58 protein-coding genes and 5 pseudogenes (1 of these 63 running past the window's edge) are annotated in these 56156 nt (G+C 61.4%); 41 read left to right on the forward strand and 22 right to left on the reverse strand.

What is annotated here, in order from left to right; translation table 11 throughout:
- Positions 1–115 precede the first annotated feature (115 nt).
- Together E4Q08_RS13830 and E4Q08_RS13835 are read left to right on the forward strand one after the other, a co-directional pair.
- Complete coding sequence (locus E4Q08_RS13830) at positions 116–628, forward strand: hypothetical protein (protein ID WP_169070801.1); 513 nt, start codon at positions 116–118, stop codon at positions 626–628.
- Between the two features lie 615 nt (positions 629–1243).
- Positions 1244–2289, forward strand: a pseudogene (locus E4Q08_RS13835) (IS3 family transposase); the annotation flags it as partial.
- A gap of 24 nt (positions 2290–2313) precedes the next feature.
- Here E4Q08_RS13835 and E4Q08_RS13840 read toward each other — a convergent pair.
- The 6 genes from E4Q08_RS13840 to E4Q08_RS13865 all read right to left on the reverse strand — a co-directional run bounded on the left by E4Q08_RS13840 (position 2314) and on the right by E4Q08_RS13865 (position 7658).
- Positions 2314–4386, reverse strand: a complete 2073-nt coding sequence (locus tag E4Q08_RS13840) for a recombinase family protein (protein ID WP_169070803.1) — start codon at positions 4384–4386, stop codon at positions 2314–2316.
- Positions 4379–4570 (reverse strand): hypothetical protein, encoded by a 192-nt coding sequence (locus E4Q08_RS13845; RefSeq protein WP_169070804.1) that lies wholly within the window; start codon positions 4568–4570, stop codon positions 4379–4381. Before E4Q08_RS13845 ends, E4Q08_RS13840 begins: the two co-directional genes overlap by 8 nt.
- Before the next feature lie 718 nt (positions 4571–5288).
- A complete protein-coding gene (locus E4Q08_RS13850) occupies positions 5289–5537 on the reverse strand; it encodes a hypothetical protein (protein WP_169070805.1) in 249 nt (82 codons plus the stop codon).
- Positions 5538–5553: 16 nt separating this feature from the next.
- Positions 5554–6303: an MgtC/SapB family protein gene (locus E4Q08_RS13855; RefSeq protein WP_169070806.1), complete on the reverse strand. Its 750-nt coding sequence runs from the start codon at positions 6301–6303 to the stop codon at positions 5554–5556.
- Positions 6304–6413: 110 nt separating this feature from the next.
- Positions 6414–6704, reverse strand: a complete 291-nt coding sequence (locus tag E4Q08_RS13860) for an integration host factor subunit beta (RefSeq protein WP_169070807.1) — start codon at positions 6702–6704, stop codon at positions 6414–6416.
- Positions 6705–6836: 132 nt separating this feature from the next.
- A complete protein-coding gene (locus E4Q08_RS13865; protein WP_169070808.1) occupies positions 6837–7658 on the reverse strand; it encodes an NYN domain-containing protein in 822 nt (273 codons plus the stop codon).
- A gap of 472 nt (positions 7659–8130) precedes the next feature.
- Between E4Q08_RS13865 and E4Q08_RS13870 the strand changes: the two genes are divergently transcribed.
- Both E4Q08_RS13870 and E4Q08_RS13875 read left to right on the forward strand, forming a co-directional pair.
- A complete protein-coding gene (locus tag E4Q08_RS13870; protein ID WP_169070809.1) occupies positions 8131–9252 on the forward strand; it encodes a DUF262 domain-containing protein in 1122 nt (373 codons plus the stop codon).
- Entirely contained in the window at positions 9249–9983 is a 735-nt protein-coding gene (locus tag E4Q08_RS13875; RefSeq protein ID WP_169070810.1) for an MAE_28990/MAE_18760 family HEPN-like nuclease, read from the forward strand. The genes E4Q08_RS13870 and E4Q08_RS13875 overlap by 4 nt, the downstream gene beginning before the upstream one ends.
- Positions 9984–10110: 127 nt before the next feature.
- Here E4Q08_RS13875 and E4Q08_RS13880 read toward each other — a convergent pair whose 3' ends face one another.
- Complete coding sequence (locus tag E4Q08_RS13880) at positions 10111–10530, reverse strand: ParB/RepB/Spo0J family partition protein (RefSeq protein ID WP_169070811.1); 420 nt, start codon at positions 10528–10530, stop codon at positions 10111–10113.
- Positions 10530–10940, reverse strand: a complete 411-nt coding sequence (locus tag E4Q08_RS13885; RefSeq protein WP_169070812.1) for a recombinase zinc ribbon domain-containing protein — start codon at positions 10938–10940, stop codon at positions 10530–10532. The genes E4Q08_RS13880 and E4Q08_RS13885 overlap by 1 nt, the downstream gene beginning before the upstream one ends.
- A 100-nt stretch (positions 10941–11040) precedes the next feature.
- On the opposite strand from E4Q08_RS13885, the gene E4Q08_RS13890 reads away from it, so the two are divergent.
- Positions 11041–11682 carry a DUF6441 family protein gene (locus E4Q08_RS13890; protein WP_372703696.1) on the forward strand — a complete coding sequence of 214 codons (642 nt, stop codon included), beginning with the start codon at positions 11041–11043 and terminating at the stop codon, positions 11680–11682.
- 196 nt (positions 11683–11878) lie between these two features.
- Here the strand turns inward: E4Q08_RS13890 and E4Q08_RS13895 are convergent, their stop codons facing one another.
- Positions 11879–13150, reverse strand: a complete 1272-nt coding sequence (locus E4Q08_RS13895; protein WP_169070814.1) for an IS1096 element passenger TnpR family protein — start codon at positions 13148–13150, stop codon at positions 11879–11881.
- Positions 13151–13599: 449 nt separating this feature from the next.
- On the opposite strand from E4Q08_RS13895, the gene E4Q08_RS13900 reads away from it, so the two are divergent.
- The 11 genes from E4Q08_RS13900 (at position 13600) to E4Q08_RS13950 (ending at position 19758) form a co-directional block, all read left to right on the forward strand.
- A complete protein-coding gene (locus tag E4Q08_RS13900) occupies positions 13600–14034 on the forward strand; it encodes a YdhR family protein (protein WP_248594917.1) in 435 nt (144 codons plus the stop codon).
- Between the two features lie 143 nt (positions 14035–14177).
- Entirely contained in the window at positions 14178–14492 is a 315-nt protein-coding gene (locus E4Q08_RS13905) for a hypothetical protein (protein WP_169070815.1), read from the forward strand.
- A gap of 335 nt (positions 14493–14827) precedes the next feature.
- A complete protein-coding gene (locus E4Q08_RS13910; protein WP_211203427.1) occupies positions 14828–15199 on the forward strand; it encodes a hypothetical protein in 372 nt (123 codons plus the stop codon).
- Positions 15200–15586: 387 nt separating this feature from the next.
- Entirely contained in the window at positions 15587–16042 is a 456-nt protein-coding gene (locus tag E4Q08_RS13915; RefSeq protein WP_372703708.1) for a hypothetical protein, read from the forward strand.
- 111 nt (positions 16043–16153) lie between these two features.
- Complete coding sequence (locus E4Q08_RS13920) at positions 16154–16687, forward strand: thermonuclease family protein (RefSeq protein ID WP_211203428.1); 534 nt, start codon at positions 16154–16156, stop codon at positions 16685–16687.
- Entirely contained in the window at positions 16687–16968 is a 282-nt protein-coding gene (locus E4Q08_RS13925) for a DUF6794 domain-containing protein (RefSeq protein ID WP_169070817.1), read from the forward strand. The genes E4Q08_RS13920 and E4Q08_RS13925 overlap by 1 nt, the downstream gene beginning before the upstream one ends.
- Position 16969: 1 nt before the next feature.
- Positions 16970–17650 (forward strand): SOS response-associated peptidase, encoded by a 681-nt coding sequence (locus E4Q08_RS13930; protein WP_169070818.1) that lies wholly within the window; start codon positions 16970–16972, stop codon positions 17648–17650.
- Positions 17647–18162: a hypothetical protein gene (locus E4Q08_RS13935; protein WP_169070819.1), complete on the forward strand. Its 516-nt coding sequence runs from the start codon at positions 17647–17649 to the stop codon at positions 18160–18162. Before E4Q08_RS13930 ends, E4Q08_RS13935 begins: the two co-directional genes overlap by 4 nt.
- 181 nt (positions 18163–18343) lie before the next feature.
- A complete protein-coding gene (locus E4Q08_RS13940) occupies positions 18344–18691 on the forward strand; it encodes a hypothetical protein (protein WP_169070820.1) in 348 nt (115 codons plus the stop codon).
- Positions 18692–18992: 301 nt separating this feature from the next.
- The gene (locus tag E4Q08_RS13945) at positions 18993–19139 is read left to right on the forward strand and encodes a hypothetical protein (protein WP_169070821.1); all 147 of its coding nucleotides are present in this window, start codon (positions 18993–18995) and stop codon (positions 19137–19139) included.
- A 262-nt stretch (positions 19140–19401) separates the two neighbouring features.
- A complete protein-coding gene (locus tag E4Q08_RS13950) occupies positions 19402–19758 on the forward strand; it encodes a hypothetical protein (protein WP_169070822.1) in 357 nt (118 codons plus the stop codon).
- Between the two features lie 217 nt (positions 19759–19975).
- Here the strand turns inward: E4Q08_RS13950 and E4Q08_RS13955 are convergent, their stop codons facing one another.
- Positions 19976–20332, reverse strand: a complete 357-nt coding sequence (locus E4Q08_RS13955; RefSeq protein WP_169070823.1) for an Mth938-like domain-containing protein — start codon at positions 20330–20332, stop codon at positions 19976–19978.
- A 103-nt stretch (positions 20333–20435) separates the two neighbouring features.
- Here E4Q08_RS13955 and E4Q08_RS13960 point away from each other — a divergent pair, with 103 nt between their 5' ends.
- Positions 20436–20672: a DUF6127 family protein gene (locus E4Q08_RS13960; RefSeq protein ID WP_169070798.1), complete on the forward strand. Its 237-nt coding sequence runs from the start codon at positions 20436–20438 to the stop codon at positions 20670–20672.
- A 300-nt stretch (positions 20673–20972) separates the two neighbouring features.
- Here the strand turns inward: E4Q08_RS13960 and E4Q08_RS13965 are convergent, their stop codons facing one another.
- Positions 20973–22721 (reverse strand): hypothetical protein, encoded by a 1749-nt coding sequence (locus tag E4Q08_RS13965; protein ID WP_169070824.1) that lies wholly within the window; start codon positions 22719–22721, stop codon positions 20973–20975.
- Positions 22722–22743: 22 nt separating this feature from the next.
- Positions 22744–25857 carry an SNF2-related protein gene (locus tag E4Q08_RS13970; RefSeq protein WP_169070825.1) on the reverse strand — a complete coding sequence of 1038 codons (3114 nt, stop codon included), beginning with the start codon at positions 25855–25857 and terminating at the stop codon, positions 22744–22746.
- A 334-nt stretch (positions 25858–26191) separates the two neighbouring features.
- Here E4Q08_RS13970 and E4Q08_RS26170 point away from each other — a divergent pair.
- The 3 genes and pseudogenes from E4Q08_RS26170 to E4Q08_RS13980 all read left to right on the forward strand — a co-directional run.
- Positions 26192–26356, forward strand: a pseudogene (locus E4Q08_RS26170) (IS256 family transposase); the annotation flags it as partial.
- A 449-nt stretch (positions 26357–26805) separates the two neighbouring features.
- A complete protein-coding gene (locus E4Q08_RS13975) occupies positions 26806–27864 on the forward strand; it encodes an HAF repeat-containing PEP-CTERM protein (RefSeq protein WP_169070826.1) in 1059 nt (352 codons plus the stop codon).
- A 209-nt stretch (positions 27865–28073) separates the two neighbouring features.
- The gene (locus E4Q08_RS13980; RefSeq protein ID WP_169070827.1) at positions 28074–28313 is read left to right on the forward strand and encodes a hypothetical protein; all 240 of its coding nucleotides are present in this window, start codon (positions 28074–28076) and stop codon (positions 28311–28313) included.
- A 505-nt stretch (positions 28314–28818) separates the two neighbouring features.
- Here the strand turns inward: E4Q08_RS13980 and E4Q08_RS26175 are convergent.
- The 8 genes and pseudogenes from E4Q08_RS26175 to E4Q08_RS14020 form a co-directional block, all read right to left on the reverse strand.
- On the reverse strand, positions 28819–30192 hold the full coding sequence (locus tag E4Q08_RS26175; protein WP_169070828.1) for a trypsin-like peptidase domain-containing protein: 1374 nt from the start codon (positions 30190–30192) through the stop codon (positions 28819–28821).
- Between the two features lie 45 nt (positions 30193–30237).
- Positions 30238–30348, reverse strand: a pseudogene (locus tag E4Q08_RS13990) (integration host factor subunit beta); the annotation flags it as partial.
- A 167-nt stretch (positions 30349–30515) separates the two neighbouring features.
- Positions 30516–30902 (reverse strand): hypothetical protein, encoded by a 387-nt coding sequence (locus E4Q08_RS13995; protein WP_169070829.1) that lies wholly within the window; start codon positions 30900–30902, stop codon positions 30516–30518.
- 322 nt (positions 30903–31224) lie between these two features.
- Positions 31225–31827: a DUF2502 domain-containing protein gene (locus E4Q08_RS25775; protein ID WP_308240136.1), complete on the reverse strand. Its 603-nt coding sequence runs from the start codon at positions 31825–31827 to the stop codon at positions 31225–31227.
- Positions 31824–32135: an integration host factor subunit beta gene (locus E4Q08_RS14005; protein WP_169070830.1), complete on the reverse strand. Its 312-nt coding sequence runs from the start codon at positions 32133–32135 to the stop codon at positions 31824–31826. Before E4Q08_RS14005 ends, E4Q08_RS25775 begins: the two co-directional genes overlap by 4 nt.
- A gap of 174 nt (positions 32136–32309) precedes the next feature.
- Entirely contained in the window at positions 32310–32630 is a 321-nt protein-coding gene (frp, locus tag E4Q08_RS14010; protein WP_169070831.1) for a fluorescence recovery protein, read from the reverse strand.
- A 783-nt stretch (positions 32631–33413) separates the two neighbouring features.
- Positions 33414–35618 (reverse strand): sensor histidine kinase, encoded by a 2205-nt coding sequence (locus E4Q08_RS24845; protein WP_248594918.1) that lies wholly within the window; start codon positions 35616–35618, stop codon positions 33414–33416.
- On the reverse strand, positions 35615–36322 hold the full coding sequence (locus E4Q08_RS14020) for a response regulator transcription factor (protein ID WP_169070832.1): 708 nt from the start codon (positions 36320–36322) through the stop codon (positions 35615–35617). Before E4Q08_RS14020 ends, E4Q08_RS24845 begins: the two co-directional genes overlap by 4 nt.
- Positions 36323–37274: 952 nt before the next feature.
- Here E4Q08_RS14020 and mobI point away from each other — a divergent pair.
- The 8 genes from mobI to E4Q08_RS14060 all read left to right on the forward strand — a co-directional run bounded on the left by mobI (position 37275) and on the right by E4Q08_RS14060 (position 44335).
- Positions 37275–37760 carry a conjugative transfer protein MobI(A/C) gene (gene mobI, locus E4Q08_RS14025; RefSeq protein WP_169070833.1) on the forward strand — a complete coding sequence of 162 codons (486 nt, stop codon included), beginning with the start codon at positions 37275–37277 and terminating at the stop codon, positions 37758–37760.
- The gene (locus tag E4Q08_RS14030; RefSeq protein ID WP_169070834.1) at positions 37757–38068 is read left to right on the forward strand and encodes a hypothetical protein; all 312 of its coding nucleotides are present in this window, start codon (positions 37757–37759) and stop codon (positions 38066–38068) included. Before mobI ends, E4Q08_RS14030 begins: the two co-directional genes overlap by 4 nt.
- Positions 38069–38392: 324 nt before the next feature.
- Positions 38393–39367, forward strand: a complete 975-nt coding sequence (locus E4Q08_RS14035; RefSeq protein WP_169070835.1) for a replication protein RepA — start codon at positions 38393–38395, stop codon at positions 39365–39367.
- A gap of 816 nt (positions 39368–40183) precedes the next feature.
- Positions 40184–40618, forward strand: a complete 435-nt coding sequence (locus E4Q08_RS14040) for a hypothetical protein (RefSeq protein ID WP_169070836.1) — start codon at positions 40184–40186, stop codon at positions 40616–40618.
- Positions 40619–40641: 23 nt separating this feature from the next.
- Complete coding sequence (traD, locus tag E4Q08_RS14045; RefSeq protein WP_211203429.1) at positions 40642–42459, forward strand: conjugative transfer system coupling protein TraD; 1818 nt, start codon at positions 40642–40644, stop codon at positions 42457–42459.
- Entirely contained in the window at positions 42456–43073 is a 618-nt protein-coding gene (locus E4Q08_RS14050) for an IncC plasmid conjugative DNA transfer DtrJ family protein (protein ID WP_169070837.1), read from the forward strand. Before traD ends, E4Q08_RS14050 begins: the two co-directional genes overlap by 4 nt.
- Positions 43074–43510: 437 nt before the next feature.
- Entirely contained in the window at positions 43511–44092 is a 582-nt protein-coding gene (locus tag E4Q08_RS14055) for an NnrU family protein (RefSeq protein ID WP_169070838.1), read from the forward strand.
- Positions 44093–44104: 12 nt separating this feature from the next.
- Positions 44105–44335, forward strand: a complete 231-nt coding sequence (locus E4Q08_RS14060) for a hypothetical protein (protein WP_169070839.1) — start codon at positions 44105–44107, stop codon at positions 44333–44335.
- A gap of 563 nt (positions 44336–44898) precedes the next feature.
- On the opposite strand, the gene E4Q08_RS14065 is transcribed toward E4Q08_RS14060, so the two are convergent.
- Positions 44899–46194, reverse strand: coding sequence for a hypothetical protein (locus tag E4Q08_RS14065; protein WP_169070840.1), 1296 nt, complete (start codon positions 46192–46194; stop codon positions 44899–44901).
- 41 nt (positions 46195–46235) lie between these two features.
- Positions 46236–46784: pseudogene (locus E4Q08_RS14070) on the reverse strand (IS5/IS1182 family transposase); the annotation flags it as partial.
- 741 nt (positions 46785–47525) lie between these two features.
- Here E4Q08_RS14070 and E4Q08_RS14075 point away from each other — a divergent pair.
- The 13 genes and pseudogenes from E4Q08_RS14075 to traC form a co-directional block, all read left to right on the forward strand.
- Positions 47526–48086 carry a hypothetical protein gene (locus tag E4Q08_RS14075; RefSeq protein WP_169070799.1) on the forward strand — a complete coding sequence of 187 codons (561 nt, stop codon included), beginning with the start codon at positions 47526–47528 and terminating at the stop codon, positions 48084–48086.
- Positions 48087–49284: 1198 nt separating this feature from the next.
- On the forward strand, positions 49285–49713 hold the full coding sequence (locus tag E4Q08_RS14080; protein ID WP_248594919.1) for a lytic transglycosylase domain-containing protein: 429 nt from the start codon (positions 49285–49287) through the stop codon (positions 49711–49713).
- Complete coding sequence (locus E4Q08_RS14085; protein ID WP_169070841.1) at positions 49701–50330, forward strand: OmpA family protein; 630 nt, start codon at positions 49701–49703, stop codon at positions 50328–50330. Before E4Q08_RS14080 ends, E4Q08_RS14085 begins: the two co-directional genes overlap by 13 nt.
- Position 50331: 1 nt before the next feature.
- On the forward strand, positions 50332–50535 hold the full coding sequence (locus E4Q08_RS14090) for a hypothetical protein (protein WP_169070842.1): 204 nt from the start codon (positions 50332–50334) through the stop codon (positions 50533–50535).
- The gene (traA, locus tag E4Q08_RS14095; RefSeq protein WP_169070843.1) at positions 50519–50812 is read left to right on the forward strand and encodes a TraA family conjugative transfer protein; all 294 of its coding nucleotides are present in this window, start codon (positions 50519–50521) and stop codon (positions 50810–50812) included. Before E4Q08_RS14090 ends, traA begins: the two co-directional genes overlap by 17 nt.
- A gap of 10 nt (positions 50813–50822) precedes the next feature.
- A complete protein-coding gene (gene traL, locus E4Q08_RS14100) occupies positions 50823–51113 on the forward strand; it encodes a type IV conjugative transfer system protein TraL (protein WP_169070844.1) in 291 nt (96 codons plus the stop codon).
- 3 nt (positions 51114–51116) lie between these two features.
- On the forward strand, positions 51117–51707 hold the full coding sequence (traE, locus tag E4Q08_RS14105) for a type IV conjugative transfer system protein TraE (RefSeq protein ID WP_169070845.1): 591 nt from the start codon (positions 51117–51119) through the stop codon (positions 51705–51707).
- A 92-nt stretch (positions 51708–51799) separates the two neighbouring features.
- Positions 51800–51949, forward strand: a pseudogene (locus E4Q08_RS26395) (hypothetical protein); the annotation flags it as partial.
- A gap of 9 nt (positions 51950–51958) precedes the next feature.
- A complete protein-coding gene (locus tag E4Q08_RS14110; protein WP_443984453.1) occupies positions 51959–52366 on the forward strand; it encodes a hypothetical protein in 408 nt (135 codons plus the stop codon).
- A complete protein-coding gene (locus E4Q08_RS14115) occupies positions 52359–53645 on the forward strand; it encodes a TraB/VirB10 family protein (protein ID WP_169070846.1) in 1287 nt (428 codons plus the stop codon). Before E4Q08_RS14110 ends, E4Q08_RS14115 begins: the two co-directional genes overlap by 8 nt.
- A gap of 3 nt (positions 53646–53648) precedes the next feature.
- Positions 53649–54371, forward strand: coding sequence for a DsbC family protein (locus tag E4Q08_RS14120; protein ID WP_169070847.1), 723 nt, complete (start codon positions 53649–53651; stop codon positions 54369–54371).
- On the forward strand, positions 54368–54928 hold the full coding sequence (locus tag E4Q08_RS14125; protein WP_169070848.1) for a TraV family lipoprotein: 561 nt from the start codon (positions 54368–54370) through the stop codon (positions 54926–54928). Before E4Q08_RS14120 ends, E4Q08_RS14125 begins: the two co-directional genes overlap by 4 nt.
- Positions 54925–56156: the start of a type IV secretion system protein TraC gene (gene traC, locus E4Q08_RS14130; RefSeq protein WP_169070849.1), read on the forward strand. Its footprint extends 1342 nt past the window's final position; 1232 of the gene's 2574 nt are visible here — the first part of the coding sequence; it begins with the start codon at positions 54925–54927; its stop codon lies beyond the right edge, outside the window. The genes E4Q08_RS14125 and traC overlap by 4 nt, the downstream gene beginning before the upstream one ends.

Here is a 56156-nt window from a genome sequence, read left to right on the forward strand (position 1 = left end):
TGCAAAGGTTTGATCATCTCGTCGCCCCATNGACGGCTTATGAGACTCAGAACATCAAGAAGGTCATTCCCATGATGAAGTCAACTTGTGAGGCAATTGCTAAGAGGTTGTTGCCGTGAATAATGATCGAGACTCGAATGAGCAACTTGAGGGTTTCGCCGAAGTTATCGAGCTGCTTGACAAAAATCTTCGATATCTCGAATCACTTGGATTTGGAGAGGCAACAACTCAAGACTATCGAAAGATTCTGTCTTATCTGCGGTCTAGATCGTCTTCGGAAGTCGCAAAAATTCTCGGCAAGAATCTCACTAGACGAAAGCCTAAAGGCGTTCCGGACCCCGTTCTGACTGATGAAGAAATCACTCAGCTTCGTCCTGAGCAGATCAAGAAATTCCTCGTCGACGAGAAGATATCACGCACATTCCTAGAGCATTTGGCGGCCTTACGCTTCGGGGTTACAAAGGGCGCTCTGTCGACGCTGCGCAGTCGCGATGCCCTGATAGAGAAGGTCCAGACGCTTCTGGCACACGAAGGAACGCATGAAGCGATATCAAGGGCGGCGTCGGGTCAGTCTGGCAACGTGCCATCGGAGGAGCAGCCGTCTGAGCACCCCAACCTCAAGTCGTGATCAGCCGCACAACTTGACAGACACAACCCTGGAACGTCACTCGGGCGGCGGTCTCTTTCTACATTTCTACATGGCCATGATCTTGATCGCGGCGCCACTCTGACATCATCAGGACTAAACCCGCAACACGCCATTCCCTCCGCTCAACCCTCACGGTGCTCACGGTGTTTCCGGCATTTGTGTCGCAGGTCGAGGCAATGGGAGTAGCCGTTGAACGGCCGCGCGATAACTAAGCTGTTGCGGTCGATGGGCCGCGATGCAATGTTGCACAGCGGGTACGCGGGTGAATGTATTGCCCTACCCCACTAGGCCCGTCGTGGTGGGCGGGAAGATCTATTACGTTGACGGTATCGGTGAATCGCACTCGGTAAAGCAACTAGCCGCCGACCAGAAGGCCGCGAACGATGCCATGGCGACGTGATCCTGCACTCACTGGCCCCTTCCGCTGTGTAGCTGCCGGTCAGGCGCGCAGATAACCTCCCCAGTCCAATGCCCACTTATGGTTGATCGCTCCAAGCCGAATCTAGAGCGGGCCCCGGAAATTCGGACAGGAGGATAAGTGGTAGCCTTGCCCCCACGAACGGCTGCGTAGGCAGCCACACCAGGAGCAAGAGCATGGCAAGAAGGACGAGGCGGAACCACACACCGGCATTCAAGGCGCAAGTGGCACTGGCGGCGCTGAAGAGCGACAAGACGCTAGCGGAGCTGGCGCAGCAGTATGACATTCACCCGAATCAGATCACGGACTGGAAGCGGCAACTGACGGAGCGTGCGGTCCAGGTTTTTGGTGACGCCAGCAGCCCCGCAAGCAGTGATCCGGACCTAACGAAACTGCACGCCAAGATCGGTCAGTTAGCGCTGGAAAACGATTTTTTAGAACATGCGCTCAGCAAGGCGGGCCTGCTGAGCGCAAGACGATGATTGACCGCAACCACAAGCTCCCCGTATCGCATCAGTGCACCGTGCTGGGGCTGGCCCGTTCGAGCGCGTACTACACGTCACGCGAGGTCTCGCCGGCGGACCTGACCCTGATGCGGCGGATAGACGAGTTACATCTCGAGCACCCGTTTGCCGGCACACGCATGTTGCGCGATCTTCTGCGCCCCGAGGGCTTCGAGGCCGGGCGCAAGCACATCGGCACCCTGATGGCGCGCATGGGGATCGAAGCGCTTTATCGGAAGCCCAACACCTCTCGTCGGCAGCGGGGGGATGAAATCCATCCGTATCTCCTGCGCGGCCTCGCCGTCGAGCGGCCCAATCAGGCGTGGGCGGCGGACATCACCTACATCCCGATGCGCCGGGGCTTTCTCTACCTGTTTGCCGTGATCGACTGGTTCTCGCGGCGGGTCCTTGCCTGGCGGCTCTCCAACACCTTGACGACCGACTTCTGTCTGGACGCGGTGCGGGAAGCCATCCACCGCTACGGTCGCCCAGAGATCTTCAACACCGATCAGGGTTGTCAATTCACCAGCGGCGAGTTCACGGGGTTGCTCAAGCTACACCACATCCGGATCAGCATGGACGGCAAGGGGTCCTGGCGGGACAACGTCTTTGTCGAACGCCTGTGGAAGAGTGTCAAGTACGAGGAGGTCTATCTCAAGGCCTATGACAGCGTCGCCGATGCGAAAGCAAACCTGGCCACGTATCTACGCTTCTACAACGACGTTTCATGGTGCCCCACCTCGCTATGTGCTTGAGAAATCGAAGGTTATCTGCTCCGTGTTTGGTACTGCGGATTGCCGAGTCCTGCTCCTCACGCGCTCGACCAGTGCGGCAGCTGCGGCTGTCCGAAGTGTATCGCGGTTGAACACCCATGGCCCATCGGCCAGCGGATGCTGGGCCTCGATTTCTCCACGCGCCACGGCCAAACGGAGCGTGCGCGCGCTGACTCCCATGTGCTCGGCCGCTTCGGTCAGGTTCATCCAGGGTCCACCGTCGCGCTGGTCGGCCCGATAGCAGGGAATGTGGTGATAGCTGCGCAGCGCCGTGATCCGTTCCTGCGTCCACCGGTTGCCGCGTCCGGTCAGTAGCCTGTTGCGATTGAGTACGCCGGCAATCAGCCGATCCGGACAGATGTGCGCGAGCACGCGCACGGCTTCCAGGACCTCGGTAGGGGTCTGCGTGCTGCTCTGGCCGCGCCGACGTCGCGGCAATCGCAACTCGGTATGGACGCCGCCTCTCCAGTGAATGACCAAGACGACTTCACTGGCTTGCGCATCTACGTCGACGACCACCTCGCGAATCAGTGTCCGAATGACGCGCTTCTTGAGCCGTTCATCGGTCCCTGGATCATGCCATAGCGACTCCAGATCGGCAGCCAGATCAGCGAACTCCTCGCGCGTGGGCAGGGTTGCGAGGCCTTGCCGATCCCGATGTTGCCGGATCTGAGATTCGATCTCGTGCACCCGTTGCAAGGACTGATTCCAGCGTCGTTCAAGCTCGTCGGTGACCAGTCGATTCTCAGGGTCGGCGGCGTCGTATTGCTTCTGCGCCCTCCGGGCACTGTACTGCGCCGCCTCCAGGTCGCGTTGAAGCGCCGACAAGACTTCATCGACCCTACGTGCCTGCTCTTCGTGGGCGATGACCGCCGCCTCGATTGCTACTGGTTCCACGATCCGCAGGACCTCCCTCGTAATCGCTTGATCGACGACCAAACCGGCAAATCCAATGCAGCGCGGCTCGCCATTATCGAGCCACCCTCGACGGCAGTGGTACCGAAGGACATCGTGACAGCGACCGGTGTAGTGCACCACCAGCTTATGACCACAGCGGCGACAGCGCAACAACCCGGCGAGCAGCGCTGGACCCCGTTGGGCGGCGCCGATTTGCTCTCGGCGCATCCTATTCTCGGAAATGGTCGCCTGAAGGCGCTCGAATTCCTCCCAGACAACGTAGCCGTCGTGTGCGCCCGGAATGAAAGAAAGCCATTGTTCCCGCGGTTTGCGGCGCACCCGCTGACGGGCCTCGCCGCCATCGTACTGGGTCAGCTGTTCGGTTTTGCCATAGGCGTAGGCTCCGGCGTACGCCGGGTTGGTGAGCATGCTGTAGAGCATGCCGTAGGATGGTCGCTTCCAGTGCACTTCCTCGCGGGCGTTGATCACTGGGAGTTCCAGACCATGCTCCAGGAACCACAACAAGGTCTGTCGAACACTTCCCAGTTCGCCGAGCTTCTGGAACACCAAGCGCACCGCTTCCTGGACACGCCGGTCGGGATCCTTTTCCAGCCGTCGTTCGCCCTTCCGATAACCCACCGGGCTGGCGATCAACAGCTCACCCCGACGCGCCTTCTCGCGGCGGGCTTCGACCGAACGCTGCCGCAGCAGATCGAGTTCGTACTCGTTGAGGCTGCCCTTGAGCCCGAGCAGCAAGCGATCATTCCCCTGCCGCGGCGCGTAGACCATCTCCTGGTCGATCAGGACGGTGTCCACAACACGACAGACCTCGACCAATTGTTGCCACTCCCGGCTGTTTCTGGCAAAGCGCGATACTTCGCGCGCCGCCACCGCGCCGACCTTGCCCAGACACACCTCGGCCACCATGCGCTCGAATCCGCTGCGCGTCACCAGACCGGCTGCCGAGCGGCCGAGATCTTCATCGATGACTTCGATCTCACGCCAGCCCAGTTGCATCAAGCGTTCCCGCATCGCATATTGCAGCTTCTGGCTCTCCTGGTTGTGGCTAACCTGGTAGGCCGAGGACTGACGAATGTACAGAATGGCTTTGCGCGAAAAATGCTGCGCCTTGAGCTTCTCACTCATCGCCGGCCTCCTGCGTCGATCGGGAAGCCAACTCCCGTTCGGACTGTTCGCTCAGCATTCGCGCCAGCAAACGAATCGTTTGCTGGCGCACCTCCCACGGCAGTTGTTCCCATTGCGGCGTTGTTGGCCTCGACTGAAACAACGACAGCTGGGTTGCCCGGCACGGGCTCGACAGGATTCTCATCAGCACCTCCTTCGGGTAACAAGGAATCGTGCTGGGCTTGTAGCATAGGACTACCATCCGGCTGCGAGTGTGCAGCCAGCAGTACCGCCAACCCGTGCAAGGCTCCGATCTCCACGACGGGTCTCGGCGCCAGGCGCAGCTGGCAGCACACGGCCCTGTCAAACATCCAGAGCGGCACTTCGAGCCCGCGACATTCGTGCTGTGGCTCCAATCCGCAATGCGCGACCATCCACCCGCGGCTCACCCGCGCCCGATAAATCCAGACGACGCGACCAAACCAGGGGTGCCAGGGATAGAGAACTTCTCGCGACTCGGTACTATGGGTGTTCGATTGATGACTTGTACAACGAGCGACGACCCCATCGCTCCCGGGATGGCAAGACGCCGGACGCCGCCTACTTCGCGACGCCCACGTCCGCAACCGGAGCAGCGGCGTAAGACATGAGGAAGGGACTCCGTGGATTTGTGGACGATGCGCTGTCGCGCACCGGGCCGCTTGCCGTGGAAAAGTCTGGCGACTTTCCCACCGCGCGTCCCTTCGCCCACAAGCTCCACCGAGCTCTATTCGTTTTGTATAAAATCCCGGAAGGTCAAAACCAACCGCATCACCGGTCAGTCGACCACAACTGGCAAGGTTCCACTTATCAAAGAACGTTTTCTGTCCAAACAAACGGGGCCACCTCTTCTGGGCGTTGTCGAAACCAATGGCCGAGATCTTTCATGCGACAGGCGACAGCGCGATCTTGACGCGTTTCAGGCCGTTCGTCACGGTCTGCGCCAGTTTCACTACCTCGGGGTCGTCAGGCACGTTCGCTACCGCCCATCCGCAGAACGAAGCCATGAGCGCAGCCCGTTCGACGGAGAGCTTTGACTCCAACAAGCCAGACTCAATGATGGGGATCAGGGCTGCCGCGGCTCTGAGACGGTTGATCTCCGGGGTCGATGGAGAAATCTGCTGGCGATTCAAGTGCTGGATCGCTTTCTCAACTACGGGAATAGGAGAGTTTGAAATCCTCTACCCCGTCGAAATTCGCTAGCTCATTGGCCAGTTCCGCGATGGATATCGCGACCGCTCGATCGACAGTGACCGCGACGAAACGCCATTCGGGGTGCCCACCAGAAAGAGCAATCGACAGGCTTCCCTCGACAATCTCGTAACCCCACTCCTTGGCTTTACCCCGCAACAGGTCGAGGTTTGGGACGGCGTCTTTCGTGAAGCGCATTGTAGCGGCCACCGCCGGATGCGAAGGTAACCAGTCTGCCAGCCGGGAACCCCACATCATGCTGATCGCCGATAGAGCAGTGAGCAGTATCGCCGCAGCGTAAAACCCGACGCCGACCAGCACGCCAATTGTTGATGATGCCCAGATGGATGCGGCCGTGGTGAGGCCACTGATGGTGAGACCATCCTTCACGATCACCCCGGCTCCAAGGAAACCGATACCGGCCACTATGCCTTGTATGACCCGCGTAGGATCGGCTATGGCAATTGCGGCCGAGTGACCTCCGTACCAGTAGCTTGGATACCCAGTGACGACAACCAGTGCTGCGGATGCCATGCAAACGAGTCCGTAGGTCCGCATGCCGGCGGCGCGTCCGTGAAAGGATCGCTCGTACCCGACGACCAACCCCAGCAGCAGCGCTCCAAAAATGTTCAGGAACACGACGACGTTGGTGGAGACTTCATTGACCGACCAATAGGCCGCGAGCGATTCAAACGAGAGCGTGTTCATTGCACTTTACCTCGAAAGGGTCTCAAGACTGGGAGACAGCCAGCGTCAGCTTGGCGAAGCAATCGGGTGGATGCCGCATGGACAGCGATCATTCCGACCAATCTTGTAGGTCATTTTCCGGGCGCCACCCTCTCTCGAAGTTCCTTCCCCGGCGTGAAGTGCGGCACCCTTTTCGCTCGCACCGGCACTGCCTCACCTGTCATTGGGTTGCGCCCGTTCCGGGGTGGCCTGTAGTTCAGCGCGAAGCTCCCGAAACCGCGAATTTCGATGCGACCTCCGCGGATCAGAGCTTCGCTCATCCGTTCCAGGATGGCCTTGACCGAGAGTTCAGCATCTTTGGCGGTTAGATGCGCGAAGTGTGAGTGTGCGGCGAGGCGAGCGACGAGTTCAGAACGGGTCATGTCGACCTCTTACCCGCTCAGTTGAGTGGTCGAACGAGGCGCGCGCTCGTGAAACCGTTCGCTGTAGGCGCTGTAGGCGCTGTGTCGTTGGGCGGACTGAACGCAGATGGCGGAGGTGCGTCGGCCATCTGACTAAACACCCGTGTTCGCTCGAACATAGAGGACTTTGTAGTTGCTACTGGGTGTCGGTCGTTCCTCCGTTGCGAAGAGGTCTGGCCTGTCGCGTACTAGGTCAGAGAGCTTCTTGTAGCCGTAGATGCGTGAATCAAAATCTGGCTGAATCTTCTGAAGGTAACTTCCGAAGGTTCCAAGATTTGCCCAGCCAGCATCGTCGACGGATTTGTCGAGAGCCTCCATCAGAAACTTCTCGGGAAACGGTGGTCGTGAGATGGACGATGGCGCAACCTCAGACTTATGGGATGCCTCTGCCACGATTGCACCGCCGGCCGCTGGCTTTCCGGATATGGTTGCAACATCTGGTGTGCGAAGGACCTCGGTGAAGATGAACTTGTGGCAGGCGTTACGGAACGGTTCGGGTGTTTTTTGCTCCCCAAACCCAAAAACCTGAAGGCCCTCTTCGCGGAGACGGACTGCAAGTCCAGTGAAGTCACTGTCGCTGGTCACCAGGCAGAATCCGTCAAACCTACGCGTGTACAGCAGATCCATCGCGTCGATGATCATCGCGCTGTCGGTTGCATTCTTGCCAGTTGTATACGCGAACTGTTGCAACGGCTTGATCGAATGCTTGTTCAGGAATTTCTTCCAGGAAGCGCTGGCCGGAGAGGTGAAGTCGCCGTAGATTCGACGCACTGTCGCCTCACCAAATCGGGCAACCTCTTCGAGCAAGGCTTCTATCACTGCGGCCTGCGCGTTATCGGCGTCAATCAGGACTGCGAGTCGCTTGGTCGGTTCATCTCCGACGCTCGGGCTTGATGATGCGGGCGATGTGGTCATAGCGCGTCTAACAAATGGTGTTTATCGGCCGCCGGGAACGAGCGAGTCCAACTGCTGCTGTCTCGCCACAGACATTGTTGGGCTGACCGCCATGGGGGTGGCGGTGTCCGATCGCGATTGTAAGCGGTAAGCGACGACTGTAGGGCGCCGCACCTTTTTTGAGGTGGCTTCGGAGACATGTCATTCCCCACCACCCACCCCGAATTGGACCCTCTGCCCCGCCCACTCCACCGGAAACGGCAGCATCAGATCCTTCAAGGTCAGGTCCGCCGGCTGTCTGCCCGCCAATATGGCTTCCACGATGTCCGCTCGCCGGATGTGTCCTCGCCTTGGGTGGGCAAGCTGGTGGGCGTGCGTAAGTGGCAGAACAACAGATCCCCGCCACATTCGCAAAGAGTTGGGGAATTGATCAACACTGCCTTAGGGTTTTGGCCTAGCATGCTCTTTCTCCTCACCTGCGAAAGCTTGTGCCATGCCATTGTCTGATGAGATCGAAACCCGGCGACGCGCCATAAAGACTGATTCATACGCCATGTCGATCGGCGAGATCATGAATCTCTACAGTTCGAAAGAGCTGAATATCAACCCCAACTTCCAACGAATGTTCCGCTGGAAGCCTGAGCAGAAAACGCGCTTTATCGAATCAATCCTACTCGGCATCCCCATCCCCTCGATATTCGTTTCTCAGGGCGCGGATGGTGTTTGGGACCTCATCGACGGACTCCAGAGGCTGTCCACTGTCTTCGAGTTCGCGGGCATGTTGGAAGGTCTTGACAAACAGAAGGTCCCGCCGTCCAAACTGACGAAGGCGAAGTACCTACCCTCCCTCGAGAACAAAGTCTGGCAGAACCTCGACGATGAGCAAGATCCAGATAGCCTAACGCTTCGGCAGCGCATCGACATCAAGCGCGCCAAAATCGACATTAACATCATCATGCGCGAGAGCGACAGTGCCGCTAAGTATGACTTGTTTGAGAGGATCAATACGGGCGGCAGCAGACTGTCGGAACAAGAGGTTCGGAACTGCCTCCTGATCATGGCGAACGTCGAGTTCTTCAATGCTTTCGAAAAATTTGCCGAAAACCCCGACTTCGAGGAATGCATCGCTATCACAGACCGCGCGAAGGAGGAACGTTACGACATGGAGCTCGTAGCACGCTTTATTACCCTTCGTACGGCCGACATGCAAGCAGTCCGGAGTCAGATGTTTGACGTGGGCAACTTCCTCTCCGAGTCGCTCGTAGAGATCGCCACGAGCAATATGGATCTCGCGCAGGAGCGCAATGTGTTCGACCGTACCTTTAAGCTCATCAACGCGGCCCTGGGAGCGAACGCCTTCCGCAGATACGACGCAGCGAAGGGCCGATTTATGGGCATGGCGCAGGTCTCCGCTTTCGAGGCCATTGCTATCGGTCTTGGGCACAATATTGACGCGTGGAATCCAGACGATCCGACTCAGTATAACGAGTTTATGCTGCGCGTCGAAAGTATGTGGGAGAAGCCTGAGTTCAAGAATAAGCAGGGATCCGGCGTGCGCGGCACGGACCGCATCCTGAACGTTATCCCGTTCGCCCGAACCCATTTTCAGCGATGACCAAATATGTGACGGCAGAACAGTGTCTGGACGCTATCCAGTCCGACAGCGCATGGCGGAAGAAGGAGATTTCGTCGTTAAAGCAACGAGTGGCGGGTGCTGATGGTGAGACGCGCACGATTATGATGCGCGCCGGAATTCTCATCCTGTATGCGCATTGGGAAGGATTTGTGAAGTTCGCCTCAGAGACCTACATCACCCATATTAACGAAAGGATCGATCGGTTTAACGCTCCGCTGAACGAGCACTACCAGACACTGCTTATGTGGCGCTGCGTTCAGCGCAAAGGGGATTATCCTCACTCGAAAGCGCCGGTGGGCTTCTTAGACGTGATGCAAGACTGGAAGAATAGGCCGGACAAGAAGCTTTCGGATGACATGATCGACGCAGAGTCAAACCTAAACTCTAAGGTGCTCAGAAAGATCCTTCGCATTATCGACATCCCCTTTGCCGACTTTGAGTCGAAGCAGAACCTGATTGACGAGAAGCTGCTCGGGCGCCGGAACCCCATCGCGCACGGCGAGAAAAGGGTAATCGATGTTGACGAATACAACGAAGCTGACCAAGAAGTTCGCATGCTGCTCGAAACCTTCCAGCAGAAAATCGAGGGTTGCATCCAGAATAGTTCTTTCGTAGAAAGGCAAGCCGCCGACGCGGAGGCAAGGACCGAAGCGACCGTGCAAGCCTGTCGTATTGAGCCAGAAGGGCCAGAGCAGCACCATCCACAGTAATTGCATGTCAAGGGAATATCCGAGGTAGGAGATGGTCGTACGGGTAGTCCTTATTCGGCAATGAATCGCTCTTGCTCTTGTATGATGTACCCGGTGGAATTGCGAGCGTCGAGCGTCAAACAGTTCTTTATGCGGGGATCGAAACCGGCGACAGCCCCCCACCACCGACCCCAAACCTCTCCCTCTGCCCCGACCACTCCACCGGAAACGGTAGCATCAAGTCCTTCAAGGTCAGGTCCGCAGGTTGCTTCCCCGCCAGAATCGCCTCCACGATGTCCGGTGCCAGTAGCGCCAACCTGATGATGCGACTCACAAATGACGCCCCGATCTTCTCAGCCTTGGCAATGTCTTCCAAGCATCCGTAGGTTCCGTTTTCCAGCAGCTTCTGCCACCGAAAAGCACGGGCGATGGCCTTGATCATCGTGTTGTCGATGGTCGCCATCGGCGCCGGGCTGCCCTGCGTCCCATCCGGCAATACGATCACCTTGCGCCCGCCCCGCAGCTTGAAGGTCATTGGCAGATTCACGGAAATGACATCGCTATCCATCACGCCGCCTTCCTGCCTGGCATCACCGACTGGATCAGTTCCCTCATCCCCGCCGCCTTGAGGTCAATGCGCAGGCCCGTGGGGCTCACCGTCACCCGTTCCACGAGCAACTGAACGATCCTGGCCTGCTCGGCCGGGAACAGTTCATCCCACACCGGCTCGATCGACTGCAGCGTCGTGATGACCTCCTGCGCGTCTGCTGCGGGATCGAGCGCCACGACTTCGCGGATGGCCTGCGACATCACCTCGGGCGCCTGCAGCACTTTCCTGACCTGCGAAATCACGGCGGCTTCAATTTCCCCCGCGGGCACACGAGACACCGAGCAAGCCTCCTTGCCGATCTTCATCGACGCCGTATTCACATAGTAACGATAGACTTTGTCGCCCTTGTGGGTAGCTCCCGGCGTCATGGCCCATCCCTCATCGGCGAAGATCAGTCCCTTCAGCAGGGCAGGGGCTCGCGATGGCCGATTCTGCCGAGCCCGTTGTTCTGGTTCGCCTCGACCCAACATGGCTTGCACCTGCTCCCATAACCTGCGCATCTCGGGAGGCACTGGTCTCCTGGGTGCGTTGCAGAAGGGTGGCGACTTGTTTGGGCACCTGCATCGGGCCGTCGGAAAAGCCATGCGGCAGGAGGTCCAGCCGATGCGGGAAGCGGTCCGGCGTCATGTCGGGAGCGAACTCAAAGTGGTCCGTCATTCGTTCCTGCACGCCTTCCGGGTGAAGGTGCTCGATCAGGACCCGACCCGATTGCCTCGAATGTGGATCGGTTCGCGGATTCCGTGGTCGGGCGTCCATGAGACTGGCGTCACAATCGGCGGAAAGATGTTGATTCCCCTGCATGGTCGGTTGGGCAAGAAACGCTTCAAGGCTTTCGTCGATGAATTGATGCGTGGCGGGAACGCCTACTTCATCAAGAAGGGCGGCAAGGTCATTCTGATGGCAGAGAACCTCAAGGAATACGACCGGCCGCTGGCAGGTTTCAAGCGTCGCTACCGAAAGGCTGAAGGTATCAAGCGGCTCAAACGGGGGGCTGACATTCCGATTGCCATCCTGGTACGGCAAGTCACCTTGCGCAAACGCCTCAATGTCGAGGGTGTGGTCAGGCAACGCATTGCCGCCCTCGAACGGGCCATTCAACGCTTCCTCTGATTCCTTCAAACCGGATCATATAGAAGATTCGTATTCGGGTTCCTTTGCGACCATCGCTTCCATTTCTCGCAACGGAGCCTGGACAACGCGCCGCTACCCGACGGTTTTGCGGGATTTGTGGGAGGCCAGTCGGGGTGCAACAGATCGGGTAACCGGCATCCCCTGTGAGATGGAGGTGCCAACGTGGGGCCGGCACTCACTGGTACTGTCGGGGTGCCTTTCCCTCTTTGGCGAGAAGAGCGGGTTTCGCTCGCGTGTCGGAGGCGTCGAGCTTTTCCACCAGAACGTCGAAGCGCCAGTCGTCGCCGAAGTCATAGCGGAATTCGACAAGCTGTCGCGGAAACAGCCCGGCTTCTCCCAAGGTCACTTCGTCCGCGTAATATTCATCGACATCACTGCAGCGCGGGTCGTCGAACGTCCGCTGGGTCGCGTATTCGTCCTGGTAGAGAAACTGATACAGGTGTTCGTCATCGAATTGGAAGGCATCGAGGATGAATCGGGCGAGATCGTCGAAATCCCTTTCGGCCGGCATGACGATGCGGCGCCAGACCCCCGCGCCGAGCGAAACCTTGAACGTCACACTCCCGCGGAACGGCTCGACGGCGTCGGGTTCTCCGATGGAATTCTGCCAGGCAGGAAAGAACGGGATTACTGCGTCTGCCCAGGTAAAGAAAGGAGGGCGATCCATGTCGTCTGCGCTTGGGTCTTCCGCTACGGCCGAATCCTCGCCTGCAGGGTTGAACAGACGTTCCAGCAAGCCGGTAGAAGTGTAGCGGAATGCCTGTAGGTAGGTCGCGCAGGCGGATAGTCCCCACGGGGTCGCGACCATTCGCTTGATCTGCCAGCCGTTGCCGGAAACGGCGGGGTCCGAAAGGATGTCGAGCAGGCCGAACAATTGCATCAGGGCGATCTGCTTCATGCCGAGCAATCCGAAAATGGCCACTTGCCACTTGTCGTCTGTCTTTCTTGCACGGCTGCCGGGCCGGCGGCGCTTCACTAGCTCCAGCCGGTACTCTGCCATTCTGCTGGCGAGGCGGAAACGCTCCTGCTCGTAGTCGGCGAAACTCCACCAGCGTTCGAGCAGGCTGAAGTAACGTTCTGTCGGATTGAGCAGTTGCCACTTGGCGACCATTTCCGGATTGAGGACCATTCGTGGCGTGGTGGTGGAACGATCCACCTTCCCCAGCCGACTGAAGCGCAATAGCAGGTGCAAGCCATCCACATGGGGATACGACACCTGCCTGCCGCGGCTGAGACCGATCGGGACGGGGTGCGTCCGCAAGGCGTTGAGTTCAGGCAGGCGGGCGATGGCGAACTCGCTGGTCTTTGGCGAAACAGGAATGCCGTCCGTGCCGAGGTAGTCCAGAAGGGCATCGAAGTCGTGCACGATGGTACCGGGGGGTGCCTCTGAGTTGGAAGCGGCAGCGAATGCCGCCCGGTCGGCGTCGGTGAGGGACAGAGTGGTCATGTCGGTTCTTTCAGGTGCGGGGCTCGCAGCCAGGCGATCACCCAAGAAAATAGCAATTCTTGGGAGCTTCAGTATCACCGGCCAGGGTAACTGGGGTCAATCGGCACCGGGAAGATTCATAATGGTGCCCAGTCGAACGTTCTCCCGAGGCGGTGTCATCACTTGCACTGAGGTGCAGTCAGGGGCGAGTGCAACTGGGTGGTTGAGCAGGGTTGACGATCGTCCGGATGGTGGTCAAATGGGCTGGTGTTGGCGCTACTCGCTGGGACGTTTGTAAAGTTGAAGGTGTTTGAAGGGGGGGCAGTGAGCGACGCAGGGTTGACTGCAGTCTTGGACGACCTAGAGGTGCGCTTGATCGATTGACTGTGGTTGGTGAGCGAACATACACTCCTGACTGCGCTATGGGATTTCTTGTCCTCTATCCGCAGCACGGAACGAAGGAGCGTGTCATGAGCCTCACGATGCTATCGAAATCGGTGGCGGTGTCTATCTTGGTTGCTGTGCCAGTTCTCCTGACGGTTCCGGTGCCGCTATTGGCGGCCGAGGATCCCGATCAGGGGATGAAGATGATCGTGGCAGTCGTGACTTACAACCTGCCGCGACGCGCGACCCTCGGGGACGTGAGGCGAGCGGCTGACCGAGGCGCACAGAAGTACCTCAGCCTCCCGGGCTTGCTGAGGAAGAATTACTGGCTGAGTGAAGACGGAATGCGGGCGGGCGGAATTTACGTATGGGAGTCAAAGGCGCGTGCCGAGGCCTTCTACACTGCGGAGTGGAAACAAGTCGTCACTCGCCAGTACGGGGTAGCACCCGAGATTGTCTACCTGCTTTCCCCGGTCATGGTGGATAACACTGCCGGCCGCATCGTGACAGACGCGGAGTGAAGCGGTCCGGTTGGGCGATCATGCGCTGGGTCTTCAGCTTCATCGAGAAGAACTGGACCACCGAGATACGCGGCTTCTCGCCTCACCGCCGGTCTTGTCGCCGCTCGGCGTGTTACCTTCAACCTTAACCAAGGAGGACCCACTTGAGCGGGAAGCCAGATTATCAGTCGCTTCTGCAGCAATTCACGAAAGAGATTACGGATCTGGATCTGCCTGCTTTTGGAGATCCGGCTGGTTGGACGCTCGCGAAGGGACTTCAGAACGGCGTACAGATCGGATACGACATTCGTTCAGCTTCTGACAGGAAGGAATTACACGATATCGGAGCGCGTTACGGACTTATCCTGCTATGCCCGAACGACGTGGTTGACCTGGATTTCAATGTGACCCCGGGCAAGCCGTCAGCGGTTGTAACAACGGCATTTGGTAAGCTGCCAATTCGGCCGAGGCGTGGCTAGCAGGCGGGGAAGCCGTACGCCGGAAAGCTCTCCATCTTCGACCTTTCACGGTAGCGTGCCAGGCACTGGTGGCGATGCGCGTAACCCTCAACATTTGAGAACCTGTAAATGGTGGCTATGCTCGGAGGGGCTGCGCCTCAACAGGTTGATTTGCCGCTTGCTTCACACACATTCCGCCTACAGCAATACCCTGAGCGCTGTTGGCACGTCTCCCCCTGATCCTCACCCCGTTCTGAAACGGTTCGTCAGTCCTGCACTATCGAAGCCCCCCAGGGCGTTTTTTGGCGTTCATCCCGCTCCCCACCCGCACGGTTTCTTGCTGTTTGCGATTCACCATGCCAGAACCGACCAGTAGTGGAGTCGCCGGATCCGCCGCGTTCAAGGCCGCCGGAGGCGTAGCGGCGGGTGGGGCACTACTCTCGGCCATCGTCGTGATCCTGATGACGCCGCCGCGCTCGACGCGCGAGTGGGCGGTCGGAGTGATCAGTACCGTGGTCACCGGGATCGGCGGCGGGGCGACTGCTGTCCAGTATTCCCGACTGCAGGAGTGGGTGGATTCGGTCACCGGCCTCGTGGCGCTGGGCGGCTTGATCTTCGGCTGCGGCCTGCCAAGTTGGCCGATCGTGCGCTGGGTCTTCAACTTCATCGAGAAGAATCGGGATGCCGGGATCGATGAGGTCGCCAAGGAAACCAAGAAGGTGCTGTGATGGGGGTGCGGGAGATTTTGTGGGTCTGATCGGGTTGGCGGGACAGGCGTCTGCGATGGTAACAAGTGTAGCTGCGCGGGCTCTTCCACTTCCAGCGGCCAACGGTGAAGCCGAGACATGCTGTCCAGAGGTTTGATGGCGGACAGACCTCGCTTACAATCCCCATGGCCGTCCCATCTCCCTCCTTCAGTGCAATGATGCTTCTTGCCGCCGACACGCCGGCGGTTGAATCGGGTGATTTCTGGGCGGTAGACAAACGCTATTCGTTAGGTCGAGCGCATCTGTTGAGTGATGTTTCACGAGGGGAGACCACATTCAGTAAGTAACCCTCCGCTGCAGAAAGGAAGGTATCCCATGAAACTGAAAATCCTGGTTGTAAGCGCACCGATGATACTGTTCTGTGCGTTCGTGTTCGGCTCGCCAGAGAAGCTTTCACCCGCTGACGAGGCCGCTGCGTTCAAGGCCGCCGGCTTCAAACTCAAGGGCAAGAAGTGGCGGGCTTGCGACGACCCAACGCCCACCTACACGCCGGGCGCTATCGAGGAGGTGCGGGACATCAATGGTGATGGCTACCCAGAGGCAGTCATCACCGAAGGTGGCACCTATTGCTACGGAAATACCGGCTCCGGCTATAGCCTCGTCAGCAAACAGGCTAATGACAGTTGGAAGCTCATCACCAAGGGCACGGGCATCCTCACCGTCCTGACCACCAAGGGGGCTGGCGGCTGGCCAGACATTGAGATCGGCGGACCAGGCTTCTGCTTTCCGATTCAGCGCTGGAACGGCCACGAATATGTGTTGCAACGGCATCAATATGAGGGCAAGCCCTGTCGCCCCAAATAAGCAACTGGTGCAAAGTCCTATGGCCAGGATTTGTCGAACCTGCGGTGCGTCTAACCTCGCTACGCAGAGCCCGACAGCGACAAGAATGGTAACTACCTCTCCATGAGTAGAATGAGAGGACGAATTCACGTCCGATATCTGCGGTTCTTCCTGATGCTGGTCGTCAGCCTCTCGGCCCATCCCGAAACCCTCTCCGGTACCGTCGTGGGCGTCGCCGACGGCGATACGATCACCGTGCTCGACGCCAACCGCGAGCAGCACAAGATCCGCCTGGGTGCCATCGATGCCCCCGAGAAAGCGCAACCCTTCGGGCAGCGATCGAAGGAATTCATGTCGGCGATGGTCTTCGGGAAAGATGTCGACGTGCAGTGGCAGAAACACGATCGCTACCAACGCATCGTTGGCAAGGTCATGGTCGCGGACCCGAACTGTCGGACGAGCTACTGCCCGAAGACGCTGGATGCTGGCCTGGCGCAGATCACGGTCGGCCTCGCCTGGTGGTACCAGAAGTACGCCAAAGAGCAATCGGCCGAGGACGCTGGCCGGTATAAATCCGCCGAACAGGAGGCGCGGGCGAAGCGTGCCGGGTTGTGGGCCGACGCTGACCCGGTCCGACCGTGGGACTGGCGGAAGGGCGAACGGTGATGGAGCACAAGAAGTGGCCGGCGACGATCGATGAGGCGGTCGGCGTAGTGATCGCCACCCTCTCGGATGAGGACAAGGCTGCGATCAGCGCCATGGCGGAGTCTGAGCTCACCGGTTTGCACTTGGGCCTTGGTGCCTGGATTCGGAACAGTCTGGGGCTGTGGTCTGGCAACCGATCGCTGCTCGAATCCACAGGCGCGCCAAACGCCGATGATGCTTCGATGGTGATCATCGAGGCGTTGTGGGAGCGACTGCGGGAAATGGTGCCGAAGGTGCACTGAGATGTGCGGTCGATACGCCCTCTACGGTCCGACCTCCCGCACTCGAGAGCAGTTCGATCTCGATGACGGGTTCGACTTCGCGCCGCGCCACAACATCCCACCGACGACGAACGTGTTGGTTGTCCAGTCGGGGCCGGACGGCGGGAGGGTGGCGAGGCCTCATCGCTGGGGACTAATCCCGTCGTGGGCCAAGGATGTCACGATCGGCGCGAAGCTCATCAACGCGCGCGGGGAGACGGTCGCCGAGAAACCGGCTTTTCGCGCCGCGTTTCGGTGCTGGCGATGCATCGTGCCGGCGAACGGTTTCTACGAGTGGAAGCCGGTGCAGGACGGCAGTCGCACCATCAAGCAGCCGTACTTCATTCGCCCACAAGATGAAGGCGATCTGTTCGGGTTTGCCGGGCTTACCGAGCGCTGGGTGTCGCCGGAGGGCGAAGAGGTTCACACTTGCTGCATCATCACGACGGACGCCAACGCGCTGATGATGCCGATTCACGACCGGATGCCCGTGATCCTGCAGGCCAGGGATTACGGGGCGTGGCTGGAGCCGGGTAATGCGGGTGTTAACGGCTTGCAGGAATTGCTTCGCCCAGCCGACGCTGGCGACATGATCGCGTACTCAGTATGTCGCGCGGTCAATTCGTCCCGCAGTGATTCTCCAAAGTTTGTGGAACCTGCATGAACCAGCGTCTACGACCTGGAGTCTCCGAACCGCTCATCCTGATGTTCTCTCGCAGACAGGTAGAAACCTGCGATATCGACGAGCCGCTGCAGCTCCTGCACAGGTTGATTGCTGACCGACGTTCCGCGATCGAGTATTGCGGCCGGATTAGTCTGGTGATCGATGGTTACAACGACGATCCGCGAGAGCTATTCGAGATTCCGGCGGTGCGAGCGTACCTCAAGCGTCTCGACCAGGAGTGGCCCTACTGGTTCTTCTTTCTGTCCCAGGCTGACGAGTCAATCAAAATGCTGGAAAGTTGCCTGTGCGACACCATTGAGGTGGTGCCGGGAGTGGCATCTATAGACATTGAACAGATGGAGCGGGTATTGGCCCGTCACTTCGGGGCTATGAATCGGCTGACCGAGAAATTGGACCTGCCCAAAGAGAAGTGCGAGGAACTTGCTGAGGGCATCATCAGCCTCATCCATAACGCCGCGGTTGAGCAGATTCAGGGCGACGACTACCGATAGCAAAGAGCGAACAGATGGAACAGACCGATCTACAAACGTCAGGCGAGAAGTGCGCATCACGTCTGATATGGTTCGCGGTTGCAGGGGCGACTCTTACAGCCATCCTTGTGGCGGCCTATCTGCAAGGGACACTGTGAGTGTCGTTACTGCCATCACGGCGAGGGCATAGGGGGTACGTCACATGAAACTCTATGAGCTTGTTTCGCAATTGTGTCTGAGGCTTGAATCCACTGATTCGGAGCTTGTAAGCCGAGCACGGGCATCGTGGAATCCGAACAGCGGCGCGCTGGACGGCAACCTTGCGTCTATGATCCTCAATCGCATAAAGAGCCTCCTGCCCGCATTCGATGTGGATTACAAGTGCGACGCTTACAACGAACTGGCAAACTCGGAAGGGCTCGATAGAGTGGAGAACGATATGATCGGGCTTGACTCGTGGATTGCAGAGGCCCTGTTGGACCCTGTGGTAGCGATGCTCATGGCCGCAGAAGGTGGGCATAGTCCAACTACACTCGGTAGGCTCCATTGATTCCTTTCCCAGTTGGAAAGTCGTTTTCCGCTTGCGTTGCGCCGATAAGCTTGGTGAGCCTAGATGTTCCGGGGGAAGCCGCTTCCGGAACTGGAACGGGCCGAAGCCTGCCCATGGTCAGGAACCCAGCCTGCCGATCTTTCCCTCGCTTGCAAGTTTGACGCCGTCTGTGGGCAAGCTGTGGATAGCTGTTCCTGTCCCGTGCGCCGTGCCAAGGCGCTGTCTTTCAACGGGTGCGAATTCCGTCCGGTAACTTTCGTTCCGACCGGTAGCAACTGGAGCAGTCGCGGAGGTAGATTTGGTGGCCGGCCTCGTGGCACTGGGCGGCTTGATCTTCGGCTGCGGTCGGTCGGGATGGGCGATTGTGCGGTCGGGCTTCAACTTCATCGAGAAGAAACGGGATGCCGGGATCGATGAGGTGGCCAGGGAAGTGAAGGATGTGCTGTGAGGGAGGCGTGATACGGGTGCCCTGGGCCACAACCGTGGCCTACGCGGAAACCTTTCTGGTTGATGTCGGTCCAAATACTAAAGCCTAAGCGGGAGCTTTTAAGGTCCTTCGCCAGGAATTGTAGTTTGACGGCGATTGCCAGGCACGAGGCACTTCCGCAAGTGCCATCGAATTTCTTGTTCTTGTTCTTATTCTTCAATCCCTTCCGCATGCCGTTGCGGACGTTCCAACGGCGGCGGAGTCCCGACGAGGAGAGCCAGGCATGAGCACAGTGGCGTTGACCATCGACTACAGCAACGGAGCTCACAAGCATTTTTCGAGCATTCCCTGGAAAAAGGGCTTGACGATCCTTGGAGCCATTCAGGCGAGCGAGGGAATTGTCCCTGGAGCCACAATCAGTTTCGGATCCGACCGGGTCGGGCACGTCCTCAAGCTCGTCATCGACGGTTCTCCTCGGGAGGACGGACCGGCATCTGAATGGGTGATCTGGGTCAACGCGAAACCCTTTCAGGGTCGTCTCGGCACGGAAACGAGCTTCGGCTTCAAGCCGGATGAGCGCGAGAGCAACCTGCTCAAAGCGGGAGATCACGTCCTGATCAAACAGTCTTTGGTGCCCTGAGGCCCGGTGTGAGGCGAAACGGGTGTGCCTGGGCGCTGCTGATCGCGCGGCTCTATGAGGGTTTTCCGCTCGCCTGCCCACGCTGCGGCGGCGAGATGTGAATCATCGCCTTCATCACCTTGCCCGCAATCATCCTGCCGATCGTCGCCAGACTGGACTGCAAAAACGGAAGCTTTGCCCGTCCGCTGCACCGCTGGCGCCTGTGACCTGGCAACGCTCAGCAGGTGACATGGAACAACCCGATGGCTCTGCCCTTGGCCTTGTTATAGGCCTTGATCGCCTGCGGCGTCGGCTGCAGAACCACGCGGCAGTCATGATTGGTGAAGAATTCGGCAGCCTCCGGCGACAGGTGAACGTTGCCGTACTGACCGGTACCCAGAACCAGAGTGTCGCAGCCCCTCTCGTAGACGAATTCCGCCTCGTCCACGGAAATCGTATGCGAGGTGCCATAGTATTGCTTGGAGAGTCTCTTTTTGCGCTTGAGCACCTCGCCCGAGAGGCGGATGACGACGTCGTGCGGGTAAGTAGCGCCATCGATGGTGATGCTGCCAAAGTCGGTACTATCGATTTTCATGGCGACACTCCCTTTCCCTCATGACAGACCTCAAGAAACCCATCTCAGTTGCCTGACCGGTAGCGTAGCCCAGTTTCGGCATTCCTGGGACAGGATCCTTGCCTTGCGAAAACGACAATCCAGTCCGTGTCGCCGTTGTCGACTACTCCGCACCGATCTTGGAGGGAGATGCCCGGAAGCGGCACGCGACATCAGCGAACTGCGCAGTCTGCTCGATGCCTTCAACGAGGCGAAGAAGACGGCCGGGCTGACGATCGTGAGGATGTTGGTCACCGGGCTGGTGTTGGCGCTGCTCGCCGGGGCATTCGTGAAGTTGAAGGTGTTCGGGGGTGGGCAGTGAGCGATCCGCCGGGGAAGCGATGTGTCGAGTGCGGTGCTGGTGATGAACATTGATGACGTCGCGAAGGAGGTGAAGGAGGTGCTGTGATGAATGCGGCGCCTATGGCCCCACGCAATGAGCGAGGCTAGATTCGGATGACTTTTCAGGGACTGCCGGGCCCAAACGCGACATCGACGCCGTCCGCCATTTGACGAAGGGTCATGTACTCTCGTTGGCACCGTTGTCTGTCCTTGGATGGCGATGCTCGCGGCGCTCTTGTGGATGGTGGAAGCGGCCGGCATCTTTCCCCGGAACGATGACTCAGCAATGATCCTTATCGACATAGTTGTCCCGCCAAGAGGGTTTGGGCTGTGGTGGCAGCTTCGGGGGCGGCAAGGATTTTGTGACCGCGCCTACCTCAAGGAAGCTGAGGCCGTAAGCGACCGTCAGCCTGTCATAATCTTGGCCTCGCAAAGTTGGAGCCTCCAAGTTCCGTGGGCGTTGAATGGGGCGAGGGATGGCTTTCAGCCACGTTACCCCGGGTATGGTCTTCATTTCATTCTTCAAGCGGTTGTAGTAGCGCATGCGCATGCCACCACCACAGTAGAACGCTGGGATGTCGACCAATTGGTCGGGACTTAGGAGGCCATCCTTCCATGCACGCCAGTAACTCTGCCCCCGAACCTGGTGCACTAGCTTCTTCATAAAGAAGTAATCGTCCGGCGTCTCCGCTCCCTTCGAGAACTCGACACCGACGCCGGAGAAATATCCGGTGAAATGGTCTGGGAGAGGCGCCTCACTATCAGTCGGGAACTTGAGGTCGGCCAGCGCTGCTGATAGTGCCTCCCCTCCCTCGATTTTTCCAAGTGCCTCCTGCCACCAGTTCACGCGGTGCCGGTGCAGGTTCATCACGCCGTTAGGCTCGACGACCGACGTGAAGAATTCGAAATCCCATCTGCCGCCCCGGGCTGGCTTGACGTGGAAGAGAGCCGAGTCAACCGATCCGGCACCGACGTCGCCGAGCAGGAATATGTTAGGGGCGTTCTTGTCGAAGCGGCTGGAGTTCACAAATCCATAGATCTGCGCCGCGATCTCGGGCACGATCGAAACCTCGACATCCTCGTCTTCAGAATGGATACCGGAATCCGGGTTGGCGTGCTCCGCTTTCGACAGGGCCTTCTTTACGGATAGAGCCGATACCTCCCCTTGGTCGCAGGCGGCCAGCCATGCGGCTTGGCCAACCTCAGTGAAGGTATGGAAGAGTTCGTCGTCGAGATGGTAGGCGATGGGCAATCCAATCACCAGTTTCCACACCAGACGCGAACGCCGGTAAACGTCCCGGTGGGTTGCGAACAACCATCCCCTCGCATGCCGGATCACCATTGCGAGGAAGGCGACAACGCGTTCTCGCTGCGGAGAACTTCTGGGCGCAGCGATAAGCGCAAGTTTGAGGTCCCGGTGCGCAGTGCCTCCACCATCGAAAGAATAACATCCACCTGTTTCATACAGACGGGAAGGCAGCAAGTAGCGTTTGACCCCATCACCCTCCCGAAAGGGCACGGCAAACGCCTTTCCCAGGGCTGAGTCTCCTATGACGGTTTTGACGCTGGATGTGCCGAAATCTAGCCCCAGGACGATTTCCCTTGCGTCTGTTGTGCCGTCGCCACACTGCGTTGACCGCCCGTTAGCACAAAACCCGGCGAGAATCGGCAGCGCTTCAGTCTGTTCTACCCCGATGAGGAGTCGGGCGCCGGGGTTCAGTTGGAGACGAAAACCCGGCTCATGGGCATTGTCACGCTGAGGGATCCGAGGTGTGCCGTAACAACTCAAGTCGAGGGGGCGTGACTTGGGCTTCTCCGGTCTTGGATGCGAGCGCTGCCAGCGCTCGAACACCTCCGAAAGACTTACGGCAGATGGCTGGCTCTGCGTCTTGGACACTTGCGGACTCGAAGGCCCTTCGTTCTTAGGATGTGGTTTGGAGCCTACTGACTTCTTCATCGTAGAGCTGGAGATATCCAGACCCGTCTCGGCAAACGCCTTCTTCATCCGTTTTTCGATCAAGTTAGCCACCACCAACCCTCCTACAGGGTACTCACCTCACCCGGATCACGCCACCAGAAACCATGCTCTGGTCGGCCTTGACCGATTCCTTGAGGCGTAATTCCGCCATCCGCGACTCGATCTTCGCTGTCAGCTTCTTCAATCGTCCTTGTTCGGCTGGTATCAGTCGCTTCTGCCTCTCGTTTCCGTAGAAGCGGTAATGCTGGATTCGATCCTGGAATTTCCGCGTCTGGGCTTCGAGATGGAGGTGCAGCGTGTTGATCATAAAGCCGATCCGGTCCCGGTTCTCGCGAATCTGCGCATCCCTGAAATCGCGAAAATGTTCATCGAGTTCGGCACGGATGTCATCCAGCAACCTCGCAGCCCGATCATGATCCACCGTGCCTACCGCTTCGAGCCAATCCTTACCTTCCAGGCCGGCAGAATTGACCAGGAACTCAGCGTCATCGCCATCAAGGTGGAGTTCATCCGACATTCTTGTCGCCATGTACTCCAATCTCTCGATGTCCCTCGCTCCAGACACCGTCCAGCGTGCAACCGAATAAACATATTCGCCTGGCGAGACACGTCCGACCACGGCAGCCAGAACATCGACGGCCGCCACCGGACTGTACAGGGGGCCACGCCCTCTTCGCTTCAACTGGTCTCCTACGAAACGCACTAAGGGATGGTCCTGGCCAACCCTCTCCAGGCCAGGCCGAGTGCTTCCTAGGCGGTTCTCGAACAGCAATCCCGGCGGCGTCTGGCTCTGGATGCGCGTCGCGCTCTGGAGGCGCTCCTCTTGAAGGAAATCGGAAAAGGCAACCCGCATCTCAGTTGAAGGCTCGAGGTGGCAAATCAACTCTGATTCATCGGACTCAATCAGGCGGGTGCCCGGGAACTCTTGCTCCAAGAAATCTCGGGAGTAGGCGAGAAGATCCTGCCCTCGTAGGTACCGCCCCAGATCCTTTGCTGCGCGTACCTTGTTCTGGATGAAGTCCCCGTGGGCAATCAGCTGGGTTGCCTCTTCTTCCAATTGGGCTTGCTGCCGATTGACGGTTTCGATCGCTACGCCGGCCCTGTCGATGCGGGCACACTCCTGCTCCGGCGTCAGCCTGTGAGAAAGCAGCTCATAGCTCAGCTTGCGGATCTCCTCCCCAAGCATCACCTCCAGGCTTCCTAGCGCTTGTCTGAAGATATCGAGCCTGGCAAGCAGCCGATCATGGATGCGTTCGTCAATCGTGTTTTCGAAAACCAGGTTCCAGATCAGTATCTTCTCGACTTCCTGGCCGATCCGGTCGATACGGCCGATACGCTGTTCGATCCTAGCGGGATTCCAGGGCAGATCGTAGTTGATCAGGAGGCTTGAGAACTGCAGGTCGACACCTTCAGCAGCCACCTCGGAGGAGATGAGGATGTTCGGTCCCTCCGCAGCGGCGAAACTACGGAGGACAGCGTGCTTGTCCATCCCGCCGTGCAGCACGGCCGCCTGGATACCATCCCGCTCGAGGCGTCTTGCCAAGTAGTGCAGGGTGTTGCGGTAGTAGGAAAAGAGGACTATCTTCTTGCCGGGATAGTTGGCCCAGTACTGCTTGAGGTTCTGGACCAGCAAGTCGTACTTACTGTCACCTTGCTCCAGTGCAGGGTAGTCGCCCGCTTGGCGGGCAATTCCTCTCAGTGTGGAGAGCAACGGACCAAGGGTCGGCTTTCTTAACCGTTCGTCATCATCCCCGAAGATCTCATAGGCCTCGTTCTCCAGCTCTACTTGGGGTTCGGCCGCACGATCCATCCATCCTCTACAGGCCGCTGCGATGCTGCTCGACATCTGCCTCTGCGGGATGGTGAGCATGAAGCCTTCCGAAATGTTGCTCTGCGCGCAATAGTCCTGGACTGCCTCGGTGACGCGGTCGTAAAACCTCCTCTCAGCTTCATTCATCGCCACGCGGATCGTGACCGGCTCGCGCTGGACGCGCATTTCCTGGACATCCCGCTTCAGGGTACGGGCCACCACCTTGGCAAGCGGATTAATCCGATCGAGCTGGTCTGCGATTCCGGAACGACCCCGTGGTGTCGCCATCACCTCGTCCGGCGGCGGGTTCTCGATCAGGTATTCGATCTGGGAGTTGTCATCGAAAAGGCGATGGCGCAACGCCAGTCGGAGGTTCTCCACAAATTCTACCTGCGTGACGCTGCCTGCCAGTACGCTGTCCCTGAGCGCCAGGATCGGCGCGTTGGCACGCAAAGCGAAATCGAAGGACGACTCGTATGGAAAGGAGTCGGCATCCAGCAGGTGAAGCAGGTTGAAGAGGTCCCGGCTACGCAACTGGATGGGGGTGGCGGAAAGCATCACCATGCTCTGCACCACCGGACGCAGCAACTGCGCCAGCTTGTGTGTTGCCGTCTCCTCATTTCTCAGATAGTGTGCCTCGTCGACGATGAGCATGTCTAGCAGTGGCTCCTCAACCTCTGCATCGTCGAGAAAACGGGCAAGCTTCGCGGTGCTCGCTTGGCTCGGCTCCTGGTCATCATCCCAATCGCGCGCCGGCCGGAGCCCCTGCATGCTGGCGATCAGCGCGAACTGTTGCTGTGGGCGTTCCCTCGCCGTTTCCAGATGCTCCAGCAGTTCCTTGGCATCCACGATGTCGGCCCGGACCCCGAAACGATTCGCCAACTCATCACGCCACTTTTCCCGCAACATGGCAGGGCAGACCACCAAGAGGCGCTTGGCTTCAACGCGTGCGCGCAACTCGGTCCAGATCAAGCCGGCCTCGATCGTCTTGCCGAGGCCGACTTCGTCTGCAATTAGGATGCCGTTGCAGGGCGAGTCCAGGAACTGGAGGACCGGCTTGAACTGGTAGGGAAGGAACTGGGTGTTGGTAGTGTTGAGACTGTAGATCAGATTCGCCAGCCGGCCGCTGAGGCGATAGTAGGTAATGGCACCCCGCAGGTCGGCCACCCGGCCATAACGTCCAGCCTTAACCATCCCGTACGGCCCGGTCGCTTCTTTGTCGATCTTCTCCAGTTGGCCCTCGAGCACGAACTGCTCGTCGCCGTCGAGAAAATGGACCAAGATTCTGAGCCGACGGGGCGGACCATCCGTTTCGTTGCCCAGGATACCGATCCGCCCGGGATTGGCTATCAGTCTTACCTTGTCACCGGGCTGCACAGACCGCCCCGCCCAGAAAGAATGCAGGAAAGCGCACTGAACCAAATCTCAGGAAGAAAATCACCACGGTCGCTGCCTTTCCCGGTCACCTCATCGCTTTGCACAGAGTTCGCGACCTGTCGGCCGACTCCCACCCACCCAAGTCGCACAATCGACTGCCGGAACAGGTGATTCGTCGTCCTCGGCTCTTGGAGCAGCTGTCGCGACAGGTCCCTGACAAGGCACGACTACGGAGCAAGCCCTTGACTTCTGCCAACCGTGCGAGTCCATAGCCACCGATTGGCTTCCACCGGACGACTTTGTCAAGGCGTTGATCGAGCGAAGGAGAGAAGCGATGGCTGGATATGAGCTTAGCGTAGGAAGGGATTGTTGCCAACGTTGTTGAGTGGTCAGGACGGACTGGCGAAGCTGGTGGAAGCGGTGGAGAACCAGATCCTGGAGGCAGGTGAGCGAAGTGTTGGGAGCGGAGCGGCACGGGCGGCAGGGTTGCCGGAACGGGTGCGGCGGAGACGCTGTACATGTACACGCGTGAGGCGCAATTGCCGTCCAGTACTTCCGGCTGCAGTCGCGGAGGTAGATTTGGTGGCCGGCCTCGTGGCGCTGAGCGGCTTGATCTGTGATTGTCGAGCGGGGGCGCTGGGTCTTCAACTTCATCGAGAGAAACCTGAATGCTGGAATCGATGAGGTCGCCAAGGAAGTGAAGGAGGTGTTGTGATGGGCGGGGAGGCTTCATTTGATCGGGGCGGCGGCGGATGACGACGGGCTCAGAGCGGGGCGGGATTCGGATGACTTTTCAAGGGCTTCCGGGTCCAAATTCGACATTGACGCTGCTTAATGAAGGCTCATATACTCTCGATGGTGCCGTTGGATATCCTAGCCTTTTAGGCTACAGCGCGTAACTTGCTTTTAGGCTGCGATAGTTAAAAAGCAATAAATGGGGTGTGCGTAATGAAGGCAATACACATTTTGGTTCTTTGTCTGTTGACGCTCATAATGAGCCGTCCTCAGGCGGCACCGACCTATTCAGTGACTGATTTAGGTCCGGGTTACGCATTCGGTATTAATGAATTGGGCCAAGTTGTTGGTACTTCAGGTGTTCGAGCGTTTATGTGGCAGTCCGGAAACATGGTCGACTTAGGTGTATTGCCCGGAGGCCATGATAGCAATGCTTTTAGCATAAATAATAATGGTCAAGTGGTTGGTTGGAGTTCTTCTTCGGATGGTGATCGAGCATATTTATGGGAAGCGGGGAAAATGACCAGCCTCGGAATACTTCCCGATGCGTCCGGCAGAAGCGAAGCCACAGCAATTAATGATGCAGGACAAGTAACTGGTTGGAGTGACACCGCGACTGGTGCATCACATGCATTTTTGTTTCAGTCCGGCAACATGACTGACCTTGGCACTTTTCCTAACGGATTCACTAACCAGAGCGTGGGGGCAGACATAAATGAATTTGGAGTGGTGGCCGGCTATGCTGCCTCAAATGCTTACCACTCAGTTTATTGGCAAGGCGGTGTGATGACACAAATAACCATCCCTCACCCATTTTATACCGGTGATCGAGCCACGGCAATAAATGACGGGGGAGCAATTACCGGCTTTAATGAAAGTGGTACACCATCTCATGGGTATGTTTGGGAAAACGGCACCCTCACAGTCATTGCCCCGTTGTCTAATCAATCTGTCTTAACTTATCCAACAGACATTAATAACACAATGCAAGTTGTCGGGTATGACTTGAACTACACAACATATCACGCCTTTCTCTGGGATGCTCAAAACGGCACGCAAGACCTTAACTCGCTTATAAATGCTAAAGACACGTTGATACAGGGCGCGATGAGTATCAATGATATTGGTCAGATAGTAGGCTTTGGAATAAATTCAAACGGATATCGTGCATTCCTTCTGAGCCCTATCCCTATCCCTGAACCAGAAACATTCACCTTGATACTTTTGGCATTGGGCATACTTGGTTTCACCGAAATGCGCAGAAGGTGGTAAGCGATTGCCTGACTCACACAGAAATACATTTACTATATGCTTCTTGGGCGAATTGTTCGGCGCGTTCAAGGACGCCGAGTCAGGGAGCAGACACCGTAGTTATGCAGAAAAATTGTTCCTGATAACAAGGTTTATCCGCCGATATGACTCTGCGCTCTCTTCCAACGCGCCTGCGTCGACGGATAAACGCTATTCATTAGAGGTCGCACTTGGAAAACGTCATCGAATTCCCAACCAAATCTGTTCGAGATCGCGCTTCGCTGGAACGTGCCATACGGGATGGTCTGAATGACGAAGGCTTGCCGCCAAAGATAATAGATATTGTCATCGCCAACATGTCATGTTTCATTGCTGCCCTTTGTTTCGATTTCGCTTTTTCGATTTCCACTGCTGATGCCGCTTCCATCAGTAGACAAATGAATGAATTCCAAAGCCTTCTTGATACTTGATAGCCGCACGACTGCACTCATCCGTGAAAGAGTAAAAATGGAGTGCTCCGTCTTGTTACCATCTAACGAATAAGGGCAAAGGCGTCGTCGTCACTCATGGCCAGAACCTGAACCATGGACAGGGTAAGGGCTTCGGCTTTCAACAGGAAATGCGAACTCATCGCACGGGCTCATGGGGGGTGGGTCATGAGGATCAGTGTAAGACTCTGCGGGCTCACAGAGTGAGCCCCTAAGAAGAAAGTTCGTCGCCGGCGCGGATCTTGCCAAAGGATAGGGGTGGCTGCTCCATAATGCCGGAGTTGTAGCTAATGAATGACGACAGGACTATCAAGATCAGCCTTTTCATTTGAACTCCCAAATGCAAACGCGTTACGTCTTTTTTAAGACCCAAAAATTTACTATCGGGAGCAACCTTGCTGCATAACGCCGCCTGCTCTCTAGCTCAGCCACGAGGCCTTCGCTGGAAGTCTTTCATGGACTTTAAAGGTCATGCGTTATGCTACAGTCACTTGCGATCGCACTTGATCCACTCAGGGAAGTCTGCTTGCTTGAGGACCATCTTGGACGGTCCAAGGTCTTGGATGGACAACGCGAGTAAGGAGCCCCGCCCCTGAATGTCAAAAATAACAGAACTGCCACCGGCTATAGAGTATCGGCCGAAATCGGTGTGGCCACTAAGCCAAGAGATGAGCACCTTGCCGTTACCACGGAAGTGGAATTCGCCAACGCGATCCGACGCTCCGGCAAGACACCGCCAAGTACCTAGAATAAGCGAACTCGGTAAGCTATCCTGTGACGGAGCCACTGGTGCGACTGCGCTGGGTGGGCTCGAAGCAGAACTCGGGTGTACACCTGACGACTGAGCGGTGCGCGTTCGCATTTGCCCGATCCAGTCAGCCGGATGAGCGAAATTTAGATTCTGGCCGTAGCGATGCTGGAACGTCACTATACCCACCAAGTTCCCCGAGACATCGAATAGCCCACCACCGCTTGAGCCAGGGGAAACGGGCGCGGTGGTCTGGATCACCGTGCCGGCAGGGAGGGTGCGTAGGCTGGAGACAATCCCCTCGCTGATGGTAAGGTCCAGACCGTAAGGTGCGCCAATCGCGTAGACGCGCTGCCCAATCCGAAGCGAGCCAACGCTCCCGACATTGACCGAAGGCGCGGCCAATCCGGGGACGGAAAGCGAACACAGATCGAGTTCTTCGTCGGTAACCAGCCTACTAGCCGTGTGTGTATCAGTCCCAACCTTTACCATGATGCTAACCGCCTTCGCGACGACGTGGCAATTGGTCACGACGGTGCCGTTTCCAATTACGACCCCACTGCCTTGTGACGTTGCTCTGCCTGAACTGTCGGTGGCAGCGACTCGCGCTACGCTGTTTGAGACTTCCGAAAACAAATCCTCTGCTGAACGCGTCGCCAGCGTTCCTGATACAGGACTAACTGCGGTCGCCGTCGCGGGGGGCTCAGGTTCCGCGGCGGGTGCTGCCTTCTCGATCAGTTCCGGTGGATCCAAGGCGACCGCGACGAGCGGCTGCGATGGCGGCCGTCCTGGCGACCGAGTCTTCCAGCCGATCCCTGCGATGACGAGCAGGACAACCCCCAACGAGACCCATTTGAACCAGCCTGAGCGTGGATCCTCAGATTCTCGTCGCTTAGCGCCGCGTGACGCCGCATTCTCGAGTGACGCGTCGTAGGTCGAACGAGATCTCACGTTAGAAAGAACCTGGTAGGCTTCACGCACTAGCAGTACATCGTTCGGGTCGGGTGTTGGTGTTGCAACAAGGTCGTCAAGCCGCGTCTGGTAAGCCGCGCCGATCTCTTGGCTGCTCGCCGTGGAATCGACACCAAGAATCGTGTAGAGCGTTCGCTTCACTACTGTTTACTCAACGGTGCTGCCGAAATAAAAGCTCTCAAAGATGTCGCGTACATCCTCCAGGATGGCTTTGACCGAGAGTTCAGCATCTTTGGTGGTGAGTTGCGGGAAGTGTGAGTGTGCGGCGAGGCGAGCGATGAGTTCGGAACGAGTCATGCCGACATTCTACGTGGTCTGCTGCTGTCGAATGATACGCGACGTCCTGTTTGACTGTCCGCTGAGCACCCGCGCGGCGCGGGGACTGGGGCTGGGAGGAGAAGCCTCCGGCCACCCGATTAGACGCCACAAGGTAATGGGGAGTGGAAGCTGGCGTATGCACTTGGCTAGTCAGAGTAGGAGGCCCGAGCAACCAGCTCACCTCGAATTGTTTCGTCATCCTCGACTTGGGTGAATTTGACGGCGTAGAACCTGTCATCGAGGTACGCCGACTTGACCTTTTCCCAAGGGTCTTCGCCTTCGAGCAGAATCAGCCTGCACGCCCAATTGTTCGCCATAGCCTGTCTCGCCCTTCGAATGTAGCTTTGCCCTTCGCCTCGTTGGATCCAGTCTCCGGGCGGCGAATAGAACTCACTTCGATGAGTCTCTTTCTCGAATCTGAGATCGCGCGAGGCCCAAGCCGTGAAGACAGGTTTCCCCGGAACGTCGGCGCTCCAGGTGGTGTTACCTGGTGCGGCATTCCCCACAAATTTCCACGCTTGCTTGAAGTCCATTCTCTTCGGTGCGCTGCAAATAGGGGGCGCGGGTTGCGCCGTCTAGCGAATAGCGTTTTGTCTGCCGCGCCTAAAGCGTCCGGCCTAGCCGCTGATCAATCTGCGGCGGACAAAGCTTGCTGGACTGTAGCTCTGAAGGGCAGCACTGCTGGCGATTGTAAGCGACAACTGCCCGGCGGCAAACCCGAACTCACCGCTTCGCCTCAGCGCCAAACCGCAACCTCTGCCCCGCCCACTCCACCGGGAACGGCGCCATCAAGTCCTTGACCGCCAGTGACGCCGGTTGTTTGCCCCTAGAATGGCTTCTCTGCGCGGACGCGAATCAGCAGTTGCCTTTCTTGGCCTGGCCCGGTGGACAGTGCCCGCCACCCTGATGTGGCACGCCGTTGTTGCCACGGCCGGTGTAGTACTTCTCCCCACGAGGACCGTTATGCTGCTTCCAGTACCCCGGATCGCGCCACTCATAACCGTCCCAGTAATAGCCGCGGTCGTTGCGGCTGCCGAAGGTGATGGTGACGCCGGGTGCCTGAACTCGCATTTGGCCGAGATTAACGTTGACATCCACCGCGTTCGCCCACATAGGGCAAGCGGCGATTACTGCTGCAAGAAAGAACTTTTTCATTTGCCATTTCCTCATAGATCGAGACGGTCGAATTAGGCGCCTTGCCGTTGAAGAATGGCGAGGATTTCCTTTGGCGTAGGGAACGCAGCTTTTCGCGTTAAGGCTCGGATCAAACGCCTGGTTGAGAACGTCCGCAACCAACTGCTCCGCCTTCACGGCTCGCCCTCGTATCGTGAGCCCGAAGATGATGTCTGCTGCCTCGATTCGGTATCCGTCAAGATCGTGCACATCGTGTGCCGCAGCGCCAAGCGGATTCCACTTGGCCAGAACACTGGCGACGGCATCGACCTGCTCGCCGTTCACCTTGTCCACTCCTGCCGATCGTGACCGTTCACCACCCTCTCTCGTAGTTCCCTCCCCGGCGTGAAGTGAGGCACCTTTTTCGCGGGAACCGGCACGGTCTCACCTGTCATTGGATTGCGCCCGTTTCGTGGTGGCCTGTAGTTCAGCGCGAAGCTGCCGAAACCGCGAATTTCTATCCGGTTGCCTTTCGCCAGTGCTTCACTCAACGCGTCCAGGATGGCTTTGACCGAGAGTTCAGCATCTTTGGCGGTGAGTTGCGCGAATTGTGAGTGTGCGGCGAGGCGAGCGATGAGTTCAGAACGAGTCATGCCACCATTCTACGTGGTCTGGCGGTGTCGAATGACATGCGATCTCTCGTTGAACGGTTCGTTGCGCACTCTTGTGCTGGAAGGTGTGGGGTGGTCGCAGGACAACCTTCCCGGCTGATGCGGGTTCCATGCCACTGGAGAAGATACTTCGCATTACCCTGCATTGCCCCTTTCTCACAGGGAGGCGACTGCCCGTACACACCTCAGCTTTGCGTCCGACAGACCAGTGAGATCCCCCGCCTCAATACGATTCTCTCGGAGGAGCCTCCCGAGGAGGATTGACAATTGTGAGTAGCGAAAATCGTACTTCGTGTCGATCTGCTGCTGGGCTTTCGCAAGGAATTCCAAGACTGACCACATGTCATCGGGTTCCTTGGCGTCAGCAGCCCGGCTCTTGAACTCAGCCATGACTTCCGCCAGTTCGCGTTGAAGCGCTGCGTTGACCACGCGTCTCGCGATCTTCTTGTCTGCTTCGGTCCAGGTGGTGTGTTGCATTCTATGCCTCTGTGCTGACACGGTATGCACTTGCAGCGCTGACAATGCCTTTTTGATCCGCAAGCCTGGCGCCAGCAGACAAAGCTCGCCGGCCTGAAGCGCTCGGTGAGGCACCTCTGCGTGGATTGTAAGCGACAACTGCCAGGCGGCGAATCTGCCCCCACCGCCTCGCCTCACACACCAACAACGCCCTCTGCCCAGCCTACTTCACCGAAGACCGCGCCATCACGTCCTTCCCCGCTTGGTGCGCCGCTTTGGCCCTCCCGACAGTCTGTTCCAGGATGTCGGCCGCCACCAAGCCCGCACCGCGTGTCGGCGACGGCGGCCAGCTTCCTGATCGCCTTGCCGGTATCCGGTTCAAACTGGGAAGCGGCTGACCCGATGCTCCAGCCCGCGTTCGTAACCGCCAGCCTCCCCTCGCGTGAACATTCGTTCACACCCGTGAGCAAACGTTCACAGATCGGAAGAAACGCTCCCTTTCTGTGAACAAACTGCCTCTGCGTCGCCATTGAATCTTCCGCGGCACCTCGACGACCATGGACCCCATGCCGAACCCGGGTGCGGACCGATCTTCCCGCCCCCACGGCGGGGCTGCTGCCCCACTCGTCGAAGATCATGTTCCGGGGAGAAACCTCATGAAACCTCAAGTCACCAAGATCGTTCAGAACCTTCGCGAAGCCCTGAGCGGCGTTGCCGCCGGCGTCGCCCCCTGTCTGCCCGCTGTAGCAGCGCCTTTCGCCACTTCGGCGTCGCACCTCTCTCACTCGGCGAAGTCGCCGGTGGCTACCGGGCCTGTCGGCTCCGCACCCTCTGCAACGTCAGCAGGAAGCTCACGCCATCCTCGACGTTGCGGGCCGAGATCGTGCCACCCATCTTGGCCATGTAGGTCCTGGCGACAAAGAGTCCCTGGCCACGGTTGCCGCGGGCCCCAGCTTCCGGCTGCTCGGAGACGCCGTACTCGAAGATCTTGTCGATCAATTCATCGGGGATTGGAGCGCCGACATTGTGGATGGTGACGGTCGCAGTCCTTTCAGCGTTCTCCAGGGCGAGGGTGATCGGCGTCCCCGGGCGGCGATAACGATCGGCGTTCTTCAGGACATGCGAGAAGACGTCCTCCAGGGGATACTCGTCGGCGTGCACCGGTACCGGGCCATCGACCAGTGCGCAGCGTACGTCGGCAATACCGGCGTGCTCGGCGACATTCGGCAGGAACTCGGCGAGATCGATGGCCTGCACCTGAAAAGCCGTCGACTGGAAGGCCTCGCTCGGGCTGGCGCTGCCGTAGAGGACACGCACGGCTTGCTGCATGCGGCTGATGTAGCGATGACTGGGGTCTTCCGGGTTGCCGTGGATCGCCAGGAGCGATTGCAGTGGCGACATGATTTCATGGCCGACGGCGTGCCACAGTTCCTTCTCCTGCTCGGCCCGGATCCTTTCCCGCACGGCGTCCTCCTTCACCCGCTGCAGAAGATCATCGAGGCAGTTGGCCAGGATGCCCAACTCGTCGCTGCCCCGCAGGTCGGCCAGGTCGAAATGCTCCAGCGTGCCATTGGGACGCGCACTGCGGGCGGCCTCCCGGGATCGAAGGCGCTGAACCATGGGGCGGAAGATTCCCCACTGGCCGAAGCTCTTCACGAGCCAGGATAACCCGTTGGTGCGGCGAACGATCCGCAGGCCGTCGGCGGCCTGCACGGTCCGGGACAAGGCTTTGGCGCGTTCGGTGAGGCGGCCAATGGGATGGATGATCCCCAGTTCAATGACCAGCCACGCGCACCCGATGGCGAGCAGCATCGCGCCGACAAACCAGGAGACGCGGCCGGCAACGGCGCCCAAGGTCTGATTGACGCTGCGGATGTCGCCCCTGAGCAGAACCTGGAAACTGCCCAGCGGGGTCACCACTTCGTCGACGAGTTCGAGCGGCGCGTCGTAGCCATCCACCGGCAGCCAGTGGATCAGGCGGGTGAGTCGCGGCGACGTTTGTGTCGGCACCTCCGCCTCGCCGCGCCGCACCCAGTCGCTCCTGGGGCCCTCGTCCTTCTTGCGAAGGGTCAGGGTTTCGCCGGGAAGGAGGAGCGCGCTCAGGTCGTTGAGGGAGAAGGGCGGGATTGCGCCTTCGTCATTGCTGTCGAACAGGGCCGGGCCATTGCCGGGCGGCAGCACCTGGACGCGCACCTGGAACTGGTCGAGATCCGGGGGCGGCCACTGGATCTTCCTGCCTTCGGCCAGGGCGTCGCGGAGCGCGTTGAGGGACAGGCGCAGCGAGAAAAAGGACTTCTTCGTGCAGTTCGGCTGGTTGGCGTCCAGGCACAGGGTTTCCTGCCATAGCCAGCCGCGGAAGTCCTTCACCGGCGTCGGGGCGGGACCCTCAAGGACCTCGGGGTTCTCGGTGTCGTCCACTTCCTGGTAGGCGGTCACACGGCCCTCCAGACGGTCTTCGCCAGCCATACGTTCGAAAGGCGCCAGCAAGCGGTAGGTCTTGCCATGCAGGCTCACCTCCACTTGCACGCGGTGGGTGTCGTCGAGGGCCACGTCGCTGATGTGGTGGGCGACCAGCGTCCCGCTGGCGAAGGTGCCGGCCAGATAGACGAAGCCGGCCGACCAGAGACTGTGGCCGATCGCGACGCACAGGCTGCCGTGATTCCGGTAGTGGACCAGGCAGCCGGCCATTTCCACGGCGTGGCGAACGTCGTACAGGTGATCGAAATCGAGACTGGAGAAGGGCAGGATCATCGGCCGCAAAGGCGTCACCGCGCCGCCAGCGCGGGGCGGGTTGAGCAGCGCGAGTTGCCCCGAAGGGTGACGCAGGCGGGCAACGATCTGTTCCTTGGTCTTGGCGAAGCTTTCCTGATAGTGGTCGTAACTGCGCTGCTTCTCCTCCTGCAGGACGGTGACGGCCATCGCCACCACGGCCAGGGCGAGGAACAGGAACGACGTGCGGAAGACGATGCGCAGGCGGAAGGACGCCAGCCAGGCCAGCGCGGCTTTCATTGGCGGCGGGCCGGATCCGACCAGCAGAAGCCGCGCATGGGGATGTTCTCGATGCCGTCGAAGGCTTCGTCGAGTTCGCGGAAGGCGTCACGAATGGTGCTGATGTGCTTGCGGATGTTGTCCCGGTTGCGACCGCTCTTGACGACCTGGAAGAGTTCGTCGTAGGAAACCACCTGGCCGCGCTTCTCGTAGAGGGTGGCGAGGATGCGTTGTGCGGTCAGCGGCAGATTGACCCGCTGGCCGCGCCACCGGGGCGCTCCCTGGCGCAGCGGGTCGAGGGAGAGCTCTTCGCCCACCGGCAGGCAGGGTTTGCCGGGGTTGCGATCGCGCGCGGTACGCAGGATCTCCAGGACGGTGTCGACGAAATCGGCCTCGGAGAAGGTGGTCTTCTGCAGGTAATCCCAGGCATCGAGCGCCTTCATGATGCTGCGGTAGATGGTCGCCGGCATCGCCGAGACGACCAGCACCGGCGTGCCGCGGGCGCTCTTGTTGATGGCGTTGATGATCGCGACGCCGGCGTGGCGCTCGCAACCGAGTTCGATATCGAGCACTACCAGGTCGTAGTCCTCGCGGGCGATGGCGGCTTCGGCGTCGTCGCGGGAGAACCACTGCTCGACGGTGATTACCGGCTTGGCCGAGAGGATCCACTGCTTGAGCTGATGGCTGGTGGGCGGATCGTCTTCGATGATCGCGACTTGGAACATGGGGCATTCTCCAGGACTGCTTGCCGTAAGTATCCCCGATTTCTCCGGAGCAAACACTCACGTCGTGTGAGTGTTTGTTCACACGGCGGAAGAAACAGTAACGCGCCGGAAGAAATACTCACGGTGCGTGAACAAACAGACCCCACGTCGGCATTGAATCTTCCGCGACACTCGTAGTCCGCATTTGCGCCAACCCAAACGCGGAGGTCATCGGCATCCAGACGCGAGACGACCTCGTTCGCCATCGTGCCGCCTTACGGCGTTCGGCGACGACCGCCAGGAACTCGCTGGCGTTTGCCGCTAGTCGCTGCGGACCGAGAAGCGCCTGACCGGCCGCATCCGATGGCTTCGTCTCACAGCCAGTCGGACTGGCCTTGGCAGCTGTGAAGATTTGTTCACACCTGTGAGCAAACGTACACACGCCGGAAGAAATACTCACGGCGCGTGAACAAACACACCCCGCGTCGGCATTGAATCTTCCGCGGCGTCTCCGGCACGATGGGCTCCATGGGCAATGGGTAGGCCGATCGGGTTTCCGGTTCCTGGTATCCGCTCGCACGTCGAGCGCACCGCCAAGGCACCTGAGCCCTCGTGACGACGATCGCCAGGGCGTTCGAAGTGTGACCGCCCGGGACGCAATTCGGGCGCGCGGGGAGGAGGGCGGTCCGTACGATTCCGCCCACCAATCCTTATTACATAAGGATTGGTGGCATCGCAGCCTTATGGAGGAAATCACATGGTTTTGCACCAGGCATCGGCAGCCGGCGGACGCTCTGGCAGCGCCTGGCACCCGGACCGATCGACGTATCGGGCGGGTTGCCGGCGTCGGAGGTTTTTCGTCGAGGCTCTCCGTCGTGCTCCAGGGAAGCGGGGCGCCAGCAGGCGGATGGGTTCTTCATAAGGATTCAGGGGGTCACGAATCCTTATCTTTAAGAGGGGGCATGAACTGCCAATGGACGCGTGGATCAGCGAAGTGCGATCGCTGCTGCAGGGTCGCCTCAAGGAAGTCTTCGAGCATGCCAGGGACCTCGGCAACCGCTATCTGCAGGCGGTCATGGATGCCAACAGGGGTCAGGAATGGAAACGGAAGAATACGCTCCAGTTCCGGGTCCGTCAGCGCGGCAACGCGATCGCCCTGGAGTGGTACGTCATCGCCTGGTACGGCGGCACGGGTCAGGATCGCCAGATGCGCCGGAGTTACATTCCGAAGCGCAGCCCGAGCCGGCGGCGGGATGCGCAGGTGTTCAGCTACCGCATCGACGACCTGCTTCGGCACACCTCGGGGTGGGATGACGATCTGGTCAGCGCGGTCGAGACCGAAGCCAGCGGGTACCGTCGTCAGGCGCACTACCTCGCCGACATGCTGGTGACGCTGGGACGCCTGCAGCGTCTTGCGCAGGCGCAGACGTCGGACAAGCCGGCGGAGGACACCCCATGAACAAGCCGCCACGCTATTTGGTGACCGATCGCTTCGATTTCGGGATGCTCGCGTCGCTGACCGCAGACCTCAAGCTGACGGAAATGTCCCTGGACGACGTCTGCCAACTCATTGAAGAGGCCGAGCGCGAACAGCAGCTGGGACTTCATGGCGGATGGGGTGATGCCGTGAAGGATCCGGCAGCGGTCACTCTGACGCTCAATGGCTCCATCTTGCTGGTGGCCTGCCGGGTGGCAAGTGCCCGGGGGATCGAGCTGAAATGGGCACGGGTGGAAGTCGTCGAGCGGCCCCTGGGAGGTGACCAGTGAGCTCCCGCCAATTCCCGGCGTCGCGTACGGGCAGGTCCGTGCGGTAAGGGGCAGGGCGGCACCTGGGGCAGTCCCGGGCAGTGACGGGTGACCGTGCAATGGCAGCGACGGCGCCGCATTCGATGGCATGAGCGATGGCGTTTGCGCCCATCGGCTGCCGCGGGCCATGGGCGGTGCCTCCGTACGGCCACTGCTCCCCGCGCCAGAGCCTTCAGGTGACCTCCTGAAAAGCGTCTGAAGTCACTCGCGCCCGCTTCCGAAACATCACCCGCGGGGCCGCATTTCCGTCGTTCGCGCCAAGGCCCCGGTGCTACAAGCTGCGGTATGTCCCGCCAGCATCCCGCTCATGTCCTCGTCGATTCGATCGGCACCCGCCAGCACCCCGTGGAAGTGACGGAAAGGGGCATCTCGGTGATCAGGGCACCGCGCGCCAGCAGGCTCATCGGCATGGCTTCCGACCTCAACGATGCCGAGGTCGATGCCGGATCGCTCGCCTTCATGGGGCAGGCTCTCGTCCAGACCACCTTGCCCCATAGTGACCCCGGAGTGTTCTGCTTTGAACGGACGAGTGGCGCGGTGTCGCTGTCGATCATCGCCAACCCGCGATTCGGTCTGCCGTTCGGCACCGTTCCCCGACTCCTGCTGGCCTGGATCTGCACGGAAGCCGTGAAGACCCGATCGCCACTGCTGGGCCTCGGCAACAGTCAGAACGAGTTCCTGCGCAAACTCGGGATGCGAACCGATGGCCGGGATTGCCGCCGGCTTCGTGCGCAGTCACTGAAGCTCTTCTCGTCAATGCTGTCGATTACCTATCAGCGCCATGGACGGTTTGGCCTCAAGAACATGCCCATCGCCGATGAGGCCCTCGTCTTCTGGGACCCCCATCGGCCCGATGACCGGATGCTGTGGGAAAGCAGCCTCAGACTCTCGGGGGAGTTCTTTCGCAACGTCACCGAGTCGCCGGTGCCGATCGACGTGCGTGTGCTGCACGCGCTCTCCAGGTCGCCCCTGGCGATGGACATCTATTCCTGGCTGGTCTACCGGATCTTCCTCCTGCGGGTCACCAATCGCCCGAGCGTCCTGGTTCCGTGGCAGTCCCTGAAGCTGCAGTTTGGTGCCGACTACAGCGCCACGCCGCGCGGTCTGCTGGACTTCAAGCGACAGTTTGTCCTGCGACTCAAGGATGCCCTCCTGTTTTACCCCGAAGCCGACGTCAGCGCTCGGGACAAGGGACTCCTGGTGGCCGCTTGCCGCTTGCGCATTCGCCACACCGGCGGCGGCCGGCTGTCTTCCCTGTAGCCCCCGCTTGCCGGTACCCGTCGCGATCCGTGGCGATGGGCTTCGGCGTCCGGATCCTGCTCGTCGCACCCCCTGCCAAACGCTCGCCAGGCCAATCCTCTCCCTGGCAGTGAGGGATAACACCCGCTGACTGCACTCGCGCCGATCCAGTCTCCGCCTCGTCGACGCAACGCCTGATTCCTGCCGTCCGTGGTGCGGAGGCTGAGATCCTCGCCTAGTTGATCCTCTGCCGTGCTTTTTTGGCGAGCGGGATTCAGGGGCCTCCGGCCGGGGCGCCAGGGAGTTATCCACAGGCGACGGCCCCTCTTACTTGTAAACATACTTGCATATTACTTGTTAACTACTTGAGGCAGCCCGCAAAGCCTTGCCCCGCAAGGCCTGCAGGCCGGTCGCTGAGAGCGTTGTCACGTGCTTCTGAGAGCGTTGTCACGTACTCGTGAGAGCGTTGTCACGTGGATAACTTTTCGGGGTCGCTGGAAGCCCTGCGCGGCAAGGGTTTGCGGCCGATGGCCGTTGAGAGCGTTAGCACGTGGATAACTTCTCTGGCGGCCCTTTTCTGTGGATAACTTTGGCGGAAAAGGCGCCGGCGCGAACCGATTTCGGGGGCTTGCATTTTTTACGAAATCCGTAGAATGGGTCAGGAGTGCGCCCGAATCGACACCGCCCACGGCCGTTTCGGATCGAACCGGGCCAGCCGGCGGTGCCCCTCAACTCCGGCAACGCGAGGTCGTGCCGGCCCGGAAACGGGTGCCTCCAACACGGCAGATCGCGTCGGCCGCCCCACGTCACGGGGCACTGATCCATTGGGAGGAAGCCATGCACCACGAAGCACCGGAACGATTCGAACTCGCCAGACTGCTGACCTCGCTGGCCTGGCACGGCTGGCGCCTGCTGACCCTGCGGGGCGACTGGAAGGCGATGCCCGACTCGGCGGGCTTCGTCTGGCTGGTCCTGAGCGTCGTGTTCGTCGGCGGGCTGACCGAGCAGCTGGTGCGCGGCCAGTCTCTGACGTCGGCCCTCGTCAGCACCCTGCTCTGGCTCGGGGTCGTGCTGGCCGTGTCGAGCCAGCGTGGGTCACTGAACCGTCGCCTCGTCGCCGCCCTGGCCTTGCTGTCGATCGGCATCGACGCCCTGCTGATCCTCACCGCATGGCTTCCCGCAGCCGAATGGCCGGTGGCGATCTGGTCCGGCCTGGCTGTCCTGCGCCTGCTCCTGCAGGCCAACGGGACGGGTGCCGAGGCCCGTCGCTGACGCTCTGCAGCGAGGACGCTTCGATGGCCATCGCTTCCCCCTACGACTTCGAGGTGCCCTGGCGCCCCAACTTCGAGGCGAAGATGGCGCTGGTCTGGGCCGGCGGATCGGCGCTGATCCTGGTCTTCTCCCTGGCTGTGCCACTCTTTTCCCGCTTTGCGGCACTGCTCGCCGTCGGCTGCGCGCTGGCGGCGGCATACCGGGGATACCAGGCCTACCAGCGACTGGTGGACGCCGCGCGGCTGCAGCGGTTCGACAAGGAGTTCATCGATCTCGCCGAGTTGCAGAAGAAGGCCCGCCAGGCGGCCGAAGAGAACAGCCTGTGGCTCGGCAAGGGCTTTCCCTGGACCGACATCGAAGCCAACAAGCTGCATGCCCTGCTGTCACTTGGTGTCGTCCGGACGATCGGCCAGGCCGCGCAACACACCGACGGTGCCTACTGGGTTCACGGTCTGGCTGCGGAGGCTGATCTCTATTCCGAACTCTCCCAGCTCGTCGGACATACCCTGATCGTCGGCACGACCCGGGTCGGCAAGACGCGGCTCTTCGATCTCTTGATCGCGCAAGCGATCTTCCGCGGCGAGACGGTGATCATCATCGACCCGAAGGGCGACCACGCGCTGGCGAAGAACGCCCGTGCCGCGTGCGCGGCCAGCGGGGCAGGGGAGCGCTTCGTGTATTTCCATCCGGCGCATCCCGACCGCTCGGCCTGCATCGATCCCCTGCGCAACTGGAACCGCAAGACCGAGCTGGCGAGTCGTGTCGCCGCGCTGATTCCCTCGGAAACCGGGGCCGATCCGTTCACCGCCTTCGGCTGGAAGGTGCTCAACGACATCACCAACGGCATGATCGCCATCGGTCGTCGCCCGAATCTGGTGCAGCTCCGGCGCTACGTCGAAGGCGGCCCCGACGGACTCCTGCAACGCGCCCTGAAGGCGCACTTCACTCGTCACGTGAAGGACTGGGAGAGCCGGGCAGCGGCCAGTCTCAAGCGCCACCGGGATCGGGTGCTGGAAGCTTACCTCGCTTTCTATCGCGAGATTGCGGTGCTCGAAGCCCCCTCGGTCGAACTCGATGGCCTGATCTCGACCTACGAGCACAACCGCGAGCACTTCCAGAAGATGGTCGCGTCGTTGATCCCGATTCTCTCGATGCTGACCAGCGAGCCCCTGCAGGAACTCCTGTCACCGGATTTCGAGCCGGGCCACGAGCGGCTGGTGACCGACATGTCGAAGATCATCCACGGCCGCAAGGTGGTCTACATCGGCCTTGATTCGCTGGCCGACGCGACCGTCGGCAGCGCCATCGGATCGATCCTTCTGGCCGATCTCGCCGCCGTGGCGGGCGACCGCTACAACTACGGCATCGACTCGCTGGCGCCGGTCAATCTGTTCATCGACGAAGCCGCCGAGGTGCTCAACCAGCCGGCGATCCAGCTGATGAACAAGGGGGGCGGGGCGGATTTCCGGGTCACCATCGCGACGCAAACCTTTGCCGATTTCGCCAGCCGGCTTGGCGACGAGAACAAGGCCCGCCAGGTGCTCGCCAACACCAACCACAAGATCGCCCTGCGCGTGCTCGACGCCGAGACGCAGAAATACCTCGCCGACGGCATGCCGCAGATCAAGGTCCGCTCGATGGCGCTGCGCTACGGGCACCAGGTCGACCCCTGGGTTCAGGCCGAGTACACTGCGTCGTACCAGGAACAGATCCTGGAGGAGGAGGCCGAACTCTTTCCGGCGGCGATGCTCGGGGAACTGCCACCGCTGCACTTCCTGGCGCGTCTGTCGGGCGGGCGCACAATCAAGGGACGGATTCCGATCCTGGTGGTGTCCCCATGAACGGGGCGCGCAGGGAAGCCGCCGCAAGTACCTTCGTCGTCGTCGCGCTGGTCCTGGGGATCGTGGTCGTCTGGGCGCTGATCCCGTCGGCAGCGATTCGCAGCGCCTGGGTCGCCGAGCGGGCAGGGGTGTACGCGGTGACCGGCGCGGGCGAGGATGTCCTCTTCAGGCGGACCCTCGACGACCTGCAGTCTTCGTTGGCGAGCGACTTTCAGGGATGGCTCGGCGACGTTCGCTCGATCCGCCGGGGGCCCTGGGATCCCGCTGGATTCTCCGACTGGCTGCAGGGCCGGGTCGTCGTCACCTGGCTGTGGGTCGGGCTGATCGCCTATCGCCTGCAAGTGCTGATGGGATGGTTGTTGCCGGGCATGCCGCTGACGATGGCGGCGTACCTGGACGGCCAGTTCGTGCGCGAGATCCGGAAATACGCCTTCGTCGCCCAGAGTCCGATCCGGCACAGTCTCGCGATGCGGGTGCTCTGGATCGTTCTGATCGGGTTCGTGGCCTGGCTGATCTTGCCGCTGCCGATGCCCGCAGTCCTGCCGCCCTTGCTGATCCTCGCCATCGCCTATGCCCTGTGGTTGTGGGTCAGCAACCTGCAGAAGAGGTTGTAACCACCTTTCGCGAACGCCCGCCGTCTGCACGCCTGCCGCCGGTCCTTGCAGGACGGGCGGTCGCCGTGGCCAGATATCTGCCTTGCTGGCCCCGATGCCACCGGAAATCCGGCTCTAAGCGGCGTCCCTTGCGGGATCGTCCGAGGGAGCAGAGGCACCATGGACGATGGCGTCGACCAACCGGCGCCATCGACTTCAGAAGCATTGAACGCAGACTGCAGGCAGTGAAGCGCACCGGTGTTCGCGCGCACGCCGGAGGTCACTGCGGGTTGAGCTTCGCTGCGCGCGCGAGACCTGGCCCTGGCGTCGCGACAGGTCGAACCGCAGCGGTCAGAATACTCTCACTCAAACTGGCGCCGGGGCGGTGGCAGTGGGCGGGGAAACATCCGGGCGCCGTATTGTCTATAGACCTCACTCAACGATTCCCCGGAGCAACCATGACCCTGCTGATTCTCGGCCTCGCGACTTTCCTGGGGATACACTCCATACGAATCTTCGCCGAGAGCTTCCGCAACGCCCAGGTGGCGAAGCTCGGGCTGAACGGGTGGAAGGCGGTCTACTCGATCGTGTCGATCGCCGGTTTCGTGCTGATCGTCTATGGCTACGGCGAGGCGCGCCTGACGCCGGTGGCGATCTGGACCCCTCCGCTATGGACCAGGCATCTCGCAACGTTGCTGACTGTTCCTGCGTTCATCCTGCTGGCAGCGGCGTACGTGCCGGGTACGCGAATCAAGCGGGCGGTCGGTCATCCGATGGTTGCGGGCGTGAAGATCTGGGCGTTTGCGCACCTGATCGCCAATGGTACGCTGGCCGACGTGCTGCTGTTCGGCAGCTTCCTGGCGTGGGCGATCCTGAACTACGCTTCGGCCCGTCGCCGCGACCGCGCTGCGGGTACCGAGTACGTGACCGGGCCGATCACGCGCGACCTCACGGCGGTAGTCGTCGGTCTCGCGGCGTGGACCGCGTTCGCCTTCTGGCTGCACGTCTGGCTGATCGGCGTACGGCCGTTCGACGGCTGAGACGCCTCTCGGTTGCCGAGAACGTCTGCGTCGGTCAACGGCACCGGCTCCTTGCGGGTGACGCGTACCTGTGCCGCCGCGGCTGCCGGTCTCGACGCGACCGGTGGTCTGCGCGACCGGGCCGCCTTGGCGCAGAGCGGTCAGCCGCAGGCGGCCTCGCCAGCGATGGAAGCGCGTATCGCGGATCCCTGCACGCGCGCAGGATTCTGCGACGCGCAAACCGCTGCCGCTGAAACGCGATAGTAGTACCCGTCACTCGTCGGCGCTGCACCTGACGCGCGGGCTCCCAGCCTGATCTAGCATCGCCGTACCCCGCTGGCTCGGACGACCGGCTTGGCGCAGCGGTCCCGGCGATTGTCTCGGTGGCGGTTGCCTGCAGCGTACCGTCTGGCGCGCCGGCGGGATCAGCGCTGCCACGAGCTCGAACCCTTCGAGCGGCGTCAGCATCAAACTCATGCTGCCACCGGGAGCCGCCGGCTGGCAGCCCCGGCGCAATCCCTGCTCCACCACGCTCAGAAAAATGGCCAGCGCCAGCGTCTCGATCGCGGGATCGTGTTGCAGGTGAGACCGCAGCCGCTTGGGAACCGACAGCTACCACTGGCGGACCGGCAGTCTCGGCAAAACGTGGTTGGCCAGACGGGCGGCGGCTTCAACCATTGGCCGGCTGTTGCGAACGGGACGGACACCACGGCCCTTGCACGACTAGGCGATGAGAAAATAGTGACCGCAGTCGGTGCATCGAGCGCTGGCAAAGCCATGCGCGAGAATGGCTGACCCTGGTGCGCAGGCGCGGCGCGGCCCGCTGCTCAGCCGTCCGTCGCCGGCACGAAGACCTGGTCGATCCGCCGCCCGGCCTGCGCACGGTAGTCGGCCGCGGCCTGCTCCAGCGTCGATCGCAGTTCGTCACGCAGCTGCTGACGCTGGGCCTTCAGGTCTTCGAGCAGATCGGCGCGCAGCGACTTGCGGAACAACGCCTCGTCGACGGCCATCAGCGCCATGTCCACGCCCAGCCACGTGACCACGCCGGCCACCGCCGCGCAAGCCAGCGCCAGCGGTCCGCCCGGGGCGCAGACGGCGCCGGCCGCGCCGGCCGACAGCAGCACCGATGCGCCGCGCTGCGTGACCTTGGCGCCGGCGGCGCTGGCGGCCGCCCTCACGGTCTGCCGCGCGGCGGCCCGGGCCAGCAACGCTTCGCCCGCCCGCAGCGCCAGCGGCAACACCGCACGCGACAGCGGCAGCGCGATGGCCGCCGACATCGCCAAGCGCAGCTTGTCGCGCTCCAGGCCCGGCAGCGCTTCCAGCCGCAAACCCTCCAGCAGGCAGGGCTGCCGTTCCACATCCTTCGCGAAGCCTTGGCCCGCCAACTGGGCGGCCTGGGCGATCCGGTCGAGCAGCTGGCCATCGGCTTCGGTACCCAGGCGTGAAATCTGTTGCTCGAAGCCGCTGCCCGCGATCACCAGCGCCGTGAACTGCGTTCGCATGTGCTGTTCCAGGTCGGGGATGACGAGGGCGCCCAGCCGGGTGTAGTTGCCGACGAAGCTGAAGTACCAGTCGAGGTAGGCGTCGACGCCGGTCTCGGCTACGGCGAAGCCGACGTGGTAGTCGTGGGCGACGAAGGCCAGCGTCAGCAGCAGCATGTTGCCGAGCAATACCGGCCAGCGGCGGGTGACGGTGTCGACGAACTGCGGCGCAACTTCGTGGCGCAGCATGTGCCGCATGGCCGGCGACAGGGCGGCCAGCAGCAAGGCGTCGGCAGCGAGGATCGCCCATTGCAGCGCAGTCAGCTGCGCTGCCGCCAGCAGCAGCAGGCCAGCCCAGAACCAGGCCGTGACCACCCCCAGCGACTGCACGGCCGTGCCGCGCCAGAGCCAGCGCCGCAGCTGCGCGGACTCGGTGGTGGCGCCGGCCAGCAACAGACGCCGCACGAACATCGCCTGCTCGCTGCGGTGCGCCCACAGTGGCCACGCGAGCAAGGCGACCAGCGGCGCGAGCCAGAGGCAGTCCAGCCGCGCCAGCCCGAGTGTTGCCAGCTTCAGCGCGCCGACCGCGGCCAGCCCGGCCAGCGCCAGGGTGGCGACACGGCGGGCGTTGGAGGTCATCATGCAGCCCGGCCAGCTTGTGCCGCCCACACCGTCGGTGTGGTCCCGGCGCTGGCGCGTACCCGCATCCCGTCCTGTGCTACCGCCTTGAGCTTGACTGCACCTGCCGCCATCAGGCTCGCCACGCTATCGGTCAGCAGTTCGTCCAGCGCATCGCCTTCTTGACTGCGGAAGTCGGCCAAGGTGTGGCAATTGACCTGTACGGCACCACAGATCCACAGGTACACGTCATGCGTCTGCGTCAGTCGGGTGGTCCCAAAGGCATGGCCAACACCTTCCAGTGTGGCGTAGAGCCGCAGAGCATACAGAATCTCAGGGGCGATCGCCGCTCGTCCCACCCCTCCTTCAACCGCTTTGATTCCGGCGTATGGGCCTTCCAGGTTCTGCCGTTCGACGTAGCCCCAAACCAACTGTGCTCGATGCCCAGGCGGCACCAGCGACTCCAGATCGCTCGCCCGCAGTTCCAGTTGATTGCGGTTGGTCATCAGAACACGGGCCGCGGCCTTGGGTCGTACGGTTCTCGCAGCGCCTTCGCCGCTTGGGTCGGCCGGCAGCGTCGGTTCGTCAGGGAACCAAGGGGGCGTCGCAGTCATGAGCAGGGCGTACCGTAGAAAATGACTTCGTCGTTATACAGGAAGCGCCAGGCTGGCGAGCGGACTTGGCAGAATATTTTCACAGGCCCTCAGGCGCCGATTGAGCCTACTGTTCGTCCTCGCCCACAATGGCGCCCCGCATCTCCCAGAGCGGGGGCGCACGGGCTTTTACCAGACGTGGCGCCGAGGTCGGTTCGCCCAGAGGAGCGATAGTTGCCTTCACGCAAAGTTCTCGAGTATGGAAAGGTGCACGGGAAAGCGAGTTACGACGGCATAGCGGATGCGACATCGCCCAGCACGTCGATCGATCACCCACATGAATCCGGGCCGAGCATGACTTGACGACCGTCATGCAGGTTGTGACCGGCACCTGTGAGTCAGCTTTCAGATCGAGTGACTTGGGAAATTATGTCAAGTCATCGCCGACTCCAGCCTACGGTAGAACGTCTCGCACGAAGGCCTTCCGCGGTATCCTGCGCTCACGACTTTCCATAATCGACGACTTTGCATAACGACCCGATGCGGACGCTCGGGTTCTTGAAAACCAGCCGTTCAACACAATGCGTCAGGCGCCGAGAGTAGGAGATTCATCGGTCGCTTGCCGAACTTCCGCGTTGCGTGCACGGCCTGATTGGCCAGAATCAGGGCTGTGTCGGCAAGGTCTTCCGTGCTAGCCGTGGGGACCGATTCCACCGATAATCGCTAGCAATTGAAATCTCTAACTCCCTGAGGATCGAAAAAATGAAAAGATCTGCCTCAAGTCTGTGGGGGGTGTCGGCTGTCATTGTTTTTTCAGTGGTTGGGTGCGGAAAGAAAGACGAGGCGAAGCCTGCAGCAGCACCGGTTGCAGCGCCATCAGCGGAAATCATCTGCTCGCTGGCTCCAAGCCAAAGCAAGGTGGTCACTGGTATTGCGGGGATGGCTGGCCGTGCAGGAGCAACTGCAGCAGCACTTGCTCAAGCACTCGGGCTGTCTGCCGTACCGCATTCTAGTGGGGCCCTCATTTTGACGGGCTCCGGAGGATATGTGGCTGGAACTTTAGGTGCGGCTGTGGCTGGACCTGTTATTGTCGGAGTAGGACTCGTCATTGCTGGTTCCGCTGTGACTGTCGAGTTGCTGTGCGCCCCCAAAAATCACCCTGGTGCAGTGAATAGAGTTGAAGAGGCCGCTGCGGAGTTCCTGAGGCGCTCTCAACTCTCATTTCCAGGTGCGAAGGTTGATGCAGGACGGATGGCAGACAAGGCCGTAGTCAAAATCCGCACTGTTGCTGGTGACGTTTATGAATATGCGTTTGGCAATTAGCGGGCGCGGCAGACTACGAAATTTCATCAGGATGGGCGCATATGGCCTTGGAGCGGACGCTCGACTGTTCCGGGCCAAGTAGTTGAACCAGCGGGCAACGAGTTCTTAGTCGCTGCGGTTGAAGACGTGCTTGAGGTAGAGCAGTGCGGCCATGAGCCGAATCGGTAGCCGGGGGGCGGCCGGTTGGAACTGGTGCCACCGCCGGCCGCTTGCCCTGCCGACCAAAATAGGTCGTCGCCTTCGATCACATCTCCTTCGGGGCCCGGGCGAGCAAAGGTGGAGGCCAGGGCCGTTTCAAGTCGTTACCACGGTATTGTGTCCGCCATTGTCGCCAAGTGTTGCCGACGGTCGGTCATCTGATTCAGCCGGGAGCCGAAAAGGTCATCAGTGGCAATCGACGATTTGCTAGATTTCTCACCGGTTTCACTGGCCCCTATTCTAAATTCGCGGGGATCTCAAGGGTATTCAACAGCGCAAAATAGGTTCAATGACTGCTTTCGGCAGAGACATCTTCACCTTCTCTTCTTGGCCGGTTGCCAAACGACGCCTTCCAGCGCCCGGTGACCGCTCCCGCTTCAATGCTGCCAGCGCACCAAGGATAGCAATGCGGAGTATCGACCGGCAGCTTTCCCGCTTTCGGGTGATTGTGCTGAACGACCGCTTCGCGAAGCATCGACCGTCAGGTCAGTATCCGTAGTGGGGACGTAACGAAAGCGGAAGCGGTTGTTTGAAAGCCGAGGATGCTGTGGCACGGCCCCCTTTGCAGACGGTGGCATGGTGCTTCGTTTTAGCGCAGCCTCTTGGGTGCAGCGAATGGTCGGCCGAATGACGGGGCCGTCTCCAGCAAGTCGTCCCGGTGCCTTCCGAGGTGCCATTCATCGAATCCATCAGGACTTCGTTCAAACGCTTGGAGCCCGTCCCGGCGAGGCTCAGTAGCGCATTGGTATCATCGGCCGGCGCCCCAAGCTGAGAGAACCCAGGTCCTGCAAGCCCTTTGCCTTCACCATTCAGCGGAGTGCACTGCTGCAGCACATTCCGTGGACCGTGCGCACACCTCTGCCGCGCCAGGCCCCACTCCCACCGAAGTTCGACTCCACGTTCCCCCGCCCCCCCAAGCCCCATCACCGACCTTCCGCTGCCCGAAATCCGTCCCTGAAGTTCACTTTTCGCCCGCGCACCATCCCTCTGGCTTCCTACCATGGCAGCCATGATTCGCACCCTGTTCGTCACTCTCCTTTCGCTCTCGGCCCTGGCCGCCCAGGCCGCCTGCTTCGAACAGGCCGGCCAGCGCTACGGCATCGCTCCTTCGCTGCTCAAAGCCATCTCGGCCGTCGAGTCCGGCTTCAACCCCGGCGCACGCAACCGCAATCGCGACGGTTCGGAAGACCTCGGCCACATGCAGATCAACAGCCGCTGGTTGGCAACTCTATCGTCGCACGGCATCGGCCGCGAGAAACTCTTCGACCCTTGCACCAATACCCACGTCGGCGCCTGGATTCTCGCGCAGAACATCCGGCGCCTGGGTTACGGCTGGGAGGCGGTCGGCGCCTACAACGCCCGCAGCCCGCACAAGCGCGCGGCCTACGCCCGCAAGGTCGCCGCGAAGGTCGACGCATGGCGCTCCTGACAACCTGGCCCGGCCTCGTCCTGCCCATTATGCTGCTGTCTGCGTGTGCCGGCGCGCCCTTGCCCACCCGAAGCGCCGTCGCGTCCCCGGACATCGGCTGGATCGATCGTCAGTTCAGGATTTGCGGCGGCAACGACTGCCCGGCGCCGACGCGCAAGACGCTGGCACTCGTCGATAGTCTCCCGGCACGGGACGAGGCGAGTCCAGCCCTCCCGGAAACGCCGCTGGTCGCCGTTCCGCCGACGAACGAGGCCGAGCCACCGTCCGTAGTCATCCCCTTCCCGTTCGCCAGCAGCCGCCCAACTGCCGAAGGCCAGCAGCGCCTCAAGCGCTTGACCAGGATTGCTCGCCAGTACCGGCGCATCGAGCTGACGGGCAGAACCGACGACCTCGGCGGCAAGGCGCCCAACGACCGCCTCGCTCAACGACGCGCCGAATACGTCCGTTCCTGGCTGCTCGGGCGGGGAATCGAAGCCGAAATCACGGTGCGCGCCGAGGGCCGCTGTTGCTATCTCGACCCCGCACCGACCGAAGCGGCGCGCGCGAGCAACCGGCGCGTCGAAGTCCGTCTCGCCGGCCGGCGGGACGCCATCCCCGATCCCATGGGAGCCCCCTGAAATGAAACTGCCGCATTCCCCCCGCTTCATCCGCGACGTCGTCGTCGCCGGCGGATTCGTCGCCATCGGCATCCTGGCGCCCGGGTCGCCCATCGAAGGCGGCTTCGAAGCCCATCTCGGCGGCATCTCGCTCGGCCTCGGCCTCGGATGGCTCATCAAGTCCTTCATCGATCTCCACGGGAGCCGCCATGCACAGCAGTCGTAACTGGATCACGGGCGCCCTCGCGCTCGTCCTCTTCACCACCGCCACCGCGGCGCTGGCCGGCACTACCGGCACCGAGTTCCAGAGCCTCTACAACTGGCTCACCGGCATGGTGCAGGGCTACTTCGGCAAGGCCGCCGCGATCGCCGCGATCGGGCTGGGCGCACTCTTCTCGCTGGCGCGGCTCAATCCGATGCCGATCCTCTCCGGGGTCGCTTTCGCGGTCTTCCTGCAGTACGCGCCGACCATCTCGACCGGCATCCTGACCGCCACGATCTGAAGCCCAGGCCATGGACGAGACCGGTTATATCCCGAAGTCGCTCGAAGCCCAGGAACGCTTCCTGTGGTGGGACTTCGACCAGGCCATCGTCTTCCTCCTGGTCCTTGGCACCGGCGTCATCGCCGGCAGCCTGTTCGCCGGCATGCTCTGCGGCGCGCTGCTCGCCTGGCAGTACGGCCGGATCAAGACCGGCAAGCACCCCAAGTTCGCCCTGCACGCCCTCTACTGGTGGCTGCCGAGCGGGCTCGTCGTCCGCGTCCGGGCGACGCCGGCCTCGCATCACCGCTTCTTTCTCGGCTGAGCCATGCAGTTCCGGATCTTCACCGCCGAGCGGGACAACCAGCGCGCCGAGATCATCTTCATGCGCCTCGCCGTCAGCGGCCTCGCCCTGGCGCTGCTGGCCAACGCGGCCGCGCTGCTCAGCGTCGCCGGGTCGGAGCGAACCGTCCTCATCCCGCCGGAAGTCCACAAGACCTTCTGGGTCAGCGGCCGCAAGGTGTCGGGCGACTACCTGCAGGAGATGGCCTACTGGTACGCCGGTCTCGCGCTCAATATCACGCCGCAGGTCGCCGACTACCAGAAGAACCTCTTCCTGAAGTACGCCGCACCCGCCGAGTACGGCCGCCTCCAGGCCGAGTTCGGCGCACGCAGCGACTTCCTCCGCAAGCACAACGCCTCAACCCAGTTCTCTACCCAGACCGTGCTGCCCGACGAGACGACCATGAAGGTCGCGCTATCGGGGGTCCTCATGACCTGGGTCGGCGACAAGAAGGCCGCCGAGAAGCAGACCACCTGGCTCGTCGGCTTCCGCTATCTCAATGGGAGACTCCATGTATCCGAGTTTCGTGAAACCAGCGACCAGGATCCGTTGGGCGCAGGCGCTGCTGCTCGCTAGCCTCGCCCCCCCCGAGCGTCGCCGCGCAGTTCCTCGAAGGCCACCCCGACGACGGGCTGGCCGCCACCGTCTCGCGCACCGAACCGAACCTGATCCGGGTCGACGGGCGCAGGATCCGCCGCATCCAGGGCGTCGAGGGCGAGTTCGCCGTCAGCGCCGATCGCGAGACCGGCACCGCCTACCTCAAGCCGACGACCGATCAGGCGCAGCTCAGCGTCTTCGTCGCCGACGACGCCGGCCGCCACTGGAAGTTGCTCCTGAAGGTCGCCGACGTCCCGGCCGAAACGCTGGTGCTGCGCGAGCGCGGCCGGCCGGGCGAAGCGGGCAGGGCGCTCGTCGCCGACGAGCCGCGCCATGCCGCCATCCGCCGGGTGCTGCTGGCTCTCGCTCGCGACACCACGCCGGAAGACATGAGCGCCAGCGAGCGGCTCGAGATCGTCCCGTTGTGGAACGAAAGCCGCTTCGTTCTGGTGCGGACCCTGGAAGGGGTTCTGCGCGGCGAGAAGTACCAGCTGACCAATGTCTCGCCCACCCGGATGGTGCTCGACGAGCGCGAGTTCTACCGCCAAGGCGTTCTCGCGGTGATGGTCGACTCGCTCGAACTCGAGCCGGGGGAAGCGACGCAGGTGATGGTCGTCCTGGAGGGGCACGATGCGTGAGTCGCCGAGGAACCCGGTGGCCGAGACGATCGCCCGGCTGTCGCCGAAGCATCGGCAATTCCTGATTCTCGGCATCGGCGTGTCCGCCTTCACGCTGCTCGTCTTCGGCGGTGCGGCGCTCTGGGAGCAGCCGGCGGGACCAGGGTCGGGTGCGCCGACGGCACGCCCGCAACCGCTGCCGATCAACGCTCCCGGCGCGCAGGCCGATCCGCGCGACATCTGGATGAGCCAGTCGAGCGAACAGATGCGCCAGATGGAAGAGATGATCCAGGGGCTGCGCCAGCAGGTCGACACCCTCGACCGGAAGCCGGCGGGAGCGAACGGCGTGCCCTCTCTCGCACAGCCTCCTGCGGCACCGCCAGCGGAACTGCCTCCGCCCCCGGCGCCACCCTTGCCCGAGATGCGGGTGCCGACGCTGCCGCCACTCCCCCCGCCACCGGCGAATGCGAGCCTTGGCAGCCCGCCGGAGGCCGCGCCCGCCATGCCCCGGATACCGGGCATCGCCTCCTTCGAAGTCAGTGACGCCAAACCCGGCGCACCGCTGGCGGGGAAGGGCGCCGACAAGAAGGACGTTCGCAGCTACGTCCCCTCGGGCTCGTTCTTTCGGGCGGCGCTGCTCGGCGGACTGGATGCGCCCACCGGCGGCCAGGCGCAGAGCAATCCCCACCCGGTGCTGATGCGCGTGCAGGACAACGCCTTTCTGCCCAACCGCTACCGCTTCAGGATCCGCGAGTGCTTCGCGCTGGGGGCGAGCTACGGCGACATCAGCGCCGAGCGGGCCTACATCCGGCTCGAATCCCTCTCCTGCGTGCGCCATGACGGCCGCGCCATCGACGCCCCGGTCAAGGGCTATGTGGTCGGCGAGGACGGCAAGGCCGGCATGCGCGGGCGTCTGGTCAGCAAGCAGGGGCAGGTCCTGGCGAACGCCTTGCTGGCCGGGATTGGCGCCGGCATCGGTCAGGCCTTCCAGCAAAGCGCGACGACGGTGTCGACCAGCCCGCTCGGATCGGTCGGCACGGTCGAGCCGGGCAAACAGCTCCAGGCCGGTCTGGGGACCGGTGTCGGCAAGGCTCTCGACCGGCTCTCGCAGTACTACATCACGCTCGCCGAGAAGATGTTCCCGATCATCGAGATCGATGCCGGCCGCACCGTCGAGGTGGTGTTCACCAAGGGCTTCTCGCTCGACGGCGAGTCCGGCGGTGAAGGGGACAGCTACACCGACATCTGGCGGCGCGGCCGCGAAGTCCAGAAGAAACCCCTCGAACCCTACCAGGAGTGATCCATGTCGTGCAAAACCCCAATGGCTGCGTTGAGCCTGCTCGCTCTGACCCTGTCCCTGGCGGCGCAGGCCGATGAGACGCTCACCGCACTCGAGCAACGCCTGCAGGAGCGGTACCCGGCGACGCGTATCGAGCGGGTGCAGGCGTCGGAGATTCCGGGCCTCTACGAAGTGATGATCGGCCGCAATCCGGCCTACACCGACGCGACGGGCCGCTACTTCGTCTTTGGGCATCTCTTCGACCTGCAGACGCAGCGCGACCTGACCGCCGAGCGCCTGGAAGCGCAGCAGCGCGTCGCCTTCGCCGAACTGCCGCTGTCGGATGCGATCAAGACGATTCGCGGCGCGGGCGAACGGCTGCTCGCCGTCTTCTCCGATCCCGACTGTCCGTACTGCCGGCGGCTCGAGGACGAGCTCGCGAAGCTCGACAACGTCACCGTCTACACCTTCGCTTATCCACTCGAGAGCCTTCATCCCCAGGCCAGGGACAAGGCGGTGGCGGTCTGGTGCGCACCCGATCGCGCGCGCGCCTGGGCCGAGCTGATGCAGGCCGGCAAGGTCCCGCCGAAGCGCCCGTGCGCGCACCCGATCGAGCGCAACATCGCTCTCGCGCAGCGTCTGGGCATCCAGGGCACGCCGACGCTGCTCTCCGCCGACGGGCGCCTGCTGCCCGGTGCGGCGACGAGCGAGCGCATCGAGCAGTGGCTGGCGGAGCGCCGGCCATGAAGCGGGCCGCTCTCTGGGGCTCGCTCGCGCTCGCCCTCGCCGGCTGCGCCGGCACGATGTCGGGACTCGATGGTCCCGGCAGATTCTCGTGCAAGGCGCCGGACGGGATCACCTGTGCCTCGCTCTCCGGGGTCTACGCGAACGCGCTGCAGAACCACCTGCCGGGTCAGGCCGGATCGATCGACGCCGCGAGGAGCGAGCGCGCCGCCGCGATCGTGCGTGCCGTACCCAGCTTCGGCGAACCGGTGCGCAGCGCGCAGAAGGTCCGGCGCGTCTGGCTCGCGCCGTGGGAAGACGACGACGAGGTGCTGCACGACCAGTCGTACCTGTATCTGGTCGTCGATCCCGGTCGCTGGCAGGTCGAGCACGCGCGCCGGCAGGCGGGCGAGGGCTACCGTCCCGTGCGGCCACCCGCCACCTTCGCGCCGGCGCTGCCGCAATCCGGCGAGCGTCCGGCGCTGCGCCTGGAGCGGGCGACGCCCGCCGCTGGCCCGCAACCGGCGCCGTCGATGCCAGGCCGGGATCTGCTGCCACCCACCATCGAGGGCGAACCGTGAGTCTGTCGGATCGCGTGCGCGAGGCGTTCCTGCCGGAACGATCGGCTGCCGCCGATCGTCTGCCGCGGCGGCTGTTGCGCGAGATCACCCGCATGCCGCGGCTCACCGGGATTTTGCCGTATCTCGCCTGGCGGGAGGACGCGCGACTGTTCGCGCTCGACCAGGGCGGCTTCGGTGAGCGGGTATCGCGCGCCATCGGCTTCTGCATCGAGGCCCAGCCGCAAACGGGCGCCAGCGAGGAAATGGAGAAGGTCCTCGCCAGCCTCTTCGTCTCCTGCCCGCCCGGTACCGGCATCCAGGTCAGCCTCTACGGCAGCCCGAACATCCTGCCGCTGCTGCGGGCGCAGGCGAGACTCCTGCCAGGACCGGATCCCACCGCGAACGAGAGCTTCGACGAGCGCCGCTACCCCAACATCTTCCGCACGCTGGCGCGGCGGCGGATCGATCACTACCTCAAGGGGACCGGGCAGTCGCTCTTCAGCCACCAGACCTACCTGCTGCGCGACTATCGCCTGGTGATCTCGATCACCCTGCCGCTTGACCCGGAGTTGCCGGCCGACGTCGATGCCGCGCTGCGTCTCCGCGAAAGCCTGCACGCGACGCTCCAGTCCGCGCACCTGCCGGGCCAAGACTGGACACCGGACGATCTGCTGGCCTTCGCCGGCGATTTCTTCGACCACTCGGCGCTGTTCAGCGGCCGTGGCCGGCGCCCGATCGCGTGGAACGAGGCCAGCCCGCTGCGCGACCAGCTCGCGAATCGGGAGATCGCCTCGCGCCTCGGCGACGCCGATCTGCGTTTTCGGGAGGCGGGTGGCGACGAATCGGTGCTGCAGCTCTTCTCGGTGCGCCAGTATCCGCGTTACTTCCGCCTGTCGGGGATGAACACCCTGATCGGCGACCCCTACCAGCTCGCCCTGGCGATGCCCTGCGCCTTCCTCATCACCATGGGGGCCGTCGCCCTCGACTACGAGTCGGCGCGAGCCCGCACCCAGATCAAGGCGACGCGTGCGACGCAGAGTGCAGCGTCCTACATGGCGCACTTCCAGCCCGACCTGCAGGAGCGCAAGCGCGACTGGGACATGGTTTTGAAGGCCTTCGACAGTGGCCGCACCGTCGTCGGCATGTACCACCAGGTCTGCCTGCTCTCGCGGGTCGACGACGCGCCGCGCTGCGAGCATGCCCTGCGCGCCGTCTGGCGCGCCCGCGGCTTCGACCTCACCCGCGATTT

The organism is Candidatus Accumulibacter contiguus, from assembly GCF_012940005.1.
In the GTDB taxonomy this organism is placed as follows: Bacteria; Pseudomonadota; Gammaproteobacteria; order Burkholderiales; family Rhodocyclaceae; genus Accumulibacter; species Accumulibacter contiguus.

Excerpts from the sequence above, each read along its gene's own strand:
- E4Q08_RS13865 (WP_169070808.1), bottom strand. The coding sequence starts at position 7,658 with ATGACCACATCGCCCGCATCATCAAGCCCGAGCGTCGGAGATGAACCG.
- E4Q08_RS24845 (WP_248594918.1), bottom strand. The coding sequence starts at position 35,618 with ATGAAAGCCGCGCTGGCCTGGCTGGCGTCCTTCCGCCTGCGCATCGTC.
- E4Q08_RS13890 (WP_372703696.1), top strand. The coding sequence starts at position 11,041 with ATGGCTTGCACCTGCTCCCATAACCTGCGCATCTCGGGAGGCACTGGT.
- E4Q08_RS14055 (WP_169070838.1), top strand. The coding sequence starts at position 43,511 with ATGACCCTGCTGATTCTCGGCCTCGCGACTTTCCTGGGGATACACTCC.
- E4Q08_RS13880 (WP_169070811.1), bottom strand. The coding sequence starts at position 10,530 with ATGGATAGCGATGTCATTTCCGTGAATCTGCCAATGACCTTCAAGCTG.
- traA (WP_169070843.1), top strand. The coding sequence starts at position 50,519 with ATGCACAGCAGTCGTAACTGGATCACGGGCGCCCTCGCGCTCGTCCTC.
- E4Q08_RS13900 (WP_248594917.1), top strand. The coding sequence starts at position 13,600 with ATGAGCCTCACGATGCTATCGAAATCGGTGGCGGTGTCTATCTTGGTT.
- E4Q08_RS13975 (WP_169070826.1), top strand. The coding sequence starts at position 26,806 with ATGAAGGCAATACACATTTTGGTTCTTTGTCTGTTGACGCTCATAATG.
- E4Q08_RS14090 (WP_169070842.1), top strand. The coding sequence starts at position 50,332 with ATGAAACTGCCGCATTCCCCCCGCTTCATCCGCGACGTCGTCGTCGCC.
- E4Q08_RS13910 (WP_211203427.1), top strand. The coding sequence starts at position 14,828 with ATGCCAGAACCGACCAGTAGTGGAGTCGCCGGATCCGCCGCGTTCAAG.
- E4Q08_RS13885 (WP_169070812.1), bottom strand. The coding sequence starts at position 10,940 with ATGACGCCGGGAGCTACCCACAAGGGCGACAAAGTCTATCGTTACTAT.
- E4Q08_RS13895 (WP_169070814.1), bottom strand. The coding sequence starts at position 13,150 with ATGACCACTCTGTCCCTCACCGACGCCGACCGGGCGGCATTCGCTGCC.
- E4Q08_RS14005 (WP_169070830.1), bottom strand. The coding sequence starts at position 32,135 with ATGACTCGTTCTGAACTCATCGCTCGCCTCGCCGCACACTCACAATTC.
- E4Q08_RS14020 (WP_169070832.1), bottom strand. The coding sequence starts at position 36,322 with ATGTTCCAAGTCGCGATCATCGAAGACGATCCGCCCACCAGCCATCAG.
- E4Q08_RS13870 (WP_169070809.1), top strand. The coding sequence starts at position 8,131 with ATGCCATTGTCTGATGAGATCGAAACCCGGCGACGCGCCATAAAGACT.
- E4Q08_RS14075 (WP_169070799.1), top strand. The coding sequence starts at position 47,526 with ATGAAAAGATCTGCCTCAAGTCTGTGGGGGGTGTCGGCTGTCATTGTT.
- E4Q08_RS14080 (WP_248594919.1), top strand. The coding sequence starts at position 49,285 with ATGGCAGCCATGATTCGCACCCTGTTCGTCACTCTCCTTTCGCTCTCG.
- E4Q08_RS14115 (WP_169070846.1), top strand. The coding sequence starts at position 52,359 with ATGCGTGAGTCGCCGAGGAACCCGGTGGCCGAGACGATCGCCCGGCTG.
- E4Q08_RS13915 (WP_372703708.1), top strand. The coding sequence starts at position 15,587 with ATGATACTGTTCTGTGCGTTCGTGTTCGGCTCGCCAGAGAAGCTTTCA.
- E4Q08_RS13860 (WP_169070807.1), bottom strand. The coding sequence starts at position 6,704 with ATGACCCGTTCTGAACTCGTCGCTCGCCTCGCCGCACACTCACACTTC.
- E4Q08_RS14120 (WP_169070847.1), top strand. The coding sequence starts at position 53,649 with ATGTCGTGCAAAACCCCAATGGCTGCGTTGAGCCTGCTCGCTCTGACC.
- E4Q08_RS13925 (WP_169070817.1), top strand. The coding sequence starts at position 16,687 with ATGGAGCACAAGAAGTGGCCGGCGACGATCGATGAGGCGGTCGGCGTA.
- frp (WP_169070831.1), bottom strand. The coding sequence starts at position 32,630 with ATGCAACACACCACCTGGACCGAAGCAGACAAGAAGATCGCGAGACGC.
- E4Q08_RS14125 (WP_169070848.1), top strand. The coding sequence starts at position 54,368 with ATGAAGCGGGCCGCTCTCTGGGGCTCGCTCGCGCTCGCCCTCGCCGGC.
- traL (WP_169070844.1), top strand. The coding sequence starts at position 50,823 with ATGGACGAGACCGGTTATATCCCGAAGTCGCTCGAAGCCCAGGAACGC.
- E4Q08_RS14030 (WP_169070834.1), top strand. The coding sequence starts at position 37,757 with ATGAACAAGCCGCCACGCTATTTGGTGACCGATCGCTTCGATTTCGGG.
- E4Q08_RS13920 (WP_211203428.1), top strand. The coding sequence starts at position 16,154 with ATGAGAGGACGAATTCACGTCCGATATCTGCGGTTCTTCCTGATGCTG.
- E4Q08_RS13940 (WP_169070820.1), top strand. The coding sequence starts at position 18,344 with ATGAAACTCTATGAGCTTGTTTCGCAATTGTGTCTGAGGCTTGAATCC.
- mobI (WP_169070833.1), top strand. The coding sequence starts at position 37,275 with ATGGACGCGTGGATCAGCGAAGTGCGATCGCTGCTGCAGGGTCGCCTC.
- E4Q08_RS14065 (WP_169070840.1), bottom strand. The coding sequence starts at position 46,194 with ATGATGACCTCCAACGCCCGCCGTGTCGCCACCCTGGCGCTGGCCGGG.
- E4Q08_RS13935 (WP_169070819.1), top strand. The coding sequence starts at position 17,647 with ATGAACCAGCGTCTACGACCTGGAGTCTCCGAACCGCTCATCCTGATG.
- E4Q08_RS14085 (WP_169070841.1), top strand. The coding sequence starts at position 49,701 with ATGGCGCTCCTGACAACCTGGCCCGGCCTCGTCCTGCCCATTATGCTG.
- E4Q08_RS13995 (WP_169070829.1), bottom strand. The coding sequence starts at position 30,902 with ATGGACTTCAAGCAAGCGTGGAAATTTGTGGGGAATGCCGCACCAGGT.
- traD (WP_211203429.1), top strand. The coding sequence starts at position 40,642 with ATGGCCATCGCTTCCCCCTACGACTTCGAGGTGCCCTGGCGCCCCAAC.
- E4Q08_RS14035 (WP_169070835.1), top strand. The coding sequence starts at position 38,393 with ATGTCCCGCCAGCATCCCGCTCATGTCCTCGTCGATTCGATCGGCACC.
- E4Q08_RS13950 (WP_169070822.1), top strand. The coding sequence starts at position 19,402 with ATGAGCACAGTGGCGTTGACCATCGACTACAGCAACGGAGCTCACAAG.
- E4Q08_RS14040 (WP_169070836.1), top strand. The coding sequence starts at position 40,184 with ATGCACCACGAAGCACCGGAACGATTCGAACTCGCCAGACTGCTGACC.
- E4Q08_RS13930 (WP_169070818.1), top strand. The coding sequence starts at position 16,970 with ATGTGCGGTCGATACGCCCTCTACGGTCCGACCTCCCGCACTCGAGAG.
- traE (WP_169070845.1), top strand. The coding sequence starts at position 51,117 with ATGCAGTTCCGGATCTTCACCGCCGAGCGGGACAACCAGCGCGCCGAG.
- E4Q08_RS13845 (WP_169070804.1), bottom strand. The coding sequence starts at position 4,570 with ATGAGAATCCTGTCGAGCCCGTGCCGGGCAACCCAGCTGTCGTTGTTT.
- E4Q08_RS14050 (WP_169070837.1), top strand. The coding sequence starts at position 42,456 with ATGAACGGGGCGCGCAGGGAAGCCGCCGCAAGTACCTTCGTCGTCGTC.
- E4Q08_RS13855 (WP_169070806.1), bottom strand. The coding sequence starts at position 6,303 with ATGAACACGCTCTCGTTTGAATCGCTCGCGGCCTATTGGTCGGTCAAT.
- E4Q08_RS13955 (WP_169070823.1), bottom strand. The coding sequence starts at position 20,332 with ATGAAAATCGATAGTACCGACTTTGGCAGCATCACCATCGATGGCGCT.
- E4Q08_RS13875 (WP_169070810.1), top strand. The coding sequence starts at position 9,249 with ATGACCAAATATGTGACGGCAGAACAGTGTCTGGACGCTATCCAGTCC.
- E4Q08_RS13840 (WP_169070803.1), bottom strand. The coding sequence starts at position 4,386 with ATGAGTGAGAAGCTCAAGGCGCAGCATTTTTCGCGCAAAGCCATTCTG.